General features: G+C 69.7%; 42 protein-coding genes, 1 tRNA gene and 2 pseudogenes. 18 read left to right on the forward strand and 27 right to left on the reverse strand.

Annotation, left to right across the window (positions count from 1 at the left end; translation table 11 throughout):
* A partial coding sequence (locus HLA95_RS22205) for a hypothetical protein (RefSeq protein ID WP_222184562.1) occupies nt 1-269 on the forward strand: 269 nt, incomplete at its 5' end.
* A 46-nt stretch (nt 270-315) separates the two neighbouring features.
* Here the strand turns inward: HLA95_RS22205 and HLA95_RS22210 are convergent.
* Nucleotides 316-3276 (reverse strand): phosphoenolpyruvate carboxylase, encoded by a 2961-nt coding sequence (locus HLA95_RS22210; RefSeq protein WP_191059544.1) that lies wholly within the window; start codon nt 3274-3276, stop codon nt 316-318.
* Between the two features lie 182 nt (nt 3277-3458).
* Here HLA95_RS22210 and HLA95_RS22215 point away from each other — a divergent pair, with 182 nt between their 5' ends.
* On the forward strand, nt 3459-4124 hold the full coding sequence (locus tag HLA95_RS22215) for a lipid-binding SYLF domain-containing protein (RefSeq protein ID WP_222184564.1): 666 nt from the start codon (nt 3459-3461) through the stop codon (nt 4122-4124).
* 18 nt (nt 4125-4142) lie between these two features.
* On the opposite strand, the gene HLA95_RS22220 is transcribed toward HLA95_RS22215, so the two are convergent.
* The 6 genes from HLA95_RS22220 to HLA95_RS22245 form a co-directional block, all read right to left on the reverse strand.
* The gene (locus tag HLA95_RS22220; RefSeq protein ID WP_191059546.1) at nt 4143-4421 is read right to left on the reverse strand and encodes a TM2 domain-containing protein; all 279 of its coding nucleotides are present in this window, start codon (nt 4419-4421) and stop codon (nt 4143-4145) included.
* A 213-nt stretch (nt 4422-4634) separates the two neighbouring features.
* On the reverse strand, nt 4635-5354 hold the full coding sequence (locus HLA95_RS22225; RefSeq protein ID WP_191059547.1) for an HAD-IA family hydrolase: 720 nt from the start codon (nt 5352-5354) through the stop codon (nt 4635-4637).
* 44 nt (nt 5355-5398) lie between these two features.
* Nucleotides 5399-5875 (reverse strand): hypothetical protein, encoded by a 477-nt coding sequence (locus HLA95_RS22230; protein WP_191059548.1) that lies wholly within the window; start codon nt 5873-5875, stop codon nt 5399-5401.
* A 60-nt stretch (nt 5876-5935) separates the two neighbouring features.
* Nucleotides 5936-7177: an adenylate/guanylate cyclase domain-containing protein gene (locus HLA95_RS22235; protein ID WP_191059549.1), complete on the reverse strand. Its 1242-nt coding sequence runs from the start codon at nt 7175-7177 to the stop codon at nt 5936-5938.
* Nucleotides 7178-7255: 78 nt separating this feature from the next.
* On the reverse strand, nt 7256-7990 hold the full coding sequence (locus HLA95_RS22240; RefSeq protein ID WP_191059551.1) for an SDR family oxidoreductase: 735 nt from the start codon (nt 7988-7990) through the stop codon (nt 7256-7258).
* A 20-nt stretch (nt 7991-8010) separates the two neighbouring features.
* Nucleotides 8011-8493, reverse strand: a complete 483-nt coding sequence (locus HLA95_RS22245; protein WP_222184566.1) for a carboxymuconolactone decarboxylase family protein — start codon at nt 8491-8493, stop codon at nt 8011-8013.
* A gap of 201 nt (nt 8494-8694) precedes the next feature.
* Here HLA95_RS22245 and HLA95_RS22250 point away from each other — a divergent pair, with 201 nt between their 5' ends.
* Together HLA95_RS22250 and HLA95_RS22255 are read left to right on the forward strand one after the other, a co-directional pair.
* On the forward strand, nt 8695-9594 hold the full coding sequence (locus HLA95_RS22250; protein ID WP_191059575.1) for an AraC family transcriptional regulator: 900 nt from the start codon (nt 8695-8697) through the stop codon (nt 9592-9594).
* Between the two features lie 401 nt (nt 9595-9995).
* On the forward strand, nt 9996-10868 hold the full coding sequence (locus tag HLA95_RS22255) for a hypothetical protein (RefSeq protein WP_191059574.1): 873 nt from the start codon (nt 9996-9998) through the stop codon (nt 10866-10868).
* Between the two features lie 16 nt (nt 10869-10884).
* On the opposite strand, the gene HLA95_RS22260 is transcribed toward HLA95_RS22255, so the two are convergent.
* The 5 genes from HLA95_RS22260 to HLA95_RS22280 form a co-directional block, all read right to left on the reverse strand.
* Nucleotides 10885-11067 (reverse strand): hypothetical protein, encoded by a 183-nt coding sequence (locus HLA95_RS22260; protein WP_191059573.1) that lies wholly within the window; start codon nt 11065-11067, stop codon nt 10885-10887.
* Between the two features lie 66 nt (nt 11068-11133).
* Nucleotides 11134-13584, reverse strand: coding sequence for a GcvT family protein (locus tag HLA95_RS22265; protein WP_191059572.1), 2451 nt, complete (start codon nt 13582-13584; stop codon nt 11134-11136).
* A 28-nt stretch (nt 13585-13612) separates the two neighbouring features.
* Nucleotides 13613-14206, reverse strand: coding sequence for a sarcosine oxidase subunit gamma (locus HLA95_RS22270; RefSeq protein ID WP_191059571.1), 594 nt, complete (start codon nt 14204-14206; stop codon nt 13613-13615).
* Entirely contained in the window at nt 14199-17204 is a 3006-nt protein-coding gene (locus tag HLA95_RS22275) for a sarcosine oxidase subunit alpha (protein ID WP_222184568.1), read from the reverse strand. The genes HLA95_RS22270 and HLA95_RS22275 overlap by 8 nt, the downstream gene beginning before the upstream one ends.
* Entirely contained in the window at nt 17201-17482 is a 282-nt protein-coding gene (locus HLA95_RS22280; protein ID WP_191060915.1) for a sarcosine oxidase subunit delta, read from the reverse strand. The genes HLA95_RS22275 and HLA95_RS22280 overlap by 4 nt, the downstream gene beginning before the upstream one ends.
* A gap of 152 nt (nt 17483-17634) precedes the next feature.
* On the opposite strand from HLA95_RS22280, the gene HLA95_RS22285 reads away from it, so the two are divergent.
* Nucleotides 17635-17994, forward strand: a complete 360-nt coding sequence (locus HLA95_RS22285) for a GIY-YIG nuclease family protein (RefSeq protein ID WP_223861627.1) — start codon at nt 17635-17637, stop codon at nt 17992-17994.
* A gap of 80 nt (nt 17995-18074) precedes the next feature.
* On the opposite strand, the gene HLA95_RS22290 is transcribed toward HLA95_RS22285, so the two are convergent.
* Complete coding sequence (locus HLA95_RS22290) at nt 18075-19325, reverse strand: sarcosine oxidase subunit beta family protein (RefSeq protein ID WP_191060916.1); 1251 nt, start codon at nt 19323-19325, stop codon at nt 18075-18077.
* Nucleotides 19326-19585: 260 nt separating this feature from the next.
* On the opposite strand from HLA95_RS22290, the gene HLA95_RS22295 reads away from it, so the two are divergent.
* Together HLA95_RS22295 and HLA95_RS22300 are read left to right on the forward strand one after the other, a co-directional pair.
* Nucleotides 19586-20563, forward strand: coding sequence for a GlxA family transcriptional regulator (locus tag HLA95_RS22295; protein ID WP_191060917.1), 978 nt, complete (start codon nt 19586-19588; stop codon nt 20561-20563).
* Nucleotides 20564-20580: 17 nt separating this feature from the next.
* A complete protein-coding gene (locus tag HLA95_RS22300) occupies nt 20581-21081 on the forward strand; it encodes a DUF3280 domain-containing protein (RefSeq protein ID WP_191060918.1) in 501 nt (166 codons plus the stop codon).
* A gap of 31 nt (nt 21082-21112) precedes the next feature.
* On the opposite strand, the gene tsaD is transcribed toward HLA95_RS22300, so the two are convergent.
* Nucleotides 21113-22183: a tRNA (adenosine(37)-N6)-threonylcarbamoyltransferase complex transferase subunit TsaD gene (gene tsaD / locus HLA95_RS22305; RefSeq protein ID WP_222184570.1), complete on the reverse strand. Its 1071-nt coding sequence runs from the start codon at nt 22181-22183 to the stop codon at nt 21113-21115.
* A gap of 56 nt (nt 22184-22239) precedes the next feature.
* Between tsaD and hemC the strand changes: the two genes are divergently transcribed.
* The 5 genes from hemC (at nt 22240) to HLA95_RS22330 (ending at nt 26961) form a co-directional block, all read left to right on the forward strand.
* On the forward strand, nt 22240-23151 hold the full coding sequence (hemC, locus tag HLA95_RS22310) for a hydroxymethylbilane synthase (RefSeq protein WP_222184572.1): 912 nt from the start codon (nt 22240-22242) through the stop codon (nt 23149-23151).
* Nucleotides 23148-23855, forward strand: a complete 708-nt coding sequence (locus HLA95_RS22315) for a uroporphyrinogen-III synthase (protein WP_191062463.1) — start codon at nt 23148-23150, stop codon at nt 23853-23855. The genes hemC and HLA95_RS22315 overlap by 4 nt, the downstream gene beginning before the upstream one ends.
* A gap of 118 nt (nt 23856-23973) precedes the next feature.
* Nucleotides 23974-25377: a coiled-coil domain-containing protein gene (locus HLA95_RS22320; protein WP_222184574.1), complete on the forward strand. Its 1404-nt coding sequence runs from the start codon at nt 23974-23976 to the stop codon at nt 25375-25377.
* Nucleotides 25378-25438: 61 nt separating this feature from the next.
* Nucleotides 25439-26806, forward strand: a complete 1368-nt coding sequence (locus HLA95_RS22325) for a heme biosynthesis protein HemY (protein WP_222184576.1) — start codon at nt 25439-25441, stop codon at nt 26804-26806.
* A 79-nt stretch (nt 26807-26885) separates the two neighbouring features.
* Nucleotides 26886-26961, forward strand: a tRNA-Thr gene (locus HLA95_RS22330).
* A gap of 89 nt (nt 26962-27050) precedes the next feature.
* Here HLA95_RS22330 and HLA95_RS22335 read toward each other — a convergent pair.
* The gene (locus tag HLA95_RS22335) at nt 27051-28250 is read right to left on the reverse strand and encodes a Gfo/Idh/MocA family protein (RefSeq protein ID WP_191060347.1); all 1200 of its coding nucleotides are present in this window, start codon (nt 28248-28250) and stop codon (nt 27051-27053) included.
* 212 nt (nt 28251-28462) lie between these two features.
* On the opposite strand from HLA95_RS22335, the pseudogene HLA95_RS22340 reads away from it, so the two are divergent.
* From HLA95_RS22340 to yghX, 5 genes and pseudogenes are all read left to right on the forward strand, one after another.
* Nucleotides 28463-29844: pseudogene (locus HLA95_RS22340) on the forward strand (M20/M25/M40 family metallo-hydrolase).
* A 57-nt stretch (nt 29845-29901) separates the two neighbouring features.
* A pseudogene (locus HLA95_RS22345) lies at nt 29902-31142 on the forward strand (AbgT family transporter).
* Between the two features lie 44 nt (nt 31143-31186).
* Nucleotides 31187-32980 carry an SLC13 family permease gene (locus tag HLA95_RS22355; protein WP_222184581.1) on the forward strand — a complete coding sequence of 598 codons (1794 nt, stop codon included), beginning with the start codon at nt 31187-31189 and terminating at the stop codon, nt 32978-32980.
* Between the two features lie 89 nt (nt 32981-33069).
* On the forward strand, nt 33070-33948 hold the full coding sequence (locus tag HLA95_RS22360) for an aldo/keto reductase family oxidoreductase (RefSeq protein WP_191061002.1): 879 nt from the start codon (nt 33070-33072) through the stop codon (nt 33946-33948).
* 106 nt (nt 33949-34054) lie between these two features.
* Nucleotides 34055-34945 (forward strand): YghX family hydrolase, encoded by an 891-nt coding sequence (gene yghX, locus HLA95_RS22365; RefSeq protein ID WP_191061003.1) that lies wholly within the window; start codon nt 34055-34057, stop codon nt 34943-34945.
* A 41-nt stretch (nt 34946-34986) separates the two neighbouring features.
* On the opposite strand, the gene HLA95_RS22370 is transcribed toward yghX, so the two are convergent.
* From HLA95_RS22370 to copM, 12 genes are all read right to left on the reverse strand, one after another.
* Nucleotides 34987-35466: a glutathione peroxidase gene (locus HLA95_RS22370; RefSeq protein WP_191061004.1), complete on the reverse strand. Its 480-nt coding sequence runs from the start codon at nt 35464-35466 to the stop codon at nt 34987-34989.
* Nucleotides 35466-36809, reverse strand: a complete 1344-nt coding sequence (locus tag HLA95_RS22375; protein ID WP_222184583.1) for an aldehyde dehydrogenase family protein — start codon at nt 36807-36809, stop codon at nt 35466-35468. Before HLA95_RS22375 ends, HLA95_RS22370 begins: the two co-directional genes overlap by 1 nt.
* Nucleotides 36802-37761: a 4-hydroxy-3-methylbut-2-enyl diphosphate reductase gene (gene ispH / locus HLA95_RS22380; protein WP_191062243.1), complete on the reverse strand. Its 960-nt coding sequence runs from the start codon at nt 37759-37761 to the stop codon at nt 36802-36804. Before ispH ends, HLA95_RS22375 begins: the two co-directional genes overlap by 8 nt.
* Nucleotides 37758-39026 carry a hydroxysqualene dehydroxylase gene (locus HLA95_RS22385; RefSeq protein ID WP_222184585.1) on the reverse strand — a complete coding sequence of 423 codons (1269 nt, stop codon included), beginning with the start codon at nt 39024-39026 and terminating at the stop codon, nt 37758-37760. Before HLA95_RS22385 ends, ispH begins: the two co-directional genes overlap by 4 nt.
* Nucleotides 39023-40669: a squalene/phytoene synthase family protein gene (locus HLA95_RS22390; RefSeq protein ID WP_222184587.1), complete on the reverse strand. Its 1647-nt coding sequence runs from the start codon at nt 40667-40669 to the stop codon at nt 39023-39025. Before HLA95_RS22390 ends, HLA95_RS22385 begins: the two co-directional genes overlap by 4 nt.
* Nucleotides 40666-41802, reverse strand: a complete 1137-nt coding sequence (locus HLA95_RS22395; protein WP_222184589.1) for a glycosyltransferase family 2 protein — start codon at nt 41800-41802, stop codon at nt 40666-40668. The genes HLA95_RS22390 and HLA95_RS22395 overlap by 4 nt, the downstream gene beginning before the upstream one ends.
* Nucleotides 41799-42536, reverse strand: a complete 738-nt coding sequence (locus tag HLA95_RS22400; protein ID WP_255592167.1) for a lysophospholipid acyltransferase family protein — start codon at nt 42534-42536, stop codon at nt 41799-41801. The genes HLA95_RS22395 and HLA95_RS22400 overlap by 4 nt, the downstream gene beginning before the upstream one ends.
* Nucleotides 42537-42586: 50 nt before the next feature.
* A complete protein-coding gene (locus HLA95_RS22405; RefSeq protein WP_191060223.1) occupies nt 42587-44092 on the reverse strand; it encodes a phytoene desaturase family protein in 1506 nt (501 codons plus the stop codon).
* Nucleotides 44093-44105: 13 nt separating this feature from the next.
* On the reverse strand, nt 44106-44519 hold the full coding sequence (locus HLA95_RS22410) for a DUF2141 domain-containing protein (protein WP_191060222.1): 414 nt from the start codon (nt 44517-44519) through the stop codon (nt 44106-44108).
* A complete protein-coding gene (gene crtI / locus HLA95_RS22415) occupies nt 44516-46078 on the reverse strand; it encodes a phytoene desaturase family protein (protein ID WP_191060221.1) in 1563 nt (520 codons plus the stop codon). Before crtI ends, HLA95_RS22410 begins: the two co-directional genes overlap by 4 nt.
* Before the next feature lie 254 nt (nt 46079-46332).
* Nucleotides 46333-47481, reverse strand: a complete 1149-nt coding sequence (locus HLA95_RS22420; RefSeq protein WP_191060220.1) for a sulfotransferase family protein — start codon at nt 47479-47481, stop codon at nt 46333-46335.
* Between the two features lie 96 nt (nt 47482-47577).
* Nucleotides 47578-47988, reverse strand: a complete 411-nt coding sequence (gene copM / locus HLA95_RS22425) for a CopM family metallochaperone (protein ID WP_191060219.1) — start codon at nt 47986-47988, stop codon at nt 47578-47580.
* A 331-nt stretch (nt 47989-48319) separates the two neighbouring features.
* On the opposite strand from copM, the gene HLA95_RS29215 reads away from it, so the two are divergent.
* A partial coding sequence (locus HLA95_RS29215; RefSeq protein WP_322100102.1) for a calcium-binding protein occupies nt 48320-48462 on the forward strand: 143 nt, incomplete at its 3' end.

Below are 48462 nucleotides of genomic sequence, written 5' to 3' on the forward strand. Positions count from 1 at the left end.
CGGCTCTCTCGGGTCCACATCCCGAGCTTCCACCACAGCCGTTCTGGCTCAGCAACCCATTCTCAAACAGGTTCTTAGTTATGACTCTTGACCAATCTCAACCGCCGGACTTAAGATTGTCTGGCACCAATTATTTTTCTGAGTTTTCGTACAATGAAATAGCCAAGGTAGAACTTAAACTTCACGCACTTCCAGTCAACACCTATTTTCCTGGTGACTACAGATCCATTGATGAGCTTCAACGTGATATTGCAGCGAATAGCTCTTAAATAACCACGCTTAACCAGACAGAAGCGATGCCCACTGCCGTCGGCGTCAGCCCACCGCCCCCAGATGATGGACTACTGCGCTGCCGATCCGGCGGATCTGGCCGTAGAGGCGCAGGATCGGGTCGAACAGCAGCGCATGCTCCTGGCCGTAGCTCTGGTTCTCCTCGCTGCGGTAGGTCGCGTCCACGCCGAAATCGTGGTGCTGGATGCGGGGCTCGGTCATCGGGAAGATGTCACGCAGGATCTCGATCACCGGCTCCACGTCGAGCTGGGTCAGCCGCGCGATCAGGCCGGAGCGGCTGAAATTGTGCCGGTCCGAGAAGTCCGGCACATGCACCGCCAGCACGTCCAGGCGCTGCATCAGGGCAAGGCGCAGGGCGTGGAGGAGGTGGATGTTGTCCCGGGCCTCCAGGTCGACCACGATCGGCACGGCACCGGCATCGCGGGTGCGGCGGCGATGCTCCTTCAGCGCGCGGGCCAGATCCATATAGTCGCGCAGGAAGACGCGGTGGATGCGGACCAGCCGCTCGTGCAGCCGCATCTGCTCGAACACGCCGGCCAGCTCGCGCAGTTCCTCGATCCGCGCATCCTCGTCATGGCTCTGCGCCCGCGCCAGCCAGGTCGAAGGATCGTAGAGGTCGATATAGGCCTTCACCACCTCCAGGTCGGTCCACTTGAAGGCGTGCTCGACCATGCCGAGCATCCGCCGGAAGCGCGGGCTCTCCGCATAAAGGCGGTGGAAGGTCTCCGGGTCCTTGGCGATCGCCCTGCCCACCCCGCCGATCGTGTTCGCCAGCATGCCGAGCTGCTGGAGGATCGAGTTGTGCGGGATCGCGCGCAGCTGCGAGGGGTGGTCCAGGCTCACCCGGCCCGAAGCACCATCATACTGGCGCTTGGCCGGCCGCGAGCCGGTCTGCCAGAGCATGTTGGTGCCCCAGGCGCCCAGGAGTGCTGCATAGTCGCGGTTCTGGATGACCTCGGCGTTGAACTGCTCGATCGAGGCGAAGAACTCGCCGACATAGACGCGCTCGGCGTAGAACGGGTCCGGTGCGGTGTCGACCGGCTCCAGGCAGTGCTCCAGCACGCGGGTGACCACGGCGAACGCGGTCTCCTCGGTCAGGAAGTACTGGTAGCCGTCGCTGCCCTGGTAGCTGCTCTCCTCGCGCAGCGTGATTCCCGCATCGCGGAACCGGCGCCGGCTCTCCGCCGTGTCGTAATAGGCGAGCCGGTCGCGGAAGCCGCCCGGATGGGCGCCCCGGCCGATGCTCTCGCCATGGGTGTCGAAGATCACCAGCTCGACCTCGGTCAGGCCGTGCTGCACCAGCAAGGGTGCGAGCTCCAGACGGATCTGCTCGATCAGGTAGCAGGCTGCGGTCTGGCCCAGGAAGCGGCCGGCGTCGGAGAAGCCGGTCTGCACGCACAGCCGGCCGCGCCGCTTGATGTAGTCGCGATAGACCGGCACCTCGAGCGCGCCCGCGATGATCTCCACGCCGCGCGTGAGGGCGATGCGGGTCTCGAACAGGGGCGAGATGTCGATCTGCTCATCGACGCCGAACAGTTTGGCGAAGTAGAGGGCCGCCAGCAGGGTGAACGAGGTCTCGCACTCGGCGATCAGGAAACGGATCGGCTCGTCCCGGTCGGCCAGGCGGAGCATATGCTCCACCAGCATGAAGATCCGCTTGGCGGTGGCCTTCTCGCCGCTGATCGTGCCGAGATGGATCGAGACCGGCTGGACCTCGTCGATCAGCCGGGCGACCGCCTCGACATAGGACTGCCGATAGGACGGGTCGTCTGCGGCATGCTCCATGCCGATCGTCTTGCGGATCGCGTTGTGCAGCTGGATCGCGTTGACGCGCATATGGGTGCGGGCCAGACCCAGCCCGTGCGCCGCCATGTCGGCATGGAGCAGCCAGAGCCGGCGCGCGGCATCCCCGTCCTCGACCTTGTCCAGCACGCGCTGCACCAGGGCCGCCAGCTCCCTGCCGCCGGTGATCCTTCCGGCGCCCTTGCCCAGCGAGCGGCGGCTGACCCGCGCCAGCCGCTCCCACCATTCCCCGTCGTCGAGCCTGGCCGCCTGCAGGAGGTCGATCAGCGAGCGAGACGCCTCGGCGGTGAGCACGATGCGCGCCTCGACCAGTTCCAGGGCGGCCGCCAGCGTCTCGTCGCCATCCAGCGCCCGCCCGAGCACGCGGATCTCCTCGTGCCAGGCGGAGAGCTGCCGCTCCTGGATCATCAGCCGGTGGGCCAACGTCGCGGTCCAGGGGATGTCCGATCGCCCATCCATGTCGTAGCCGACCCAGCTCGCGACCGAGGCGAGCCTGGGCACGATGCTGCGCCAACCGTCGGGATAAAGCTCCTCGGCGACCCGCTGGACGATGGCGTAGACCCGCATGAGCGCGGCACGCACCTTGCCGATCGCGAGCACCGACTGGCGGAACTCCTCGGCCAGGTCGAGCTGCGCCTCGGGCCCGTGCGGCAGCCGCTCGACCTCGCGGAGAACCGGTGCCCGCGCCGCCTCGTCGCCGGCCAGGGCCAGGTCGACCAGGGCCTGCTGGAGCTTGTTGGACAGGCTGAAGGTCGGGTGCGCGGTGAACACGAAGCCGTAAAGCACCCGGCCGACCCGTTGGCTGAACTCCTCGGCCGTGACGCGCTGGCCGTCCGCCTCGGCCAGCCCGCGGACCAGCCGCTCGATGCTCGCGGCGTTCGCGGCCGTATCCACCTCGCCCAGATAGGCGGAGAGCTGCTCGGCCCGGCCGATGAATGCCGCGGTCGAGAGCCGCCCGATCATGGCATCGGAGATCGACATGTCGATCTCGCCCCGGTCCATGGCGCGCTTGAGGTCGAGCGCCATCAGCCGGATCGGGCTGGTGAACGGATCCATGTCGACCCGGGTGCGGTGCTCGGCCAGGCGCTCGCGCGCCTTGGCCAGGACCGCGGCGGCCCGGTCACCTGCCGGTGCCGCCTGGGCCGAGCTGGCGCTGCCCTGGTCCGCCTCGATGTCCAACATGCCCGCCTGTTCCCCTGCCGAATGCGCGGCCAGTGTGGCGAGGTTCTTGTGCGATGCAACACGTTCGATGCGGGGCGCCGGCGCATGGTGGCGCCACCTTGCCACCGCACTTGCGATGCCGTACGCAACCGTCGAGGGATACGGGTTTTTCCTTGGAGCAGCGCATGCGTCGCAGAGGGTTATTGGCAGCCGCGTCGGCCTTACCCCTGCTCTGTGCCGGGCGCCCGTCCCTGGCTGCTGCCAACGATGCCGAGATCCTGGTGGAGCGGACGCGCGTCGCCCTGCTCGAGTTCCAGAACGACCCCGAGATCCTGCCCTCGGTCAGCCTCTATGTGCAGAATGCCTATGGCGTGCTGATCGTGCCCAACCAGGTGAAGCTCGGCTTCATCCTGGGCGGCTCGGCCGGCCGCGGCCTGCTCCTGGCCCGTGATACCGCCACGGGCGTGTGGTCGGACCCCGCGGTCTACGGCATCTATGGTGCCAGCGTCGGGCTGCAGCTCGGCGGCCAGGCTTCCGACACGATCTACACGATCATGAACAAGCCGGCACTCGACCGGCTGGTCGCATCCACCTCCTTCAAGATGGGGGCCGATGCCAGCGGCGCGCTGGGGCCGATCGGTGCCGGGATCGGCGCCGGCACCACGCCCAATTTCGGCGAGGACATCTACCTGTTCGCGCTGAATGCCGGCCTGTTCGGCGGCTTTTCGGTGGACGGCACGGTCACCGTGCCGATGCCGTCCTGGAACAAGACGCTCTATGGCCGCGATGTCGCGGTGAGCGAGATCCTGCAGGGCAGCGTGATGAACCCGGCAACCGAGCCGCTCAAGCAGGTGCTCAGCCAGTTCTGAGCCTGGCTCCGACCCTCCTCAGCGGGCGTACATCCCCAGGCTGCGGCGAAGTTGCTCCTGCTTGTCCCGGACCATGCCCGGGATCAGGAACAGGTCGACGACCAGCCAGACCAAGCCGACCAGCACGAACATGCTCAGGATCTGCAGGATTGCCGTGCCCGGCCGGCCCAGGTAGAAGCGGTGCGCGGCAAAGATGCCGAGGAAGAACCAGAGCAGATAGGCCACCGCGACGCTGGGGCCATCATTGGCTACCCGCATCTCGATCAGAACCCGCTCGTCGACCGCTCGATTGATCATGCGCCGTTCTCGAAATGTTCAGACGCGTCACGCGTCCTGGTCTTCGATCAATAAGTAGAACGGTCGCGCGAGAGAAAGCGCCGAGTCCTGTGGACTGGCTACTCTCTACGTTTCCAGATACCAGGCTACGGTCCGACCATTGCATCCGGGGTCGCGGGTGGCTCTCGCCCATGCGCAAGGGCCTGCAGGAGGGGATGGCGTTGCCGGCGGCCGTCAGGCCGCCTCGGCATCCACCGCGTCGGCAAGCTCCTTCAGCGTCGAGAAATGCCAGTCCGGCCGGGTGGCCTTCTCGACGGCCGGCGTGCCGCCGGAACCGTTCTGGCCCATGCGCCGCTCGATCCAGCAGGTGCGCAGCCCCAGGAGATGGGCGACGCCGATGTCGTGGTACTGGCTCTGGGCCGTGTGCAGGATGTCGCCCTGGCCGAAGCCGGCAGCCTTCTGCCGCTCCAGCATGTAGTGGAACACGCGCGGATCCGGCTTGCTGGCGCCGACATCCTCCGCAGTGATCTGCTCGTCGAACGGCTCGCCCAGCGTCTTCGCGAAACAGGACATCGCCCAGCGGTCCGAGTTGGTCAGGGCCACCAGGCGGAAGCGGCGGCGCAGGCGCTGCAGCGCCGCCACCGAATCCGGAAAAGCCGGCCAGTCCGGGATCGAATCGTGCAGCCCGGCCCCTTCCCCCTCGCCCGCGGGCAGGCCCAGCACGCCGGCGGCGACCTGGTAGATCCGGTCCAGGAGCGGCGGGAACGGCGCGTCGGGCTGCTCACCCTGCGCCACGACCTCGCCCCGGCCATAGGCCTCCAGGAGCGCGTCGTCGCCCACCTCCAGCGCGGCCTGCTGGGCGAGCGGGCGCAGGTAGTTCAGGACCCCCGCCTCGAAATCGATCAGCGTCCCGACCACGTCGAAGGTGATGACCTTGAAATCCGTCAGACGCATCGGGCACTCCACTCAGGGCCACGCCATCCGGCTGTCGGGCCGGCTCAGCGCTTCCATGCGAGGTTGAACAGGGTGCGCTTCTTGGGCGTTCCCTTGCCGGGGTCATCCGCGGTGAGCAGGTCGGCCAGCCGGCTGCGGGCCGCATCGGATTCGCCGAACACCCGGTCCCACATCTCCAGGACCATCTGCACGGTGTCGTCCTCGCCCCAGGCCGAGCGGCTGGTCCGCATCCGGTGGGTCACCACCGCGGCGGCGAGATTGTCGCGGAACTGCCGGCCGATCGAGGCCGGGGCACCTACCCGGTCGAGCAGCTGGGCCAGGCGGCGCAGCACCCGCCCGGTGCCATAGGCGCCCGCGGCATCGGTCAGTCCGGGCAGCCGCCTGGTCTCCGCCACTACCGACTCGTTCGGGCCGCCGGCAAAGCCCACATGGTCCTCAGCGAGCCCAAAGGCAGCCAGCCCCACCGGTGCCCCGCGCACCCCAGCGCGGAACGCCTCCTGGACCGCGTCGTCCCCCGCCATGCCCGGTCGTTCCGCAACCTTCATCATGAACGTCACGGGATAGTAGCAGGCCGGCCGTCGTCAACCCTCCGTGAGCGGGCCAGCGGCAACGAGCCGGGGATCCAGCGTGAACAGCTCGCGGGGACGGCCGACCCCGCGCAGGGCGAACCGCCCGAGCGACACCAGGTCGGCCCGCTCCCCGTCCGGCATGGCGGCCACGAACTCGGAGGAAAGCAGCATGTCCCGGTCCACCGAGCGGCACATGGAGGCGATCCGCGCGACCTCGTTCACGGCGGGCCCGACCACGGTGAAGTCGAGCCGGCTCTCGCTGCCGATATTGCCGAAGAAGACCTCGCCGACATGCAGCCCCAGATAGACGGAGGTGACGGGACGCCCCGCCGCACGGCGTGCCGCATCGATTGCGCGGCCGCGCTCGCGCAGCATGCGTTCGGCCTGCAGTGCCGCCCGGCAGGCCACCGCCGGGTCGTCCGCCTGGAAGACGGCCAGCGTGCCGTCGCCCATCAGCTTGAGCACGTCGCCACCGGCCTCGCAGATGGCGGAGATCACCAGCTCGGCATAGTCGTTCAGGAGGGGGATGACCTCGTCGGGCGGGGCGATGTCGGTGATCGTGGTGTAGCCGCGCAGGTCGGAGAACCATAGCACCGCATGGATCCGCTCGGCCACGCCGCGCCGGATCCGCCCCTGCAGCACGAGCTGTGCGGCACCGGCGCCGAGATAGACCTCCGCCAGGGTGGCGACGATGCGGGCCAGGGCCGCCGACTTGATCGCCAGCGCCAAGGGCGGGGTCAGGCGCCGCAATGCGGCGAGATCGGCATCGCTGAAGCCGCCCGGTGCGTCGGTCAGCCAGTGCGAGTAGACCGAATCCATCTCGCCGATCACCGCCTCGGCCGCGAAGCGATGGCGCAGGGCCAGGAAGTCGGTCGGGGCATGTTCCGCCAGGGTCTCGACCTCGGCGAAATCCAGCCCCTCGCCCGCCGAGAGCCGGCTGCGGATCTCGGCGACGTCGTCAGCGACCATGCGAAACGAGGCGCTGCGGTGCCAACGATCGGTGGCGTCGTCGCCGCGATCGGTGCGCCCGTACTCGACGACCTCCACCGCCTCCGCCCGGTCGCGCCGCCAGATGAAGGCGCGGCCTTCGTGGATCGGGTGGAGCGTGTCGATGATGACGATGACGCCGGCCAAGCGCAGCCCGGATGCGGCGCAGCGCTCGCACATTTGCTGGAGCAGGGCAGGCTCGGCCATGCCCTCCAGGCCAGCACCGGTCAGCCACTGGCAGTGCTGCTCGATGTCCGCGTCACGCATGCCGCCGCCCCCTGCCCACCGGTGTGCGGCAGGCAGGACATTCTGTCAAAGCCAGCGGGCCGGCGGCACCAGGCCGGTTCAGTGCGGGCTGGCGGTCGGGCGGACGATGATCTCGCTCACATCGACATCGGCCGGCTGCTCCACCGCGAACCGGATCGCCCGGGCAATCGCCTCGGGCTCCAGGGCGATAGCGCGAAACTCGGCCATGCCGGCACGGGCGGTCTCGTCGGTGATCGTGTCGGCCAGCTCGGAGCGGACCACGCCCGGCGAGATGGTGGTGACCCGGATGTCCCTGGATTCCTGGCGCAGCCCTTCGGAGATCGCCCGGACCGCGAACTTGGTGGCGCAATAGACCGCCGCGGTCGGATAGACCTGATGGCCGCCGATCGAGGAGACGTTGACGATCTGGCCGCTCTTCTGGCGCTGCATCGCCGGCAGCACGGCGGCGATGCCGTTCAGCACGCCCTTGATGTTGACGTCGACCATCCGGTTCCACTCGTCGACCTTGAGTGCCGCCATCGGCGAGAGCGGCATGATCCCGGCATTGTTGACCAGCACGTCGACCCGACCGAACCGCTCGATGGCGGCGGCGACGAAGGCCTGCACCTGCGCGGCATCGGTGACGTCGACCGCCTTGGTCAGCACCTTGCCGCCGGCAGCAGCGATGGTGGAGGCCAGCTGCTCCAGCCGGTCGACGCGGCGAGCACCGGCCACCACGACGGCACCGGCTCCGGCCAGCTCGCGCGCGGTGGCCTCGCCGATCCCGCTGCTGGCGCCGGTGATCAGGACGACCTTGTTCTCGATGGCGGACATGGCGGTCTCCTCAGGTCGGGTCATTCGGCGTCTTCCACGGGCAGGGCGATGCCGCGCTCGTCATAGAGTGCGCGCAGTGTCGCCGCGGCGTTCAGCGCGCGGGGGAAGCCGGCATACACGGTGGCCAGGTAGATGATCTCGTTGAGTTCGGCCGGTGCCGTGCCGAGGTTGAGGGCGTAGCCGGCATGGATCTTCAGCTGCGGCTGGAGGTCCTGGGCGGCCAGCATCGCCACGGTCGCGAGCTGGCGGGCCTGCGGGTCCAGCACGGTGCGGCCGACGATCTCGCCCAGCGCATAGTTCAGGGTCGCCTCGCCGAGCGGCGGGAAGTCGCGGCGCAGCCCGTCCAGGACCGGCTGGCCCGCCCCACCGCTGAGTGCGTCCACCACCGCTTGGCCGCGCTGCGCCCGCGCATCCGCGGTGTCGTTAGCGCTGGCGGGGCTGGCCGTGGTGGCGAGGCCGGCGGCGGTGGCGGCCATGGCGAGCGTCCTTTTCATTCCCTGCATGATGGTCTCCGTTGAAGGGCGACGGCCGGCACGATTGGACGACCGTCGCCGGCAGGCCTGAACCTCGCGCAGCTCGGACCTGGGGCGGTAGACGAGAGCTGCGGGATTCTTGCACGATCCTCCAGCAGGGCTGGACCGGTGCCGGCACTGGGCGCATGAGGCGGGCCGAGCGCGCGGCCTTGGAGCCAGGGAGGACCGGACATGGATGGGCATGAGGAGCTGGCAGGGCTGATCGGGCGGCATGTGGCCGGCGAAGGCATCCACCCATGCGCCATCCCGCGGCTGGCGCTGATCCGCAGCCGGGAGCGGACCGAGCCGGTGCACGTGGTCTACCAGCCCTCCTTGTGCGTCGTGGCGCAGGGGGCCAAGCAGGTGATGCTGGGCGAGCGGGTGCTGCGCTACGCGCCCGGCCAGTTCCTGGTGGTGTCGGTCGACCTGCCGATCGTCGGCCAGGTGATCCAGGCGGAGCCGGAGCGGCCCTATCTGGCCCTGCAGTTCCATCTGGACCCGGCTATGCTCGCGGCCTTGCTGCTGGAGGTCAGGCCGGGCGCGTCGTCTGCCCCCGACCCGGGGCCAGGCCTGCTGCTGAGCACGCTGGACGCCGACCTGCTGGGTGCCCTGGTGCGGCTCCTGCGCCTCCTCGACCAGCCGGCGGACATCCCGGTCATCGCCCCCCTGATCGAGCGGGAGATCCTCTACCGGCTGCTGCGCGGCGAGCAGACCGCAATGCTGCGGCAGATCGCGGTGGTGGAGAGCCGGCTGCAGCAGGTCAACCGGGCGATCAGCTGGATCAAGCGCAACTTCACCGCCCCCTTCAGCATCGAGACGGTGGCGCGCGAGGCGCGGATGAGCCCGTCCGCCCTCCACCAGCACTTCAAGGCGGTCACCGCCATGAGCCCGCTACAGTATCAAAAGCAGTTGCGGCTGCAGGAGGCGCGGCGGCTGCTGCTGGCCCAGGCGCGCGATGCCGCGGATGTCGGCCACGAGGTCGGCTATGACAGCCCCTCCCAGTTCAGCCGCGAGTATCGCCGCCTGTTCGGCGCACCGCCCGCCCGCGACATCACCCGGCTGCGCGACACGACCCTGGCCCTCGAGGCCTGAGCAACGCGGCCGGAAGGGAATGATGCGATTCCGCTTGGCCAGCCGCCTTCTTCCAGGACGTTTCCGAAACCGCACTGCAATCCGACACTCGTCATGGTGCAAGAACAAGTCGCTTTGCGCGTTTCAGGATGTGGTTTCCAGAAAGAAACTTGATAGTCAGCCATCAGAGAAATACAAAATCTCAGCCTGCCACAGATCAACTAGCTTCAACAACATGGTTTATCAATTATTTCCGATTGCTTTTAAGACGATTTGCCAGGACTTGCAAAGCATTCGCCGATTGCCGTAATGGTGTCGTGTTCGTCGAGAAGAACACGACTTTCCTCGCATAGCTGCACCGCACCCGATCAGGCCCGACCCACCTCGACCGGTGCCGGCACACTTCATCCTTGCTGGGGACCATGATGCATCGACGCGATCTTCTGGCCGGTCTGGCGGCACTTCCGGCTTCGCAACTGCTGACCGGCCTCCTGCCGGACGGCGGACTGGCCCAGGCTGCGGCCGCGCCTCTCAAGAAGAACTTCGTGTTCTGGGAATGCATGCGCTGGCAGAAAGGCCCGGCCAGCCTGGCGAGCTGCGGCCTGCGCCGGATGCCGATCTATTACGAGGCGTCGCTGATCACCAATGGCGAGACCGACTTCAAGAAGGTCGACAAGGTCATCGCCGACATCAAGGCGAAGAAGCTGCCCATGGTCACGCTGGACGTGGAGCTGTGGAACCCGGCTTCCATCCCGCAGCGCGAGAAATACATCCGGCTGATCGAGTACGTGCGGGCGCGCGTACCCTCCTCCACCAAGCTGTCCCTCTACGGCATCATGCCGCGGCCGCGCTACCACGACTATGTGGCCGGCGGCGCGCGCCTGAAGCAGCGGCAGCACGAGAACAAGATCGCGGCACCCCTCGCAGCGAAATGCGACTGGATCATGCCGATGTTCCACACCTACCAGCCGAACCGCGTCCACTGGGCCAAGTTCGCCAAGGTGATCATCGCGGAGGCCCGCCAGTACAAGAAGCCGGTGATGCCCTGGCTCTGGCCGCAATATCACGAGCGGACCTCACCGGCCGCACTGCGCCACACCTTCCTGCCGGGCGACTTCTTCCGCGAGCAGTTGGAAACCGCCTACACGCTGGCCGACAGCCTGTGCATCTGGGGCACGCGGATCGACCTGCCGAGCGGGACCAAGATCCGCGCCACCTGGAACCCGAAATCGCCCTGGTGGACGCAGACCAAGACGTTCCTGCGCAGCAAGAACGGCCCGGTCTGCAAGCTGTGAGCGTGGCGCTCCAGGATTAGTCGCCCGGATGGGCGGCAGGCCCGGCCCCGCCCATCCCCTGCGGCCCGCCATGCGGGCCCCAGTTCTCCAGCTGGTCGTTCGAGCTAGTGCTGGTGGTGCTGTCGGTGCAGGCGGCGAGCGCACCGGCCGCGGTGAGCAGGGCCACCATCAGCAGCTTGCGCAAGTGGAAGTTCCGCACGGATTGTCATCCCTGGTAGGTGCATGGCCGCTAAAGCCCGCAACTCTCGGGATCGTTCCGCCGCTCCTATGATTTCAGCCGGCTCCCATCCGGATCGAACTGCGGCTCCCTGGCGACCACCGCCGCAAAGCGCCGGCCGAGATAGTCGATTTCCAGCCGCGTGCCGGGCTCGCTCCGGCTGGTCGGCAGATAACCATAGGCGATCCACTTGCCGACCGAGTAGCCGTAGTTCGCCGAGGTGACGTAGCCGGCGAGCTGCTCCCCGGCATAGATCGGCTCCTTGCCGAGCAGGGTCGCCTCCGGGTCGTCGACCGTCAGGCAGCACAGCCGGCGCGCCATGGGCTGCATCTTCAGGTCGAGCAGCCGCGCCCGGCCGATGAAGTCGCCCTTCTTGAAGCGCACCGCCCAGGCGAGACCCGCTTCCAGCGGGTTGGTGTCCGGCAGGATGTCGGCACCCCAGAGCCGGTAGCCCTTTTCGAGCCGCATGGAATCCATCGCCCCGGCGCCGGCCGGGATCAGGCCGTGCGGCTGGCCGGCCTGCATCAGCAGCTCCCACAGCTCGCCGCCGAACTCGGTGGGGGCGTAGATCTCGAAGCCCAGCTCGCCGACATAGGACAGGCGCAGCGCCATGGTCGGGACATAGCCGACCAGCACCTTCTTCCAGCCGTAATAGGGCAGGCCCCGGTGCGAAACGTCGTCCTCGGTCAGCGACTGGAGGATCTCCCGCGCCTTCGGCCCCCACAGCCCCACCGCGCAATATTGGGAAGTGACGTCCTCGATCGCGACGCTGCCATCGGCCGGCGCATGGGCGCGGATCCAGCCCAGGTCATGCATGCCGACGCCGCCGCCGGTCAGCACCAGGAACGCATCGGGCGCCAGGCGGGCGACCGTGAGGTCGCACATGATCCCACCCCGGCCGTTCAGCATCGCCGTGTAGGTGACCTTGCCGACCGGCTTGTCGATGTCGTTGGCGGCGAGCTTCTGCAAGAAGGCAGCCGCACCCTTGCCGCTCACCCGGATCTTGGTGAAGGCGGTCAGGTCGAACAGGCCGGCGCTCTTGCGCACCTGCGCGTGCTCCGCCCCCTGGATCGGCGACCAGTAGCGGCTGCCCCACTCGTCGCGGACCGGGAAGTTGCGGCCTTCCAGCAGCTTCTTGTTGCTCTCGTACCATTGCGGCCGCTCGAAGCCGGCGGCGTCAAAGAACACCGCCTCGGCCTGCTTCTGCTGCGGGTAGAAGGGCGAGCGGCGGAGGCCGCGGGGCTCCTCCATCTGCTGCAGCGGATGGACGACGTCGTAGACCTCCTTGTACTGCTGCCAGCCGCGCCGGCGCACATATCTGGAAGTCTGCTGGTGCGGGGCGAAGCGGTTGATGTCGCCCTCGTGGACATCCCATTCTGGCTCGCCCGTGGCGATCCACTCGGCCATGGTCTTGCCCACCCCGCCGCCATGGGTGATCCAGACCGCCTCGGCGACCCAGAAGCCCTTGACCAGCAGGCTCTCGCCCAGCACCGGCCCGCCGTCGGGCGTGAAGCTGAACATGCCGTTGAACGCGTCGCGCACGCCGGCCTTCATCACCGCCGGCAGGAGTTCCCGGGTGGCCTCTCCCGCCTCCTCGAAGTCCTCCGGCGTGAACGGGTTCATCGACGGCATGACCTGCGTCTGGGCGAAGGCGCGGATGTCGTCCGCCTCCACCAGCCGCGGCGCGTGCCGGTAGTTGCCGATGCCGTACTGGCTGCCGTGCTGGCGGAAATACATCGACTTGTCCTGGTGGCGGAGCAGGACGTGGGTCGCCTCCTCCGTCACGCCGGCCAGCTCCGGGAGGTCGTGCGTCCAGGCGTACTGGTGCTCGCAGGGCATGAGCGGGATCGGCACGCCGGCCATGCGTCCGATCCGCGGGCCCCAGATGCCGCAGCAGACCAGGACGTGCTCGCAGGTGATCCGGCCCTGGCTGGTCTCGAGCCCGACCACCCGGCTCCCTTCGGTCAGCACGTCCAGGACCTCGGTCCGCCCCTGGAACGCAATGCCGCGGCCCCTGGCGTAGCGGATCATCGCCTCGGTGGCGCGCACCGGCTTGGCGATGCCGTCGGTGGGCGTCCAGAAGCCCAGGCGGACCTTGCCCGTGTCCATCAGCGGCGAGAGCTTGCGGCACTGCTCGGAGCCGACGATCTCGGCGGGGATGCCCCAGGAGCGGGCGATGCCATGGCGCCACCGGATATAGGTGTCGCGCTCCGCGCTGGTCGACACCTCCAGCCCGCCGACCTTGAGGAAGCAGGGCTGGCCGTCCAGTTCGAGCCCGTTCAGCAGGTCGACCGTGTACTTCGCGAACGTCGCCATCATCCGCGACGGGTTGGTCTGGAACACCCCGCCCGGCGCGTGGCTGGTGGAGCCGCCGGTGTGCGGCAGGTCACCCTGGTCGACCACCAGCACGTCGGTATAGCCCATCTTCGCCAGATGGTAGGCCGTGGCACAGCCGACGATGCCGGCGCCGACGATGACGAGCCTCGCCTGGGTCTGCATCCTCAACTCGCTCCCTTGCCCGGCCCGGTCACGCGACGATTTCGTAGCCGAACTCGCGCGCGGCGTTTTCCAGATACTTCCATACATAGTCCGCGAAGGACCGGTTAGTGTAGAGGTCGACGAACGGCCGGTCGGCATTGCCCGCGACGTAGTGCAGGATGACGTTGGCCTTGCCCAGATGGCTCTGCAGCACCATGCCGGGCCGGAACGCGCGAGGGTGCAGGTCGAGCGGGCAGCCGGCCGCCAGCACGTCGCGCAGAGGCTGGCCTTCCAGGCAGATCGTGGTCATCCGCTCAGACAGGTCGATCACCGCATGATGCAGGCCCCGGCAGGCCTCGCGCAATGCCTGGGCGATCTGCGCCTCGCGGCCGGGCTCGTAGACGATGATCCAGTCGTCCGGGCCGATCCAGAAGGCATGGGCGCCCGAGCCCGACCCGGTCTCGCCCACCCGGCGCGGCAGGGCGAAGCCCAGGACCGGCTCGACCGCGCGGATCACGTCCTCCCCGCCGCGCAGCCCGACCTTGGCCTTGAACGGGCGCTCCAGCATGCGGAGCTGGGCACCCCTGGTCGACGGCCGGTTCTTCAGGTCGAGGTGGCTGGTGCCCGCAATGCGCTCAGCCATGGAGCCGGGCTCCCTCGGGGTCGATGAATACCGGTGCGGTCACCTCGACCTCCGCGGTGCCATCGCCATGGCTGACCCACAGGCGCTGGCCATGGCGCGCCCGCCCGCCCGAGAGCAGGGCCAGCGCGAAGCTGCGGCCGAGACTGGCCGAATGGTAGCTGGAGGTGACATGGCCGATCATCTTCGCCGGCAGCTTCGGCTTCGGGCTCTCGACGATCTGGGCGCCCTCGCCCGGCACCAGCTTCGGGTCGACCGGCAGGAGGCCCACCAGCTGCTTGCGGTCAGGGCTTAGCATGTCGGGCCGGCTGAGCGAGCGCTTGCCCAGGAAATCCTTCTGCTTCGATACGGCCCAGTCCATGCCCAGGTCCTGCGGCGTCACGGTGCCGTCCGTTTCCTGGCCGACGATGATGTAGCCTTTCTCGGCGCGCAGCACGTGCATCGCCTCGGTGCCATACGGGGTGATGCCGAACGGCTGGCCGGCACGATGGAGCGCGTCGGTGACGATCTCGCCATAGGAGGCCGGCACGTTCACCTCGAAGCCGAGCTCGCCCGTGAAGCTGATCCGGAAGATCCTGGCCGGGATGCCCGCGACCTCGGCTTCGGTCATCGACAGATGCGGCAGGGCTTCCTTGGAGATGTCGCCCCGGGTCAGCACCGCCTGGAGCACGTCGCGGGCCTTGGGCCCCTGCAAGGCGATCACCGCCCACTGCTCGGTGACCGAGGTAAGGTAGACCTGGAGCTCCGGCCACTCGGTCTGCAGCCAGCTCTCCAGCCAGGCCAGCACGCCGGCAGCCCCGCCGGTGGTGGTGGTCATGTGGAAATGCTGCTCGCCGATCCGGGTGGTCACCCCATCGTCGAACACCATGCCGTCCTCGCGCAGCATCAGGCCGTAGCGGCACTTGCCGATGCCGAGCTTGGACCAGGCGTTGGTGTAGATGCGGTTCAGAAACTCCGCGCCGTCTTTGCCCTGGATGTCGATCTTGCCGAGCGTGGTCGCGTCGAACATGCCGACGGCATTGCGCACTGCCCGGCACTCGCGCTCCACCGCCGCGTGCATGTCCTCGCCCGGCTTCGGAAAGTACCAGGCCCGCTTCCACAGGCCGACGTCCTCGAACACCGCACCCTGCCGCTCGGCCCAGCCATGCATCGGCGTGCGCCGGACCGGGTCGAACAGGTCGCCCCTGCTGGGCCCGGCGAAGGCGCCGAAGGTCGTGGGCGTGTAGGGCGGGCGGAAGGTGGTGGTGCCGATCTCCGGGATCGGCCGGGACAGGTTCTCGGCCACGATCGCCAGCCCGGTGACGTTGCTGGTCTTGCCCTGGTCGGTCGCCATGCCGTTGGTGGTGTAGCGCTTGACGTGCTCGATCGAACGGAAGCCCTCGCGGTTGGCGAGCTTCAGGTCCTTGGCCGTCACGTCGTTCTGGAAGTCGACCCAGGCGCGCTGCCCGGCCCGATCGCCCTCCAGCAGCCAGACCGGCTGGTGCGGGCCTAAGACCGGCTCCCGCACGGCAGGTGCCGGCGTGGGATGGGCCTCGAAGCCGGCCGCCACGGCCGCCTCGGTGCCGGCGGCAAGGCCCTCGACCAGGGCCTCTGCCAGGGTCCACGAGCCCCGGCAGGCACCGGCCGAGCGCTCTTCCTGCATGCCCTCCCCGGGCACGAAGGCGGCCAGGCCCTCGTCCCAGCGGAGCTTGCCGCGGCTCTGGCTGAACAGGTGCACGGTCGGGTTCCAGCCGCCGCACATCAGCACGGCGTCGCAGGACAGGGCCTGGACCCGGCCCATGATCGGCCGCCCAGCTTCGTCCAGCGCCTGGACATGAAGCTGCGCAACCCGGAACCGGCCCTGGCTGCCGACGGGGCCCTGGCCCCGCAGGATGGTGATCCCGGCGGTCTGCGCGTGGACCACCCGCTCGCCGATCGGCGTGTGGCGCTGGTCGACCACCGTGACCTTCGCCCCGGCACCCTGGAGGTCCAGGGCCGCGTCATAGGCGCTGTCGTCGCTGGTGCAGACCACGACCTCACGGCCGACCAGCACGCCGAACCGGTTCAGGTAGGTGCGCGCGGCGCTCGCCAGCATGATGCCCGGCCGGTCGTTGTCCGGGAACACCAGCGGGCGCTCGATGGCGCCGGTCGCCAGCACCACCTGCTTCGCCCGCACCCGCCACAGACGCTGGCGCGGCAGGTCCGGCGGCGGGTCGGCCAGATGGTCGGTGACCTTCTCCAGCAGGCCCAGATAGTTGTGGTCGTAATAGCCAAAGCAGGTCGTGCGGGTGAGCACGGTCAGCTCCGGATGCTGACCTAGCTCGGCCTTGGCCCGCTCCAGCCAGGCGTCCGGCGCCACCTCGTCGACCGTGATCCCCCGGCCGCTCTCGCTCAGCAGCGAGCCGCCGACCTCCGGCTGCTCGTCGCACAGGATCACCCGGGCGCCGGTGCGCGCCGCCGCCAGTGCTGCGGCCAGCCCGGCCGGGCCCGCCCCCACCACCAGCACGTCGGTCCAGACATGGCGGTGCAGGTAGCGGTCGGGATCCGGTGCCGTCGGCGCCTTGCCCAGCCCGGCGGCTGCACGGATGCGTGGCTCGTACACCTTCGTCCAGAAGGCGGCCGGCCACTTGAAGGTCTTGTAGTAGAAGCCTGCGGGCAGGAAGTGGGCGAGCCGGTCGTTCACTGCGTTGCGGTCGTAGCGCAGCGAGCCCTTGCGGTTCTGGCTCTCGGCCACCAGCCCGTCGAACAGCTCGATCTGGGTCGCCTTGAAGTTCGGGTCGGTGCGCCCGCCGCCCATCTCCAGCTGGACCAGCCCGTTCGGCTCCTCCGAGCCTGCCGACAGGAAGCCGCGCGGCCGATGGTACTTGAACGAGCGGCCGACCAGATGGACGCCATTGGCGAGCAGGGCCGAGGCCAGCGTATCGCCGGGATGGCCCTCGTAGCGCTTGCCGTCGAAGGTGAAGCGGATGGTGCGGCTCCGGTCGATCCGCCCGCCCTGCGCGATGCGCGCCTTCTGGCTCATCGGCCCGCCTCGTCCGGCTGCTCGCCCGCTGGATGGAAGCTCAGGAACCGGTCGGTCACCGTGTCCCGCACCGCCGTGAACCAGCGCCCGCAGCCCTGGGCGTGGCACCAGCGCTCGTGGAAGCGGCCCTTGGGGTTCTGCCGGGTGAAGACATAGCCGGTCCAGGCGCCGTCGCTCAGCGCCGCCGGATCACGCGGCCGCACGATGCCGGCCTCGCCGCCATTGCGGAACTCGGTCTCGGCGCGCGGGCCGCAATGGGGGCAGGTGATCAGGAGCATGGGGTGGGGCTCTTGGGGGAAGGCTGGCGTGCGGTGGTGGATCCCCCGCCTGCGCGGGGGATGACGGAAAAGGGGCGGGGGATGACGGGAAAGAGGCGAGACATGCCACATGAGGAGCGAGGGATGGCAGGCGAGTATCGGGAGGCGGGAGAGTGCAGCCAGGAGCGGCCAAGCACCCTCATGTCATCCCCCGGCTTGACCGGGGGATCAACTGCCGAAGCATTCGCGCGATGCGCGAATACCACGTCTACATCCTCGCCAATTCGAAGCGCGGCACGCTCTATATCGGCGTGACCGGCGACCTGGAGCGGCGGATGGCGGAGCATCGCGGCATGGTGACCGACAGCTTCACGCGGCGCTATGGCGTGATAAGGCTTGTCCACGTCGAAGCGTTCGCGCATCCGGAGGATGCGATCCGGCGGGAGAAGCGGCTGAAGAAGTGGCCGCGCGACTGGAAGATCAAGCTGGTCGAGGCTACGAACCCGGAATGGATGGACTTGGCGGCAGGCTGACGTGCGGCCGTTGATCCCCCGCCTGCGCGGGGGATGACGAAAAGTCGAGGGAAGCCGCGCAACGCGCGCCATCCACACCATCAATGCGCCACCGCCGCCGCCGCCGCCTCGTCGATCAGCCGGCCGTTGACGAACCGGTCCAGCGTGAACGGCGCGTTGATCGGATGCGGCTCGCCGTGCGCCAGGGTGTGGGCGAAGACGTGGCCGGAGCCGGGGGTGGCCTTGAAGCCGCCGGTCCCCCAGCCGCAATTGATGAAGAAATTATCTACCGGCGTCCTGCCGATGATCGGCGAGCGGTCGGGCGTGACGTCGACGATGCCGGCCCAGGAGCGCAGCATCCGCATCCGGGAGAAGATCGGGAACAGCTCCAGGATCGCCTCCAGCGTGTGCTCGATGATCTGCATCCCGCCGCGCTGGGCATAGGAGATGTACTGGTCGGTGCCCGCCCCGATCACCAGCTCGCCCTTGTCGGACTGGCTGATATAGGCGTGGATCGTGTTGCTCATCACGACGCACGGAAAGGCCGGCTTGACCGGCTCGGACACCAGCGCCTGGAGCGGAAAGCTTTCCAGCGGCAGCTCGATCCCGGCCATGCCCGCCACCACCGAGGAATGGCCGGCCGCCACGCAGCCGATCCGGCCAGCGGCGATGTAGCCGCGGCTGGTCTCCACCCCCACCGCCCGGCCGCCTTCCACCCGGATGCCGGTCACCTCGCAGTTCTGGATGATGTCGACGCCCAGGCGATCGGCACCGCGCGCATAGCCCCAGGCGACCGCATCGTGCCGGGCGGTCCCGCCGCGCCGCTGCAGGGCGGCACCCATCACCGGGTAGCGGATGTCCTTCGACAGGTTGAGCTGCGGGCAGAAGGCCTTGGCCTCCTCGGCCGTCAGTAGCTCGTTGTCCACGCCGTTCAGCCGGTTGGCGTGGACGGTACGCCGCGCGATCTGCAGGTCGTGGGTGTTGTGCGCCAGCATGAGCACGCCGCGCTGGCTGAACATCACGTTGTAGTTCAGTTCGGCCGAGAGCCCTTCCCAGAGCTGCATTGCATGGTCGTAGAGGGCGGCACTCTCGTCGTAGAGATAGTTGGAGCGGCAGATCGTGGTGTTGCGCCCGGTATTGCCGCCGCCCAGCCAGCCGCGCTCCAGCACCGCGACGTTGGTCACCTTGTGGACCTTGGCGAGGTAGTAGGCCGTTGCCAGGCCGTGGCCGCCCCCGCCGATGATCACGACGTCATAGCCCCGCTTGGGTTCGGGGCTGCGCCAGTAGGCCGGCCAGTTGGCGTGGCCGGACAGGGCGTTCCTCGCCAGCGAGAAGATCGAGAAGCGGGTCATGCTCGGGTCATGCTGGTGGTCCGGCCGGTGCGGGGCCTTGAGCGCGGAGGAGTAGCGGCAGGGATCGGCTGCCGTCTAGCGGCACGGCGGCCGGCAGCCACGGCGAAAGCGACACCCGCTACCTGCTGCGGCGGGATGTCACACCAGCCCTCCGAAGGCGCCTGCGGCGGCCTTCCGGTGCGAGGCAAGCTTGTGTCGCAAACACGAAACTGCCACCGTGGGAGATCGGCCGGACTTCCCCTTGCGCCAGAAGGGTCAGGATGAGCGAGCAGACCCGGAGTCAACCGGAGATCGTGGCGTTTCTGCTGGTTCCGAGCTTCACGATGATCGCGTTCGCGGCGGCGCTGGAGCCATTGCGGATCGCCAACCGGATGTCGGGAAAAGAGCTGTACCGCTGGGTGATCCTGAGCAAGGACGGCCAGCCGGTGGCCTCCTCCGTGGGCATCGAGACGGCAGTCGACCTGCCCATGGGCAAGTTCGAGATCCCGGCCAGCCAGCCGCCCACCATCGTGGTCTGCGGCGGGCTGCATTCCGAGCGCTACCAGGACAAGGAGGTGCTGGCCTGGCTGCGCTGGGCCGACCGGCGCGGTGCCCAGATCGGCTCGATCTGTGCCGGCGCCCACATCCTGGGCCGGGCCGGGCTGCTGGAGGGCTATCGCTGCACCATCCACTGGGAGAACATCCCGGGCTTCGTCGAGGCCTTCCCCGACATCAACGTCACCGCCGACCTGTTCGAGATCGACCGCAACCGCTTCACCTGTGCCGGTGGCACGGCGGCACTCGACCTGATGCTGCAGAAGATCACTACGGCGCATGGCGACGAGCTGGCGGCGCGCGTGTCCGAGCAGTGCATCCTGGACCGGGTGCGCAGTGCCGACGACCGCCAGCGCATGCCGATCCGGGTGCGCCTGGGCGTCCATCATCCCAAGCTGATCCTGGCGATCGAGCTGATGGAGGCGAATGTCGAAGAGCCGCTGGGTCAGGACCAGCTCGCCAAATATGTCGGCATGTCGCGCCGCCAGCTCGAGCGCCTGTTCAAGAAGCATCTCGGCCGCACGCCGGCGCAGTATTATCTGGAGCTGCGCCTGGAGCGCGCCCGCCACCTGCTCTACCAGACCGACCTGCCGATCATGAACGTGGCCTGCGCCTGCGGCTTCGTGTCCGCCTCGCATTTCTCGACCTGTTACCGGCAGATGTACGGCAAGACGCCCAGGCAGGAGCGCCTGGCGGCGGCGTGAGCCCTTGGAGACATGACATGAGATGGCTGCCGGCAGCCCTGCTCCTCCTGCTGGCGCTGCCGGCGGGAGCCGCCGAGCGCACCGTCGCGGTGTTCGACTTCGAGCTGATCGACACGAGCCTGGATGGCGAACTCGAAGGGGCCGACCCGGCCGAGGCCGCCAGGCTGCACCGGCTGGCGCCGCAGCTGCGCGATGCGATCGCGGACATGCCGGGCTTCACCCTGATCGACGTGACACCGGTCCAGGCGGCGGCCAGCGAACGCTCGCTCAACAGTTGCGCCAAGTGCGCCATCGACCTGGCGCGGGAGCTGGGCGCCGACATCGTCGTCACCGGCACGGTGCAGAAGGTCTCGAACCTGATCCTCAACATCAACGCCCGCGGCCAGGAGGTCGAAACCGGCCAGGTCGTGGCCGGCGGCAGCGTCGACATCCGCGGCAACAATGACGAGATGTGGGAGCGCGGCGGGCGGGCGCTGTGGAAGAACCGGCTGCGGCAGCAGTTCGAGGCGCTGGAGTGATGCCCCAACCAGCGGGGCGCAGGCCCGCCGGCTAGGCCTTGGCCCCCTTCACCCCTCCCCCCAGCGCCGGCTCGGCATCGGGATCGAGCGGCCAGCGTGCCCGCGCCCTCGTATCCAGCGGGTCGGTCTGACCCAGGCGCAGCCGCTCGATGCCCGCCCAGGCGATCATGGTGCCGTTGTCGGTGCACAGCCGGGGCGGCGGGACGACCAGCCGGCTGCCGGTCCGCCCGGCCAGCGCCTGGAGGGCTGCGCGCAGTGCCGCGTTCGCGGCCACGCCGCCGGCCACCACCAGGGTCGGCTGGACACCTGGATGGTGCGCGCGGAACATCTTCAGCGCGTGGCGGGTGCGGTCGGCGACGCTGTCCGCGACCGCCGCCTGGAAGCTCGCGCAGATGTCGGGCACGGCTGCACGCGCGTCCGGCCCTAGCGACAGGATCGTCTGGCGCACCGCCGTCTTGAGGCCGCTGAACGAGAAGGCGCAGCCCGGCCGGCCCAGCATCGGCCGGGGGAAGTCGAACCGCGCGGGATCGCCTTCTGCTGCCGCCCGCTCCACCGCCGGCCCGCCCGGAAAGCCCAGGCCCAGCATCTTGGCGACCTTGTCGAACGCCTCGCCCAGGGCGTCGTCGACGGTGCTGCCGAGCCGCCGGTAGCTGCCGACCCCGTTCACTTCGACCAGCTGGCAGTGGCCGCCCGAGACCAGCAGCAGGAGGTAGGGAAAGGCCACGTCGTCGGTAAGCCGGGCGGTCAGCGCATGGGCTTCCAGATGGTTGACCGCCACCAGGGGCAGGCCGTGGACCAGGCAGATCGCCTTGGCGGTGGTGAGCCCGACCAGCAGACCGCCGATCAGGCCAGGCCCGGCCGTGGCGGCCACCGCGGCCACCTCGCTAAAGCCCAGGCCCGCCTCGTCCATCACCTTGCGGACCAGCCGGTCCAGGCTCTCGACATGGGCGCGCGCGGCGATCTCCGGCACCACTCCGCCATAGAGCGCGTGCTCCTCGACCTGGGTGCGCACCGCCTCGGCTAGGATCCGGCGATCCTCGTCCACCAGCGCCACCCCGGTCTCGTCGCACGATGTCTCGATCCCGAGAACGACCCTTGCCAAAAAGAAGCACTCCAGCCACGCCTTCAGGCGCCGTCCGTTACGTCCTAGAAGAGATCATGACCAGCCCGATCCGGCTCAATATCGGTACGCGCGGCTCGCCCCTGGCGCTCGCTCAGGCGGAGATTGTCCGCGCCGCCCTGTTCCAGGCCTGGCCGGACCTTGCGATCGAGGACGCCGTCACCATCAAGGTGATCAAGACCACTGGCGACAAGATTCAGGACCGCACGCTGGCCGAACTCGGCGGCAAAGGCCTGTTCACCAAGGAGATCGAGGAGGCGCTCTACGCGGAGGAGATCGACCTCGCCGTCCACTCGATGAAGGACATGCCGACCGTCCTGCCGGACGGGCTGGCGATCCTGGCCGTGCTGCCGCGCGCGGACGTGCGCGACCTGCTGATCGGGCCCTATGGCGGCCTGGAGAGCATCCCGCCGGATGCGGTGGTCGGCACGGCCTCCCTGCGCCGCCAGGCCCAGCTCCTGGCGCACCGCCCGGACCTCCAGGTCGTGCCGCTGCGCGGCAACGTGCAGACCCGGCTGGCCAAGCTCGCGCGCGGCGACGTGGCCGCGACCTTCCTGGCCAAGGCCGGGCTGGACCGGATGGGGATGCACGACGTCCCGTCCGTGCCGCTCGAGCCGGATGTCATGCTGCCGGCGGTGGCCCAGGGCGCGATCGGCATCGAGGCGCGCCTGGACGACCGGCGGGTGGCCGAGCTTCTGGCGCCGCTGGACGACCTCATGACCCATGCCTGCATCCGCGCCGAGCGGGCGATGCTCCAGGTGCTGGACGGCTCCTGCCGCACGCCGATCGCCGGGCTGGCCCGGCAGCTGGCCGACGGGCGGCTGCGGCTGGACGGGCTGGTCGCCTCGCCGGATGGGCGACGAGTGGCGCGGACGGGTGCGGAAGGCAGCGACCCCCTGACGCTCGGCAACGAGGTCGGCCAGGAACTGCTGGCCCGGCAGGGGGCATGACCGCTCCCTGCCTGCTGCTGACCCGGCCGCGCGCGGATTCGGTGCGGCTGGCAGCACTCCTGCAGGCCAGGGGCTGGCGCAGCCTGGTCGACCCGCTCCTGGAGATCCAGCCGCTGCCGGTGGCGCTGCCCGACCTCGAGGGGGTCCAGGCGGTGCTGCTGACCAGCCGCCATGCCGCACCGGCACTGACTGCCCTGCCCCGCCCGCTGCCGGTCCATTGCGTGGGCGGGGCCACCGCGAACGCAGCCCGCACCTTGACCACGGCACCCGTGTTCGCCGGGCCGGGCGATGCGGTGAGCATGGCCCGGCAGCTTACCACGACGCTCCGGCCGGTGGATGGCGCACTCCTGCACCTGGCCGGTGCGGAGCATCGCCCGGAGCTGAAGGCCGGGCTGGAAGCGGCCGGCTTCACCCTGATCCAGCGGATCGTCTATCGCGCCCTGCCCGCGCCGGGCCTGATGACGGACACCCGCCAGGCACTGGCCGAGGGGGCGGTCCAGGCCGTGCTCCTGTTCTCGCCACGCACCGCCAGCCTGTTCGCGACGCTCAGCCAGGACCTGGACCTGTCCCGCACCGAGGCGCTGTGCCTGTCGGCCAATGTCGCGGCCGCCTTGCCCGCCGAGCGGCTGCGGCGTGTCCGGGTCGCCACGCGGCCCGAGGAAGCGGCCCTGCTCGACCTGCTTGAAGCCCCAGCGCCCGAATGATAGCCCCATCCTGCCTTGAGCGGCGCCCCGTCGCCTCGAGGCAGGAACGGCATGCACCTAGTGCCCGTTCATTGCATGATCGAGCAGCCTTTCGACTATCGACGCCCCGGGAAGAGACATGGCCGACGTGATCGACAGCACCGCCGAGGAGATGAAGCCCGGAGCGGCGGCCTCCAGGCCCGGTGGTTACCGGCGGCTGACGGCAGCACTGGTGGGCGGCGTGATCGGCGGCGCCCTGGTGCTGGTAGGCGGCTTTCTGTTCCTGCCGGACTATGTGCAGGGCCGGATCGAGGCTGCCGTGGCGGACCTGCGGCCGTCCGATGAGGCCGAGCAGCGCATCGTGGCGCTGGAGCAGCGGACCCATACCCTGGCGGGCCTAGACGACCGGGCGCAGGAGCTGACCCAGCAGATCGATGCGGTGCAGGCGAGCGTGGCCGAGCTCGGCGGCAGGCTGGAGCAGGCGACCGACCAGGCCCAACAGCAGGAAGGCACGGTCGGCACGCTGCAGAGCACCCAGCAGGAACTGGCCAGCCGGGTGGCGGAGCTGGAGGGGCGCCCGGTGCCCGAGGTCCCGGATCTGGGGCCGCTCCATGCGCAGATCGAGAACGCGACCAAGGACGTCCAGGACCTGCGCGCGTTCGGCGAGCAGTTGGCCGCGCGGGTGAGCGAGGCCACCAGCACCACGGACGCCACCTTGCGGCGGGTCGACACGCTGACCACCGCCCAGGCCGAGGCCGACCGCCGCGCCACCGAGCGCGCCCAGGCGCTGGCCGACCGGATGACCGCGGCCGAGACCGCGATGAGCGCCAGGTTCGCCGACCTGAACCAGGCCGAGGCGACCCTGTCTTCGCTGCAGTCGACCCTGGCCAGCCAGGCCAGCCAGATCGCGGCGCTGGAGGCAGGGGCCAGCGATCTTGAAAGCCAGGCGCAGCAAGGCATCGCCGCGGTCGGCGACAAGATCGGTGCGCTTGAGCAGCGGGTGGACGAACGGCTGGCCCAGGACAGCCGTGGGGCCGCAACCGCGCTGGCGCTGAGCGAGCTGAACGACGCGCTGGCGGACGGCTCCGCCTTCCCCACCGCCCAGGCGGTGCTGGAGAAGAGTTCCGCCGACGACGCCACCATCGCGAGTGCTGCCGAGAAGCTCCGCCCGAGCGCTGCCACGGGTGTGCCGACCCGGGCGGCCCTGCTGGAGCAGCTGGGCGAGCTGGACCGGGTGGCGGCCGCCGCCAGCTCGGACGACTGGGTGGAGCAGACCCGCAGCAACATTCTGGGCCTAGTCACGGTCAAGCGGCGCGACGGCACGGTGGTGAACGGCGGCGAGGACGAGGAGGGCAACAGCGCGCAGCAGAAGCTGGCCGCCGGCGACCTCGCCGGCGCCATCGCGGCGGTCGAGGCGCGCAGCGACAAGGACGAGCCGGAGGTGGCGGCCTGGCTGCAGCGGGCGAAGGCGCGGGCCGACGCCGAGGCGGCCGCGGAACTGCTGCGCCAACATCTGGGCGAGCTGCTGGTGCGGCCGAGCTGACCGGCCCGCCCGGGCAGCCCTTCCCCTCGCCGCCTCCGTCGCATCGAAGAAAAAGCGTCCCATGGTCCGCCTGCTCATCTTTCTCGTCGTCGCCCTCCTGATCGCGTCGGGTGCCGCCTGGCTGGCGGACCATCCCGGCAGCGCCACGATCGACATCGGCGACGCCGTGATCGAGATGCGGCTGGGCATGCTCGTGCTGGGCATCGCCATCGCAGCGCTGGTGCTGGCGATCCTGATCGAGATCTATCGCTGGCTGACCCACGCCCCTGGCCGCTATCGCGGCTGGCGCCGGCGCTCGCGCGAGCTGCGCGGCTGGCAGGAACTGTCCATGGGGCTGGTCGCGGCGGCGGCGGGCGACCCCTCCGGGCTGCGCGGCCATGCCCGCCAGGCGATGAAGCTGATCCCGACCAACCCGGCGGTGCGCGTCCTCACTGCGCAGACCGCGCTCCTGGAAGGGCGCGAGGACGTGGCCGAGGCGCAGTACAAGGAGATGCTGGACGACCCGGCGACCGAGCTCCTGGCGATCCGCGGCCTCCTGACCAGTGCCATGCGCCGGCAGAACTATGACGAGGCGTTGGACTATCTGGGCCTGGCCCGGCGCAAGCATGCCGCCGCCCCCTGGGTGATCCAGACCTCCTTCGACCTGTTCACCCGTACCGGGCGCTGGCGCGACGCCATCACCATGCTGGAGGACATGCAGCGCCTGCGCCTGCTCGAGCCGGCGCTGATCACCCGGCGCCGCGCGGTGCTCCTGCACATGCTGGCGGTGGACGCGGTGGAGCACGACAAGCTGCGCGAGGCGATCCGCGAAGGTCGCAAGGCCACCGACCTCCAGCCGGGCTTCGTGCCGGCGGCGCTGGTCACCTCGGACGTGGCACGCCGGCTGGGCAAGTCCACGGAAGCACGCAAGATCCTGGAGCGCAGCTGGGGGGCCGGCCCGCACCCGCTGATCGCCCAGGCCTATGCCGGCCTGGTCCCGAACGAGACGCCGGCGGAGAAGCTCACCCGCTGCCAGCGCCTGCTCGACCTGCAGCCCAACCATGTCGAGGCCCATGTCTCGCTGGCCGAGCTGGCGATCAGCGCGCAGGACTGGAACCGGGCACGCGAGCTCCTGGAACGCGCTCTGCAGCTGGAGCCCACCGCCCGGGTGTTCCGCCTGATGGCCGAGGTCGAGCGTGCCTCCGGCGCCTCGGCCGAGCGGGTCCAGGAATGGCTGACCCGGGCGGTCGACGCGGCCCCCGACCCGGCCTGGGTCTGCGAGAGCACCGGCGCCGTCCTGTCCCAGTGGCAGGCCTTCGGCCCGAACGGCCAGTTCGACACGCTGCGCTGGACCACCCCGCCCAAGGTGTCGGCCCTGGCCGGCCTCTCCGAGCCGCCCGGGCCCATGCTGATCCTGAGCGAGTCCGACCGGGTCCAGCCGGCCACCTGACCCCATCCGGCACCTGCCAGAAGACCCGTCAGAAGGATTGACGCTGCCCCCGCCGCCGTCTACCAACCGCTCTGCCGGGGCCGCCTTAGCTCAGTTGGTAGAGCGGCGCATTCGTAATGCGTAGGTCGGGTGTTCGAGTCACCCAGGCGGCACCAGCTCTCTCTCTCCTCCTCATCCGCCATGACGGCGACCGGGCTCATCAGTGTCGCCGTTGCCCTGTGCTTGCGGTTGCGCCCCCCTTCCCCTACGCGCCGAAGCGTTCGTCGGTCATCTCGCTGACTTTGACGGGCACGCCTTCCTTGGCGGAGCAGATCGCGGCCATGGTGGTCCTGATGGCGCGGTGGCCGTCCTCGCCGCCGTAGCGTGGCCGCCTGCCGGCGATGAGCGCGTCGACGAATTCCCGGATCTGGTTGGCATGCGCGCGGCTGTAGTAGGACACTTCCGACTGCCAGATGTCGTCGCCGCCTTCATCGAAGCGGAAGGTTTCGGTCCGCCCATTGCGCCGATGCAGAACGAGGTGGACATCCTGGCCGTCCCACTTCAGGCCTCTGCCGCCTTCGCCCAGCACCTCGACCATGCCCTTGTCGCCGATGAGGCTGAGCGTGAAGCCGTATAGCGGGTCGTATTTGTTGTTGAGCGGCTCGGCACGCATCCAGATGCCGGTGCAGGCGGGATCGTCATAGGTCCAGGTAATGATCGGGATGTCGCCCGCTGCTTCCGGCCGGTAGATGTTCATGTCGGCCTGCCCGCCTTCCACGGCCGCGTTCTGCCAGTCGATCTGCGACCTCAGCGCGTAGACTTGCTCGATGCGGGCATCGTTCATCAGATACTCGGCGGTCGCGAAGAAGTGGACGCAGTGGTCGAACATCCACGGGAAGCCGGCGCCGCCCGCCTTGCTGCTGTCCATGCGCCAGCCGCGATGGAGTTCCGTCACCGGCCGGCCGGTCTCCAGTGCGCCGGGATGCTCGACCCAGGCGCCGAAGCGCTGGCGGATCTGCTGCGGCTTGCCGATCTCTCCAGCTTCCACGAGTTCGCGCACCTTCATGATCGACGTCATGAAGATGTAGGATTCGCCGACCATGAGCGTCACGCCGGCCGCGTCCGCCGCGCGGCAGACCTGCTCGCCTTCGGCCAGCGTCAGGCAGAACGGCTTTTCGCACAGGATGTTCTTGCCGGCCTGGGCGGCCGCCAGCGCCATGGGCGCATGGAGGATCGTCGGCGTGGTGATGTCGACGGTGTTGATCTCACCGTCCTTCAGCATCTCCTCGTAGGAGAGATAATATCTGGGGATGCCGTATTGCTCGCACATCTCTCTGGCGCGAGCCTCGTCGAGATCACAGACGGCCGTGACCTCGGCATCGGGGTGAGCCTGGTAGCCCTTGATGTGGGAAGCGGACACCAGCCCGAGGCCGACAATACCTACCCTGACCTTATCCATCGGCATCTACCTCTCCTCCCTGGATTGTTCTGTTGACGGCCACTGGCGGTTGCGACGCCATGCTGTCGCCAATAGACCGGCACAGCAACGCAGTCGGCATGGTGATTTGATTTGCCGCGTCCTATCGGGTGAGTCACAGTCCCGGCGCCTCTGGGAGACGCTCATGGCGGCTCCGGCAGTGGTGCGCGCGCCGACAGTACTTTTCCAGGACGGTTCCCATGTCTGAGCTCGATCAGGTCCTGGCCCGGATCGATGCCGATCTGGCTCCGGCACTGGACCGGCTGTTCACGGTCCTGCGCATTCGCTCGATCTCCACCGATCCCGCCTATGCCGCCGAGTGCCGTGCCTGTGCCGAATGGCATGCGGTCGACCTGCGCGCGATCGGCTTCGACGCGGATGTGCGCACTACGCCGGGGCACCCGATGGTCGTGGGCCATGACCGGGCCGCGAGCGGGCCGTCCGCCCTGTTCTATGGCCACTACGACGTACAGCCGGTCGATCCGTTGGAACTGTGGGAGCACGATCCGTTCGAGCCGTTCATCGAGACGCGGGCGGACGGCACGAAGGCGATCCGCGGCCGCGGGACTTCGGGCGACAAGGGCCAGCTCATGACCTTCGTCGAGGCCTGCCGGGCCTGGAAGGTCGTGACCGGCCGGCTGCCGATCCCGGTGTCGATCCTGCTGGAGGGCGAGGAGGAATCGGGCGGGACGAACCTGCCGGCCTTCCTCCAGGCCCATGCGGCCGAGCTGAAGGCCGATATCGGCCTGATCTGCGACACCAGCATGTGGGACCGGCAGACCCCGGCGATCACCACCATGCTGCGCGGCCTGTGCGGCGAGGAGGTGACCATCCACGCCGCCGACCGCGACCTCCACTCCGGCTTCTACGGCTCGGCGGCCGCCAACCCGAACCGGGTGCTGGCCCGGATCATCGCCGACCTGCACGACGCGAACGGCCGGGTCACCATCCCGAACTTCTACCACGGCGTGCCGGAACTGCCGGCGACACTGCGCGAGCAATGGGACGCCCTGCCTTCGACCCCGCCAGGTTCCTGGGCGATGTCGGCCTGTCCGTGCCGGCCGGCGAGCGGGACCGCAGCGTGCTGGAGATGGTCTGGTCCAGGCCCACCTGCGAGATCAACGGCATGGGCGGCGGCTACCAGGGGGCGGGCTTCAAGACGGTGATCCCGGCTCAGGCGTCAGCCAAGATCTCGTTCCGCCTGGTGTTCGACCAGGACCCTCATGCGATCCGCCGGGAGTTCCGCCGGTTCGTGCAGGAACGCCTGCCCGCCGACTGCCGGGCCGAGTTCATCGAGCATGGTTCGAGCCGGGCGATCCGCTTCCCGATCGAGGCCGCTGCCTTCGGCAAGGCGCGCGACGCACTCGCGGCGGAATGGGGCCGGCCCGCCTTCTTCATCGGCGGGGGCGGCTCGATCCCGGTGACCCATCAGCTCAAGCAGACGCTTGGCATGGACGTGATCCTGGCCGGCTTCGGGCTGGAGGACGACCGCATCCATAGCCCCAACGAGAAATACGAGCTGGAAAGCTTCCGCCGCGGGATCCGCTCCTGGGCGAGAGTGCTGGACGCACTCGCTCGCTAGCCGGCTCCGGCTGCCACCGCCATCGTGATCCCCTGCTCCAGACAAAGGGGCGCCGTCATGAGCCAGGTGGACGCAGGCAAGGCGCCGCTGATGCAGCGGTTGCTGGACGTCGTCGAACGGGTGGGCAACCGGGTGCCGCATCCGGTCATGATCTTCGTGATCCTGATCGGCATCGTCATCCTGCTCTCGCAGATCCTCTACTGGATCGGGGCTTCCGTCTCCTACCAGGTGATCAACCCCTACACGGACCAGATCGAGTATCGCACGACGACGGCCCGCGGCCTGCTGAGCGTCGACGGCGTCCGGTTCATGTTCACGGGCGTGGTCCAGAACTTCATGAACTTCAACGCGGTTGGCGTGATCATCGTCGCCATGGTGGGCGTAGGTGTCGCCGAAAGCACCGGACTGATCGGTGCTCTGATCCGCAAGCTCGTGGTGGTGGCGCCACCGGCGGCCCTGACCTATCTCCTGGTGCTGGTCGGCATCCTGTCCAGCATCGCCGCCGATGCCGGCTACCTCGTCCTGATCCCGCTCGCGGCGGCGGCGTTCGTGAGTGTCGGGCGGCATCCGCTGGCCGGGTTGGCTGCCGCGTTCGCGGCGGTGGCCGCGGCCTTCCTGGTCAACATCCTGATCACGCCCACGGACGGCATCCTCACCGAGATCACCAACGACGCGATCCACCTGGTCGACCCGCATATCTCGATCGACCTGACCGCCAATGTCTGGTTCTCGATCGCCTCGGTGATCATGCTGACGGAGGTGATCACGCTCGTCACCGAGCGGATGATCGAGCCGCGTCTCGGCCCCTATCGCGACGACTACCGGGTCGAGGAAGGCAACGGCCTGTCGGTCGACGAATATCGCGGCCTGCGCCATGCACTCTACGGCCTGATCGGGGTGATCCTGTTCGTGGGCATCCTCACTCTGCCACCAGGCGCACCGCCAAGCTGGACACGCTCTGGCTCCTGATCGGCTTCGTGATTGTGGTCCTGCTCCTGGACTTCCTGATCACCGGAGCGATCGCCAAATGGGCGATCTTCGTGCCGCTGCTGATGCGGCTCGACGTCGAGCCGGAAGCCGTGCTCGCCGCCTATCGGGTCGGCGATTCCCCGGTCAACGTGATCACGCCGCTCAACGCCTATTTCGCGATGATCGTGACCTTCGCCCAGAAGTACCAGCCCGATTCCGGCGTCGGCACGGTGATCGCGCTGATGCTGCCCTATGTCATCGTGCTCAGCCTGCTCTGGACGCTGCTCCTGGTCGCCTGGCACCTGCTCGGCCTGCCCTGGGGCCTCTGACCGTTGCACCCGGCACGTTCCGCCAGCCTGGAGGATGACGCCCGATGACCGTCGATCTCGTCATCGTGCTGGCCCTGCTCGTGGCGGCCATCGCCATGTTCGTGCTCGACCGGCCGCGCATGGACGCGGTCGGCCTGATCGTGATCGTGGCACTGCCGCTGTTCGGCGTGATCACGGTGCCGGAGGCACTGGCCGGCTTCAGCGACCCGAACATCGTCCTGATCGCCGCCTTGTTCGTGATCGGCGAGGGCCTGGTGCGCACCGGCGTGGCGCGCGGGGTAGGCGACTGGCTGCACCGGGCCGCCGGCAGCGACGAGACCCGGCTGCTCGTGCTGCTGATGGGGTCGGTAGCACTCCTGGGTGCGGTGATGAGCTCGACCGCGGTGGTCGCGATCTTCATCCCGGTGGTGCTGCGCATCGCGCAGAATACCCGCATCTCGCCCAGCCGGCTGATGATGCGGCTCAGCTTCGCCACCCTGATCAGCGGCATGCTGACCCTGGTCGCGACCACGCCCAACCTAGTGATCAGCTCGGAGCTGGTGCGGCAGAGCCATGCCGGCTTCGGCTTCTTCAGCATCACGCCGATCGGGCTGCCGGTGCTGGTCCTGGGCGTGGGCTACATGCTGTTCGCGCGCCGCTGGCTGCCCGGCGGCACCGAGGCTGGCGGCGCCCGGAGCCGCGGCCGAGCCCATCGGGTGGAGGTCGGGCGGCACTCCCCGCTCGCCGGGTTGCGGCTGGACGAGGCGGCGCTCCGCCAGAAGGGCATCAATCTCCTGGCGATCGAGCGGCGCAACGGCATGGGCAGGAACGTGCTGCGCCCGACCGGCCGCAGCGAGATCCGGGCGGGCGACGTCCTGCTGGTCGACGCGCGCATCCCGGTCGAGGAGACCGAGGCCCTGCTGCAGCGCCACGACCTGACCCAGGTGCCGTTGCGCACCGGCGCCGGCTACCTGACCGACGGCTCGCAGGAGCTGGGCATGGTCGAGGTGATCGTCCCGGCCGAATCGACCCTGCTCGGCCAGACCGTCCTCCAGGCGCAGTTGCGCCGCGAATACGGGCTCACCGTCATCGGCCTGCGCCGGGGCCGCGAGGTGGTCCGTGACGACTTCCTCAACGAGAAGCTCGGGGTCGGCGACATGCTCCTGCTGGTGGGCTTCTGGACCGACATCAAGCGCCTGCAATCGACCAGCGACGACCTGGTCGTGCTGAACCTGCCGGCCGACATCGACAACGTCCTGCCCGGCGGGACCAAGGCGCCGCACGTACTGGTCATCCTGGCGCTGGTGGTGGCGCTCATGGTCAGCGGGGTGATCCCGAACGTTCAGGCGGCGCTGATCGGCTGCCTGCTGATGGGGCTGACCGGCTGCATCGACTTTGCCAGCTCCTATCGGTCGATCGACATGAAGACGCTGATCCTGATCGTCGACATGCTGCCCTTCTCGATCGCCCTGCAACGCACCGGCGGCGTCGATCTGGCCGCCTACGGCCTGACGTCGCTGGTGGGCAGGGCTTCGCCGCGGCTGGTGCTGGCGGTGCTGTTCGTCGTCACCTCGGGCCTTGGCCTGTTCATCTCGAACACCGCCACGGCCGTGCTGATGGCGCCCGTGGCCATCACGGTCACGAACGATCTCGGCATGTCGCCCTACCCGTTCGCCATGACCGTGGCGGTGGCGGCCTCGACCGCGTTCATGACGCCGATCTCGTCGCCCGTGGACACGCTGGTGGTCGGCCCCGGCAACTATGGGTTCGGCGACTTCGTGCGGATCGGCGTGCCGTTCAGCCTGGTCGTCCTGTTGGTCAGTGTGCTGCTGATCCCGGTCTTCCTGCCGCTGCACTGAGACGAGCCGCCACGCGTGCCCGGGCGCCGGCCATTCCCAAGACGACGCGCTGCCGCTAGCTGTGCAAGCTCCCTAACAGGAGGTGAATCATGGCCAGCATCGACCGGTCCGGCACGTTCCCGCTCGGGCGGCGCCAGGTGAAGCGAATGGGCTACGGTGCGATGCAGCTCGCCGGGCCCGGCGTGTTCGGCCCGCCCCGCGATCACGACGCGGCCCTGGCGGTGCTGCGCGAAGCGGTGGCCCAGGGCGTCGACCACATCGACACCAGCGACTTCTATGGCCCGCACATCACCAACCGGCTGATCCGCGAGGCGCTGGCCCCTTATCCCGACGATCTCGTCATCGTGACCAAGATCGGTGCCCGGCGTGACGACAAGGGTGCCTGGCTGCCGGCCTTCGCACCCGACCAACTGAAGCAGGCGGTGCACGACAATTTGCGCAACCTCGGGCTGGACGTGCTGGACGTGGTCAACCTGCGCCTGATGTTCAGCGCGCACGGGCCCGCGGAAGGCTCGATCGAGGCGCCGCTCACCGTGCTGGCCGAGTTGCAGCAGCAGGGCCTGATCCGGCATCTGGGCCTGAGCAACGCCACGGCGGCGCAGGTCGCCGAAGGCCAACGGATCGCCCCGATCGTCTGCGTGCAGAACGAGTACAACCTGGCGCACCGCACCGACGACCCGCTGATCGATGCGCTGGCGAAGGAGGGCATCGCCTACGTGCCGTTCTTCCCGCTGGGCGGGTTCACCCCGCTGCAGTCCACGGTCCTGTCCGACGTGGCGGCCAAGCTCGGCGCCACGCCCATGCAGACCGCGCTTGCCTGGCTGCTGCGCCGCTCGCCCAACATCCTGCTGATCCCGGGCACCTCGTCGCTGGCCCATCTGCGCGAGAACCTGGCAGCGGCCGAGCTCGACCTGCCGGAGGACGCGCTGGCGGCGCTGGAAGGCGTCGGGCGCAGCGGGACCGGCTGACCCTGCCACACCAGACCTTTGCGTGACGGACAAGGGACTGCGATGCTGCGTCCCCCGTGGCGGCGAACCGGCCGCCACGTCGGCAATGATCTGGGAGGAACGACGGATGGCCCGCCTCACTGCGAAGGATTTTCCGCAGGAGCTGCTGGAACTCTACGATTATTACGCCCACGGTAGGATTACCAAGCGCGAGTTCCTGGAGCGTGCCGGCAGCTTTGCCGTGGGCGGGCTGACCGCGGCCGGGATCCTGGCCTCGCTCAGCCCGAACTACGCGCTGGCTCAGCAGGTCGAGTTCACCGATCCCGACGTCCTGCCCGAGTACATCACCTATCCCTCGCCCAATGGCCATGGCGAGGTGCGCGGCTACCTGGTCCTGCCCGCGGGTGCCAGCGGCCCGGTGCCGGGTGTGGTGGTGGTGCACGAGAACCGGGGGCTCAACCCCTATATCGAGGACGTGGCACGCCGGGTCGCCAAGGCCGGCTTCATCGCGCTGGCCCCGGACGGGCTGACCTCGATGGGCGGCTATCCCGGCAATGACGAGAAGGGCCGCGAATTGCAGCAGCAGGTCGATCCGACCAAGCTGATGAACGACTTCTTCGCCGCGGTCGAGTTCCTGATGGCGGACGAGCGGGTCGGCAAGGTCGGCATCACCGGCTTCTGCTATGGCGGGGGCGTGGCCAATGCCGCGGCAGTGGCGTTCCCTGAGCTCGGTGCCGCGGTGCCGTTCTATGGCCGTCAGGCCAAGGCCGAGGACGTGCCGCGGATCCAGGCCCCGATCCTGCTCCACTATGCCGAGCTGGACGAGCGCATCAACGCAGGCTGGCCCGCCTACGAGGAAGCGCTGAAAGTCGCGGGCAAGACCTACGAGGCCCATATCTACCCGGGCGTCAACCACGGCTTCCACAACGATTCGACGCCGCGCTACGACGAGGCGGCGGCCAAGGTCGCCTGGGAGCGCACGATCGACTGGTTCAACCGCCACCTCGGCGCCGGCTGAGGTCCAGGAGACAGCACCACCCCGACCGGCCGGTCGGGCGTCTACAGCAGCGCCTCGATCGGCCGGCGGAGCATGCGGCAGGGGGTCGCCGGCGCGAAGCGGCGCACCGGCCGGCCCTGCCGGTCGACCAGGAACTTGGTGAAGTTCCAGCGGATCCGCTGCTGACCCAGCAGGCCCGGCAGGGCTGCGGTCAGGTCCTTGAACAGCGGCAGGGCCGCCTCGCCATTGACCTCCGTCTTGGCCAGCACGGGAAAGCCCGTGCCGAACCGCGTGGCGCAGACCGACTGGATCTCCTGGTCGGAGCCCGGCTCCTGGTCGCGGAACTGGTTGCAGGGAAAAGCCAGGATCGTCAGGCCATCTCCGGCGTAGCGCTCGTGCAGGTCCTGCAGCCCGCGGAGTTGCTCCGCGAACATGCAGCGGCTGGCCGTGTTCACGATCAGCAGTACCCTGCCCTCGAATTCCCGTAGGTCCAGCATGCTGCCGTCGGCACGACGCACCTGGTGGTCCAGCACGTTCGTCATCAGGCCCTGCCTCCGCTCGGCTGGTCCGGGAGCAGGCGGGCCAGCAGGCGCCTGGTCCCCTCGCCATAGGGCGGCTGGCCCAGCCGGAACAGGCTGAACCGCCCCGCCCGCACATGGGCCTTCAGGTTGGACATGGCATCGAAGCCGGCTCTGCCGCCATGGCGCCCCATGCCCGAGGCCCCGATACCGCCGAACGGCAGCGCGTCGATCGCCGCCTGCAGCACGGTGCCACCCACCACCAGCGCCCCCGCCGGCACCTCCGCCAGCAGGCGCCGCTCGGCCTGGCGGTCCCGGCCGAACAGATAAACGGCCAGGGGTGCGTCCTGGCCCCGCAGCCGCCGGATCGCCGCGTCCAGCCCATCGAGCTGGTGGATCGGCAGGATCGGGCCGAACACCTCGTCCCGTACCAGCGGCGAATCCTCGGGCGGATCGACCACCAGATCCAGGACCACGCCGTCCTGGCGCAGCAGCTCGAACCGTGGGCGGCCGTGCGGGATCACCCGGGTCGGCAGGCCCGAAGGGAAATGATGCCGAACCGCCGCCTGGAGGACAGGCAGGAAGTCATTGGCGGCGATGCCTGCCAGCAGCACATGGTCGGGTGCGATGCAGGTCTGCCCGGCGTTCAGCCCCTTGCCGGTGACGATGGCGCTGGCCGCGGCCTCGAGGTCGGCATCGGGCAGGATCACGGCCGGGCACTTGCCACCCAGCTCCAGCGTGACCGGCACCAGGTTGGCGGCCGCCGCCAGCGCCACCTCGCGGCCGCGCGCAGTGCTGCCGGTGAACAGGAGATGGTCGAAGCGCTGGGCGGCGAAGCTGCGGGCGACGTCGGGCCCGCCCAGCACGGTCCGGGCGACCGTGGGCCCGAGCCGCTGCTCCAGGAGCCGGGCGATCAGTTCCGCGGTCCGGGGCGCGTGCTCGGACGGCTTGACCATGGCCCGGTTGCCGGCAGCGAGTGCGCCGGCCAGCGGCCGCAGGGCCAGCAGCAGCGGGTAGTTCCAGGGCGACATGATCCCGACCACGCCCAAAGGCTGCGGGACGAGCCAGGCGCGGGCCGGCCAGAACGGCAACCCTACCGGCACGCGCCGCGGCCGCGCCCAGCCGGCCAGGTGGCGCCGCGCATGGCGCAGCGCGGAGACGGCGCCCAGCACCTCGCCGAACAGCGTCTCCTCGGGTGCCCGCCCGCCGAAATCGGCGTCGGCCGCGCGCACGGCTGCGTCCTTGGCCTGGAGCAGGCCGGCGGCGAGCTCACCCAGCAGTTCCCGGCGCCGGGGAACGTCCAGCGGCCCCTCGGCCGCCAGGGCGGCGCGCAAGTCGGCCAGGGCGGCCGCCACACTGTCACGCATGGGCCAGCGCATCGAGCTCGGCATAGCTCACCGGATGAAGCCGGGGCGAACGCTCGGGCAGGCCCAGCTCGCGCACCGTGACCTCGTACTGCAAAGCGATCCGTCCGATGGTTTCCTGCACGATCGATTCCGGCACCGATGCGCCCGAGGTGAGGCCCACCGTCCGCACGCCTTCCAGGAACGGCATGGCCAGCTCGGCGGCGGTGGCGATCAGCACGGCCGGTCGGCCCGCCGCCTCGGCCAGCTCGCGCAGGCGGTTGCTGTTGGAGCTGCTCCGGTCGCCGCAGACGATCACCCGCTGCACGCTCCGGCAAAGCCCTGCCACCGCGTTCTGCCGGTTCTGGGTGGCATAGCAGATCGTGCGGGTGTCCGGCCCGGTGATCTCCGGGAAGCGCCGCCGGAGCACGTCGATGATCCGGCGCGCCTCGTCCACCGCGAGCGTGGTCTGGACGACGAAGGCGAGCCTGGCGGGATCGGCCGGGGCCAGGGCTTCTGCCTCCTCCACGGTTTCCACCACGGCCGAGGGTCCCCGGCAGCGCCCGACGATGCCGGTGACCTCCACATGGCCGCGATGCCCGATCACCACGAGCAGCCGCCCGGCTGTTGTCTGCCGCTCCGCCTCGTGATGCACCCGGCGCACCAGCGGGCAGGTGGCGTCGACCACGCGCAGCCGGCGCGCCCGCGCTTCGCCTTCCACCGCGGCGGCGACCCCATGGGCACTGAACACGACGGTGCCGTCACGTGGCACCTCCGCCAGATCCTCGACGAAGCGCGCCCCGCGCCCTTCCAGCCCCCCTACCACCCGCTGGTTGTGCACGATGGCATGGCGCACATGGACCGGCGCGTCGGGGCTCAGCTCCAGGGCGCGCTCGACCGCATGGATCGCCCGCTCCACCCCCGCACAGAAGCCGCGGGTGGCCGCGAGCACGATCTCGATCCTGGGCTTGCTCATGCCGCGGCGTCCGCCATGCGTGCTCCTGCTCGTTCAATAGTGGGCCGCCCCAGACGCCGGACGGCCTGGCCGGCCGAGACCACCGCCGCCTCGATCGTGGCCGGCAGGCCAGTGGTCCAGTCGCCGGCAAGGGCGAGGTTGCGCAGCGGTGCCCGAATTGGCCGTGGTGCCCGTGCCCATTGCTCGTCCTGGAACGGGGTGGCCGAACGCTCCTTTACCACGAAGGCAGTTTCCGGCCCGCCGTCCGGCAGCTCGATGCCGAGCCTCGCCGCCGTCGCGGCCACCTCCGGCCATACCTGTGCCGCCAGCGCCTCGCCTGGCAGGTCGACCACGTCTAGCCCGGCCGAGATGGTGACGCTGGCCATGCCGGGGCGTACCAGCAGCCACTGACTAAGCCCGCCCGTGATGCCGGCAAATCGCACCGGGCCCTGGCCACTGTGGGGAAAGTGCAGGTTGACGATCGGCGCGAATCGTTCGGGCACGGGCAGGCCCGGCAGGACGCTCGCGGCCGCCGCCGGCGGCAGGGCCAGCACCACGCGGTCGTCTGGCCCGAGCTGCACGGTGCCGTCGGTGAAGTGCAGCGCCAGTGCCTGCCCGTCCGCCTGCTCGATCGCCCGCAGCCGCCGGCAAAAGCGGATCTCGGCACCCTGCATGACCGCGTCCGCCAAAGGCTGGACCAGGTCCGGTCCCAGGCCGGTGCGCGCCACCAGGAGCCGGGTGCTGCCCGGCAGCGCCATGCGCCGCAGCACCTTCGCGAGCAGGGCCGCGGAGGCGGCGGCACTCGGCGTGTTCAGCACCGCCACCGCCATCAGGTCGAGCAGTCTTGCCAGCCCCGGCTCATCCCCGGCGGCGGCTGCGACCGAACGGCGGCCCGGAAGGGCGGTGATCCGGGCAAGGCGCAGCAGGTCGCGCGGTGCCAGGCCTGCCGGCCGGCTCTTAGGGCGCAGCCACGACCAGGGCGACAAGGTCACCCGGTCGAGCCGGCTGCTTTCCAGGTCGATCACCGGCAGGCCGTCCGGCTCGGGCTCGACCCAGCGTTCTGCCGCGCCCACGGCGGCGAGCAGCCGGAGTGTCGCCTGGTTGGCGCTCAGGAGGACATGGGTGCCGTTGTCGTGGCAGAGCCCACCCCGCCGCACCGTCCGGCAGCGCCCGCCCGGCTGTGGTGCCGCCTCATGCACGACCGGCCGCCAGCCGGCGCGCGCGGCCAGGACGGCGGCGGCAAGGCCGCTGATCCCGCCACCCACCACGTGCAGCCGCCCGCTCATGCCGGCACCTGTGCCGCCAGCCAGGCGAGCCTGGCCTTCTCGGCCATGCCAAGGCAGGGCCGCGGCGCGTGCGGCTGCCAGCCGGTCCGGCGCATCCGGTCCAGCAGCGGCCGATAGCTCCACATCATCAGGAGTGCCGGCCGCAGCACCTGCCGGTCCTGGCCGTCCAGCAGCCGGTCGGCCTGCGCGAAGGCCTGGGCCGCCTCACCCGCCAGCTCCGTCCAGGCGCGGGCAAAGCCCGGCGCCGCGATGATCTCCTGGGCCTCAGCTTCGGCCACGCCCAGGCGCGCCAGCCGGGTAGTCGGCAGGTAGACCCGGTCGCGCGCCGCGTCCTCGCGGACGTCGCGCAGGATGTTGACCAGCTGCAGGGCGTGGGCCAGGGCCAGGGCGAACGGATCGGCTGCCGGGGCGCCGAAGATCCTCACCGACAGGATGCCCACCGAGCCCGCCACGGCGCGCCAGTAGAAGGCCAGCTCCTCCTCCGTGCCGATCCGCAGTCGGTCCACCGCATCGACCGACAGCCCGTCCAGCAGGAGGCGCAGCTCGCCCTCCGGCAGGTCGAAGCGGCGCACGGCATACGCCAGCTCGCGGCCGACTGGGGTCGTGGGCGTGCCGCCCAGCCGGTCGAGCTCCCGGCGCCAGCCATCCAGGAAGCGCTGCCGTTCGGCCGCGGGTGCGGCACCGTCGGCCAGGTCATCGGCCAGCCGGCAGAACGCATAGACCGCGTGCATCGCCCGGCGCCGCTCGCCCTTGAGCATGCGGATGCCGAAGCGGAACGAGCTGCCCGAGCGGCGCACGATGTCGGCAGTGATCTGGGCGTCGGTGCGGTCGGAGGCGAGTGCCGCCGGCAGGATCCGGCAGAGCCGGTCGGTCCGGGTCAGGCGCACCCGGCCCAGGGCCGGATCGGCCAGGCGCAGCCGCTGGGCCAGGGCATGGCCGGCTGCGAGCGTCAGCCGCGCCTGCACCCGCAACCGCCGGCTCTGCAGGCGGGCAGGCAGGCAGGCCGCCTCATCCAGCAAGGCCTCCACCTGGTCGAGCGCGGCATCCAGCACGGCACGGCGCGGCGGATGCGGCTGCCCGTCGAAGAAGCGGTGCTCGCCGCCGGCGGCCTCCAGCCAGGGCAGCGGCAGGTAGACCCGCCCGAGCAGCACGCGGTCGTCGGACAGGTCCTGGAGGTGGTTCAGGATCTGCAGGGCGGTGCACAGCGCATCGGCGGGCGGATCGGCGGCCGGGTCCTCTCCGTGCAGGCGCAGGAGGAAGCGGCCGACCGGCACCGCGGACAGCCGGCAATAGGCCAGCAGCTCGTCCCAGTCCCGGTAACGGTGCTGGCGGACGTCCTGGACGAAGGCCTGGAGCAACTGGCGGGCCTCGGCCGGCCCGGTGTCGTGGCGGTGCCCGACATCCTGCAGGGCGGCGACCAGCGGATCGGTCGTCCGCGGGTCGCCCAGCCGATCCGAGATCTGCGCCAGGATCTGCAGCCGGTCTATGGCCGGCAGGTGCGGCGCGTCGGCAATGTCGTCGGCCTGGCGCACGAACCGGTAGAAGCTCAGCACCGCGTGGCGCAGCGAGGGTGCGAGAGCCAGCGAGGCCACCGGGAACTCCTCGCTCACGGCAGTCTTGGCCTGCGGCAAGGCGATGCTCATGGTGCCGCCCCGCTCGGATAGCTGCGCCCCTTCCAGCCAACCTGGCGGCCGGTGCCGCCCCGGATCAGCGCGTCCCACTGGATCGCCAGCGCCACGAGCACGGTGAGCGGGTGCAGCGGCACGCTGGCCAGCGGCTCGCGCGCCAGGAGGGTCACGGCCAGGCGCATGCCCAGCGAGAGGAGCAGCGCCAGCAGCGCAGGCACCGGCGAGCCCCACCCCAGCAGGGCGAGCACCAGGAGCAGCCAGGGCAGCACATGACCACCCAGTAGCAGGAACGTCCAGACCGGCAATGCCGCCGGGGTCGCCATGCCTTCCCGCGCGTTCTTGACGAAGCCCTCCCAGGCAGAGCGCAGGCCGTCATACATCCGACAGGTCGCCAGCCGCGCGCCGTCGATCAGGTCGGTGGGGATGCCGCGGCGGCGCAGGTGCCGGGCGAGCTGCAGCCCGTCATGGCGGCTCCAGCGCACCGCGGCATGGCCGCCGGCCTGCTGGTAGGCGCTGCGCTCGAACAGGAGGAGCTGGCCGCAGGCGGCCGCCAGCGAGGGATCGGTCGGCTGGCGCCGCATCATCGGCACCGGCAGGTAGCCATGGATCAGCAGGTTGATCATGGGTACGGTCAGGAGTTCGCCCAGCGTCGCCATGCGCTGGCGCGGCACCGCGCTCACCAGCCCCATGCGATGGCGGCGGGCATGGTCGGCCAGGACCAGCGCAGCGTCGGGTGCCAGCCGGACATCCGCGTCCACGAACAGGAGAAAGTCGCCCTGTGCCTGCTCGGACAGGCGCTGGCAGACATGCGCCTTGCCGCCCCAGCCGTCCGGCAGCGGCGGCGCCTGGAGCAGGCGGACGCGCGGATCGCGCCCGGCATGGTCGCGCACGATCGCGGCCGTGGCGTCGGTCGAGCCGTCATCCATCACCAGGATCTCCAGCCGGACCCCCTGGCTGGCCCGCGCAGCATCCAGCGCCGGCCCGATATTGGCCGCCTCGTCGCGCGCCGGGATCAGGATCGAGACATGAGGCGGCGCTGGATCGGCCGAAACCGATGCCAGACGGCGCGCCAGTGCCCAGCGGTTGACCAGGCAGAGCACCGCCGGCAGGGCGGCGAGCAGCACGGCCAGCCAGCCGACTATGGTCATGGCCGCTGCTCCAGATGGCCCGGCTGGAACCGCTCGCCATGCAGCCGCGCGCGCAGGCGGCGCCAGAGATCATAGACTCCGCCCACCCCCTGGCGCCCCTCGACCAGCGGACGGAACCGTTCGCGCTCGCGGCTGATCGCATCGGCGGCGAGCCGGTCCATGGTAGCCCCCAGCGCCTGCTCCAGCCGCGCCAGCCGCTCGGGCCTGGTCAGTGCGGCGAGCTCGGCGGCGGCAAGCGGCGGGCCGAACGCCACCAGCGCCTCCGCCCCGCGCTCGCTCCAGAAGCAGTAGTCGATCGCCAGCGGGACAAACACGGCGTCCGCGGCATGCTCGGGCAGGTGGGCGATGCCCGGCCGCAAAGCCACGGGCCGCGCACGCACGTCCTGAAAGCTGCCTTGCGCGGTGATCCAGAGCGCGTGCTCCGGCCGGGCCAGGATCGCGCGGGCCCGGCGCAGGAACTCGACTGCACCCCGCCGACTTTCCAGGTCCAGGCCGAACGCGCCGATCCGGGCGAAGAACCGGTATTTTTCGAGCATCGCCGCGTCGATCGGCGCGAACGAGGCGTAGCCGGGCAGCACTGTGCGGGCGAGCACGATATAGAGCACCGCATCCCACCAGGAGGGATGGTTGCTGTAGATCACCAAAGGCCGGCCGTCCGCGGCCAGCTCGCCCCAGCGCGCCACCCGCAGCGCGTTCAGGTGCCGCCCCAGATAGGCGGTGAACTGCCGCGCCATGAACCCCCAGAGGAAGGGCGAGCGCTGGGGCAGGTCTGCCGTGGCGGCGGTCACGGCACGCCGCTCCGGGCATCCGCATCCAGCGCGTCCGCGGCGATCCAGCCGGACATCATCACCATCGGCATGCCGGGCCCGGGATGGGCGGCCCCGCCGGCCAGATAGAGGCCCTGCACCTGCCGGCTGCGGTTGCCGGGCTTGAAGGCGCCCAGGAACTTGCCGTGGCTCGCCAGCCCGTAGATGGCGCCGTTCAGCACCTTGTAGCGGTCGTGAATGTCCTGCGGGGTCAGGTGCCGCTCGACCACGATCCGTTCCTCCAGCCCGGTCATCCCGGCGGTGCGCTCGAGCTTGTCGATGATGACCTTCCGGTAGGACGGGAACATCTCCCGCCAGTCCTGGCCCGGCCGCAGATAGGGCGTGTGCACCAGGACATAGAGCGCCTCGCCGCCCGGCGGCGCCACGCCCGGCTCGGTGACGGCGGGTGCCGCCAGATAGCAGGTAGGGTCGGGTGCCGGCCGGCCCTGCCGATAGATATGGTCGAACTCCTCCTCCGGGTCGCGGGAGAAGACGAAGTCATGGTGCGCGAGCTGCTCGTAGCGCCGGTCCAGGCCCAGATAGAGCACCACGCCCGAGCAGGCGGGCTCGAAGCCCTTGCGCGCGTAGTGCTTGGCCGCCTGCCCGCCCACCAGTTCCTGGTAGGTGCGGATCGCGTCCATGTTGGACACCACCGCGTCCACCGGCTCCACGCCGCCGGCCGTGCCGATGCCCCGCACCCGGCCGCCCTGGATGTCCAGCCCGGTCACCTCCTCGCCCAGCCGGAACCGGCAGCCGACCGAGGTCGCGAGTTCCTGCAGGGCGGTCGCCACGGCGCGGGTGCCGCCCATTGGGTACCAGACCCCGTCGGCCGCCTGCATATGCCCGATCGCGCACAGCACCGCCGGTGCGCCATAGGGCGAGGAGCCGACATACTGGGTGAAATGGTCCAGCATCTGGGCCAGGCGCTCGTCCTTGACCTTGCCGCGGATGGTGCCGGCGACCGACCGGCCCATGCGCAGCGAGAGGACGTCGCGCAGGGTGGCCGGGTTCAGGTTCTCCTTGAAGTTCATCGTGTCGAACAGGTCTTCCACCGACTTCCAGAAGAAGAACCGCTCGGAGATCCCATGGAGGTTGGCGGCCAGGTCCTGGAAGGCGCGGTAGCCCCGCCCGGCCGAGGTGCCGGGCGCGAACACGTCCATGGTGGTGGCCATGGCGCCTACGTCCTCGAGGAGGTCGATCCGGCTGCCGTCGTCGAAGAAGCAGCGCCATTGCGGGTCGAGCCGCACCAGTTCCAGGTGGTCGGCCAGCTTCCGCCCGGCCTCGGCGAAGATCCGCTCCAGCACGCGTGGCACGGTCAGGATGGTCGGCCCCATGTCGAAGCGGAAGCCGCCTTCCTCCAGGAGCGCCGCCTTGCCGCCCGCCCAGTCGTTCTTGTCGAACAGCACGACCTCGTGGCCCCTGGCGCCCAGCACGCAGGCTGCCGCCAGTCCACCCAGTCCGCCGCCGATCACCGCAACCTTCATCGCCCGTCCTCGCCTAGCCGCCGAACAGCGGCCTGACCTTGATCTCGATCGTTTGATCGCCCGACAGCTCGAACAACGCCCCGGAGAAGCTCGGGGGCGCGATGCGGCCGACATCGTTGCTGAAGCCATAAGGCTCGGTCGGCAGGCCCAGCCCGTTGCGGTTGAGTTCGCCACTGCCGTCCAGGTCCTGGTAGACCGCCACCGCATAGCTGCCGGGTTCCAGGCCCGGGAACTGCACGTCCCTGCCCGGCACCACCGCGGCCTTGCTCGCCCCATGCGGGCAGCCCTGCTCGTCGAAGCTCTTGTTGCAGACCGCGATCCGGAGCACGCCCGTCGCCTCCGCCACGCCCGTGATTCGCACGGTGAGGGTGGCGGCGGAAGCAGGTGCGGCTGCCAGCAGCAGCGCCACCGCCAGGATCGCCCTCATGCCGCCACCTCCACCCGCTCGTCCGCGGCATCGGCCAGCGGCGCCTCGTCCAGGATCGGCAGGTCGCGATGGTCGATGCCCAGATCCTCCAGGAGCAGGCGCACGCTGATCCTGGCACCCTCGAAGATCACCGGCAGGCCGCTGCCGGGGTGGGTCCCGCCGCCCACCAGATAGGTGCCGGGCGCGAACCGGTTGTGCGGCCTGAACCATAGCATCTGGCGCAAATCGTGAGCGAGGTTGAAGGTGGCGCCCCGCCCGACTCGGAACTCGTCCTGCCAGTCATTGGGCGTCACCACCCGCTCGAACCGGATGCGCCGCTCCAGATCGCCCAGGCCCAGATGGCGCAACCGCTCCAGCACGAGCCGGCGGTAGCGGGGCAGCTCGGCCTGCCAGTCGATCCCGGCCCGCAGGTTGGGTACCGGCACCAGCACGTAGAGGCTGGCATGGCCGGGCGGCGCCATCCCGCCGTCGGTGAAGCCGGCATGCTGGACATAGATGGAGGGCTGCGGCGGCAGGATGCCCTCTTCGATCTCCCGGATGTTCTGCCGGTAGTCCTTCGCCAGGAGGATGGTGTGATGGCTCAGATCCGGCACCTCCCCCTCGATCCCCAGATAGAACATCAGGGTGGAGCAGGAGAGCCTGGCCCGGTCGATCCGGCGGTCGCCCCAGCGCCGCCGCACGGGTTCGGGTACCAGTTGCGCGATCGCACCCACGAAGTCGGCACCGATCACCACCGCGTCGACCTCGTCGCGGCTGCCGCCGGCATGGACCGCCTGCGGCCGGCCGCCCGCATACTCGATCCGCTCCACCTCCGTGCCCAGCCGGATCCGCGCACCCAGCCGCCGTGCCAGGGTGGCCATCGCCTCGGACACCGCGCCGCAGCCGCCCATCGGGTGGAACACGCCGTGCTCGTGCTCGAGAAAGCTCAGGATGGTGAACAGGCTCGGGCAGCGGAACGGCGACATGCCGAGATATTTGCTCTGGAACGAGAAGGCGAGCCGGACCCGGGGGTCGGTGAAGTGGCGGCGCAGGTCGCGATCCACCGAGGTGAACGGGCGCAGCCGGCCGAGCGAGGCCAGGACGTCCGGGCGCAGATAGTCGGTGATCCGGGTGAACGGGTTCTCCAGCACCGGCCGGAAGGCGGCGAGCTTTTCACGGTTGTCGGCCAGGAAGCCCGCGACCTTCGGCCCGTCGGCCGGCGACAGGGCCGCGATGTCCCGGGCCAGCCGCTCGGGCGAGGCGGAGGCGGCCAGCTCGCCGCCGCCCTCGAACACCAGCCGGTAGAGCGGGTCCAACCGGCGCAGCTCGACCATCCGGTCGAGGTCGGCGTCGCAACTGGCGAAGATCTCCCGCAGGATCCGGGGGTAGAGGAAGAAGGTCGGCCCCAGGTCGAAGCGATAGCCGCCAGGGGCGGTGATCGTGCGGGTGCGCCCGCCGACCTGGCCCGCGCGCTCGTACAGGGTCACGCGAATGCCGGCCCGGGCCAGCAGCAGGGCAGCCGCGAGGCCACCCGGCCCGGCGCCGATCACACCGACATGCGTTGTGCTCCTCGTCGGCATGCTTTCTTGCCCCCGCCGTCCCTTGGCTCCGAGCCGGCCTCCCACGCGACGCGCCCGTACCGGTCAGCTCGCATGGAAGTCACCGCTCGATCAGGCGAACTAATACGCCGATACGGAACGGCAAGGCACTGCCGATCAATTATTTTCCGGCATCGACCGGAGGCGTGTTCCCATGGCGATGCCTTGCAACTGTAATCAAGTGTGCATCCAACACTTGATCAAGCATAGTCATACGTACACTGCCGGGCCTTGGATCACCGCTGCGTGGCTGCCGGCTGCATCGGGCTGCCCCAGCGCTCGATGAAGGGCCGCCAGTGCCGCTGGACCAGGGTGATCTCGTCCGGTGGGAGCCGGTGCTCCGCCTTGCGGTAGCTGGCCACCGCCCGCAGATGGGCCTGGAACTTCGGCAGCCCGTCCTCGAAGCCCGGCAGGTTCAGCTCGGTGAAGATGCGCTCCAGCTGGCCCAGCGGGTCACACTCGACATCCTCGAAGCGCACGGTGCAGCCCAGGCCCGGCGGCAGGACCGCGAAGTCCTGCAGCAGCCGGCCCATGAGGGCCGGGTAGGTTTCCAGCACCAGCGCCTCGACATCGACCTCGGCCCCCTGGATCGCCAGCTCCTGGAACAGGGTCCGGAACATCCGCACCGCCGACGCATAGACGGTGAGCGGGTCGCGGTGGACATGGATGAACCGGGCGTCCGGCCAGATCGAGCGGATCAGCCCGATCCGGGCGCTGTGCGCCGGGTTGCGCACCAGGAGCGGCCGGCGCCCCTGCTGGACGGTCATCTTGACCAGGTAGCGCTCGAGCGTGGCGGCCAAGCGGCGCAGCTCCTCCGGTCCGGCGCCGTCGAGGAACAGGCCCGGCACCAGCCAGTCGCCGGCGCGGCGCGGGAAGTACACGCCGTGATAGAACGACCAGGGCGACAGGTTGGCGATCGCGAGCTCGTCCTCCTGCGGCAGGTCCGGGGCCAGCGGCACGCCGTCGATCAGCCGGGTCTTGGGATAGAACTGCTCGATGAACGGCCGCACCAGCCGCGCCAGCCCCAGCGCTTCCTGAGGCAGGCCCACCGCAATCGGCGGCAGGATGCCGAAGCCGTCATGCCGGCTCAAAAGGTTGCTCAGATGGGTCGTGCCGCTGCGCCAGTAGCCCACCACGAACACCGGCGCCGGCAGCGTCTCCTTGCCGGGCAGCCAGTGGCTGGCGGCGGCTTCCGCAAGGGTGAAGGGCAACCGGCCGATGGCGGTAGCCAGGGCCAGGACGGGGACGTGCCAGCGACCGGGCGGAATCGGCCCAGCCTCGGCCAGGAGCCCCGCCAGGACCCGCAGGTCCGCACCGGCCAGCGGGTGAAACACTCGGTGCGCCCTGCCCCGCCCGCGCGAGGCCGGTGCCGGCAGCCATCCCATCGCTTCTCCACCATCCCGCAGCCGGCCGGGCAACGCGCCCGCTCACCCTGGAGAGGTAGCGCGGTGCCACGGCCAAGCCAGGGCTAGCGGCCTCCGCTAGGGTGCTGCCGGCTGGCGCGCCAACCAGTCCTTCAGCACGGCGATCTCCGCCTCCTGAGTGGCGATGATCTCCTCGGCCAGCTTCCGCAGCTCCGGATCCTTGCCGTACTGGAGCTGCACCCTGGCCATGTCGATCGCCCCCTCGTGGTGCGGGATCATCGCTTGGGCGAACAGCACGTCCGCATCCGTGCCGGGCGGCAGCATCATGGCGGCGTGCATCTTCTCGTTCGCAGCCTCCATGGCCTCGCGCGCGGGGCTGGTAGCGCCGCTCGACGCGGCCGAGCCGGTATCGGCGCTCGGCACCGCCTGCTCGGGCACATGGCCCTCATGCACCGCTTCCTGGGCAATGGAGGGCACGGCCAGACAGGCCGCCAGCGCCGCGCCCATCAGGAGCTTGCAGGATCGCATCTTCGTCTCCGTCGCTTGGTGGGCGGATGGTGAGGCCGAGCCGCAATGCCACTGGCAGCCAGGGGCTCAGGCTTCTGGCCCCAGACCGAGCGGCCTAGCCAGGCAAGCAGCGCTCAAGAACTCGGGCTGATATTGCGCAGGGCATGGTCGCCTTCAACAGCTGGCAGAGCCTGCTGGCAGACCCCCTAATCTGAGACGAGCGCCCTTCCCAACCCGAACCTGTCGTAGAGCTGCCCAAAATGTTACGAAAAGTTTATATTTAATTTGACCACATCCGCGAGAAGGCAGAACCTGTGCGGCCATAGTGTCAGGATCGATGGGAACAGGTATCATGGCCAAGCTGACCGGCACGAATGGCAACGACCGCATCACCGGCACCCGGTTCGATGACACGATCGATGGCCTGAAGGGCAACGACACCCTCTACGGCCGGGCCGGCAACGACCTGCTCTATGGCCGGCTCGGCAACGACCA

This window comes from Geminicoccus harenae, from assembly GCF_019800005.1.
Classification (GTDB): Bacteria; Pseudomonadota; Alphaproteobacteria; order Geminicoccales; family Geminicoccaceae; genus Geminicoccus; species Geminicoccus harenae.

What these genes read in the sequence shown, in the direction of transcription:
- HLA95_RS22210 (WP_191059544.1), bottom strand. Translation starts at nt 3,276, where the DNA reads ATGTTGGACATCGAGGCGGACCAGGGCAGCGCCAGCTCGGCCCAGGCG.
- HLA95_RS22220 (WP_191059546.1), bottom strand. Translation starts at nt 4,421, where the DNA reads ATGATCAATCGAGCGGTCGACGAGCGGGTTCTGATCGAGATGCGGGTA.
- HLA95_RS22225 (WP_191059547.1), bottom strand. Translation starts at nt 5,354, where the DNA reads ATGCGTCTGACGGATTTCAAGGTCATCACCTTCGACGTGGTCGGGACG.
- HLA95_RS22230 (WP_191059548.1), bottom strand. Translation starts at nt 5,875, where the DNA reads ATGGCGGGGGACGACGCGGTCCAGGAGGCGTTCCGCGCTGGGGTGCGC.
- HLA95_RS22235 (WP_191059549.1), bottom strand. Translation starts at nt 7,177, where the DNA reads ATGCGTGACGCGGACATCGAGCAGCACTGCCAGTGGCTGACCGGTGCT.
- HLA95_RS22240 (WP_191059551.1), bottom strand. Translation starts at nt 7,990, where the DNA reads ATGTCCGCCATCGAGAACAAGGTCGTCCTGATCACCGGCGCCAGCAGC.
- HLA95_RS22245 (WP_222184566.1), bottom strand. Translation starts at nt 8,493, where the DNA reads ATGCAGGGAATGAAAAGGACGCTCGCCATGGCCGCCACCGCCGCCGGC.
- HLA95_RS22250 (WP_191059575.1), top strand. Translation starts at nt 8,695, where the DNA reads ATGGATGGGCATGAGGAGCTGGCAGGGCTGATCGGGCGGCATGTGGCC.
- HLA95_RS22255 (WP_191059574.1), top strand. Translation starts at nt 9,996, where the DNA reads ATGATGCATCGACGCGATCTTCTGGCCGGTCTGGCGGCACTTCCGGCT.
- HLA95_RS22265 (WP_191059572.1), bottom strand. Translation starts at nt 13,584, where the DNA reads ATGCAGACCCAGGCGAGGCTCGTCATCGTCGGCGCCGGCATCGTCGGC.
- HLA95_RS22270 (WP_191059571.1), bottom strand. Translation starts at nt 14,206, where the DNA reads ATGGCTGAGCGCATTGCGGGCACCAGCCACCTCGACCTGAAGAACCGG.
- HLA95_RS22275 (WP_222184568.1), bottom strand. Translation starts at nt 17,204, where the DNA reads ATGAGCCAGAAGGCGCGCATCGCGCAGGGCGGGCGGATCGACCGGAGC.
- HLA95_RS22280 (WP_191060915.1), bottom strand. Translation starts at nt 17,482, where the DNA reads ATGCTCCTGATCACCTGCCCCCATTGCGGCCCGCGCGCCGAGACCGAG.
- HLA95_RS22290 (WP_191060916.1), bottom strand. Translation starts at nt 19,325, where the DNA reads ATGACCCGCTTCTCGATCTTCTCGCTGGCGAGGAACGCCCTGTCCGGC.
- HLA95_RS22295 (WP_191060917.1), top strand. Translation starts at nt 19,586, where the DNA reads ATGAGCGAGCAGACCCGGAGTCAACCGGAGATCGTGGCGTTTCTGCTG.
- HLA95_RS22300 (WP_191060918.1), top strand. Translation starts at nt 20,581, where the DNA reads ATGAGATGGCTGCCGGCAGCCCTGCTCCTCCTGCTGGCGCTGCCGGCG.
- hemC (WP_222184572.1), top strand. Translation starts at nt 22,240, where the DNA reads ATGACCAGCCCGATCCGGCTCAATATCGGTACGCGCGGCTCGCCCCTG.
- HLA95_RS22315 (WP_191062463.1), top strand. Translation starts at nt 23,148, where the DNA reads ATGACCGCTCCCTGCCTGCTGCTGACCCGGCCGCGCGCGGATTCGGTG.
- HLA95_RS22320 (WP_222184574.1), top strand. Translation starts at nt 23,974, where the DNA reads ATGGCCGACGTGATCGACAGCACCGCCGAGGAGATGAAGCCCGGAGCG.
- HLA95_RS22325 (WP_222184576.1), top strand. Translation starts at nt 25,439, where the DNA reads ATGGTCCGCCTGCTCATCTTTCTCGTCGTCGCCCTCCTGATCGCGTCG.
- HLA95_RS22335 (WP_191060347.1), bottom strand. Translation starts at nt 28,250, where the DNA reads ATGCCGATGGATAAGGTCAGGGTAGGTATTGTCGGCCTCGGGCTGGTG.
- HLA95_RS22355 (WP_222184581.1), top strand. Translation starts at nt 31,187, where the DNA reads ATGACCGTCGATCTCGTCATCGTGCTGGCCCTGCTCGTGGCGGCCATC.
- HLA95_RS22360 (WP_191061002.1), top strand. Translation starts at nt 33,070, where the DNA reads ATGGCCAGCATCGACCGGTCCGGCACGTTCCCGCTCGGGCGGCGCCAG.
- yghX (WP_191061003.1), top strand. Translation starts at nt 34,055, where the DNA reads ATGGCCCGCCTCACTGCGAAGGATTTTCCGCAGGAGCTGCTGGAACTC.
- HLA95_RS22370 (WP_191061004.1), bottom strand. Translation starts at nt 35,466, where the DNA reads ATGACGAACGTGCTGGACCACCAGGTGCGTCGTGCCGACGGCAGCATG.
- HLA95_RS22375 (WP_222184583.1), bottom strand. Translation starts at nt 36,809, where the DNA reads ATGCGTGACAGTGTGGCGGCCGCCCTGGCCGACTTGCGCGCCGCCCTG.
- ispH (WP_191062243.1), bottom strand. Translation starts at nt 37,761, where the DNA reads ATGAGCAAGCCCAGGATCGAGATCGTGCTCGCGGCCACCCGCGGCTTC.
- HLA95_RS22385 (WP_222184585.1), bottom strand. Translation starts at nt 39,026, where the DNA reads ATGAGCGGGCGGCTGCACGTGGTGGGTGGCGGGATCAGCGGCCTTGCC.
- HLA95_RS22390 (WP_222184587.1), bottom strand. Translation starts at nt 40,669, where the DNA reads ATGAGCATCGCCTTGCCGCAGGCCAAGACTGCCGTGAGCGAGGAGTTC.
- HLA95_RS22395 (WP_222184589.1), bottom strand. Translation starts at nt 41,802, where the DNA reads ATGACCATAGTCGGCTGGCTGGCCGTGCTGCTCGCCGCCCTGCCGGCG.
- HLA95_RS22400 (WP_255592167.1), bottom strand. Translation starts at nt 42,536, where the DNA reads ATGGCGCGGCAGTTCACCGCCTATCTGGGGCGGCACCTGAACGCGCTG.
- HLA95_RS22405 (WP_191060223.1), bottom strand. Translation starts at nt 44,092, where the DNA reads ATGAAGGTTGCGGTGATCGGCGGCGGACTGGGTGGACTGGCGGCAGCC.
- HLA95_RS22410 (WP_191060222.1), bottom strand. Translation starts at nt 44,519, where the DNA reads ATGAGGGCGATCCTGGCGGTGGCGCTGCTGCTGGCAGCCGCACCTGCT.
- crtI (WP_191060221.1), bottom strand. Translation starts at nt 46,078, where the DNA reads ATGCCGACGAGGAGCACAACGCATGTCGGTGTGATCGGCGCCGGGCCG.
- HLA95_RS22420 (WP_191060220.1), bottom strand. Translation starts at nt 47,481, where the DNA reads ATGGGATGGCTGCCGGCACCGGCCTCGCGCGGGCGGGGCAGGGCGCAC.
- copM (WP_191060219.1), bottom strand. Translation starts at nt 47,988, where the DNA reads ATGCGATCCTGCAAGCTCCTGATGGGCGCGGCGCTGGCGGCCTGTCTG.